Raw genomic sequence first — 46,486 nt, forward strand, 5'->3', positions numbered from 1 at the left:
TTTTTTCATAAAGAATCTGATTTTAGCAATTTGCGTTACACAAACAATTTTTAATTAATTTATTCTTACAATTTTTATTTTTCATTATTAAAGTATTAAGATAAACTGTTGAGTTGTACTTATTACTTTGCTTTCACAAAGATAGTTCTTTATTAAGAATATTACTTGTAGTTTTACCAATTTTAACATGTGGTTTTCCGCATTTTATATGTTTTTCAAATAATCAACCCAAGCTACATTTAAAGCTCAGGTTGATGTTACTCAAGGGGAGATAGATAACAGTCAAGATGATTTAAATTTTCTCTGAACAATCCTTATTAGTGTTCTTATCTTTTACTATCACTATCTAAAAAATTAATATTTTTTCATTTTTTACTTTTAAAATTAAACAAGAGTTTTCCAGTCTATTATGACTCTGTAATAGATTTAGAAATTTAGTTATGTATTTATTGCTATATTATTTAAATAGGTTCTTCTATTATTTTGGCTAATTTTTCTTTTTTGTCTTCTTCACAATAGTTTAAGCTATATACAGATACTCTAAATAATTTTCGTTTTAATGCATTAACTAAAGTTTGATTATTTTTAACAAAAATGAAAACAATAAGTCCTAATGTGTAAGAAAATAGAAGTGTGAGACAATAATAAGTTACTTTATTAAAGTCTTGAAATTTTTGAAATATCCAAAAATAAGTAAACATGTTCGTAGATATAAAAGTAGTGATAATGAAGAACCTAATTTTAAACTTCCACTTAGGTATCTTTTTTCTATCTCTTACTGTAATACTAAGAACCCATATTGCAAAAATTAATATTGTCGTATTTTGAGTAAATCTTTCCCAAAAAAAGTGAAATGAATCAAAACCAAAAAAACGTTGTCTCTTTTTAGCATTGTTAAATAAGTCTAATTTTTCTTTTTTATTTTTCCGAGCCTCTAAGTAACTGTTATATTCTTTTGTACCTTTTGCTAATGCTTTAACCTTTGATAAGGCAATAGTATTTTCTTCCTTAGCTATTAAAAATTCTTTATCTGCCTTTATATAATCATCACTAAACCTAGGAATGAAAATATAAGAATAGTATAGACCTCCAACAAGTAAAGAAGAAAAAATTATAATAAAAAAAGACTTAATCTTCGTCCATATCGTGGTCTTTGGTTCCTTCTCCTTCGGAAGTGACTGTGTCTTGTTTGTCTGTTGATTGTTCGTCAATTTGAATAATTTCTCCATTTTTTGTAGCTATTTCTTCACTATCAGTACAAGATATAACGCTTGTAATTACAACTAAAACAAGGAATCTAAATAAATTTTTCATATATGTTGTGATTTAATCAAACCACTAAATATACAATATTTAACTCCCTTAAATTTTTTTATTTTTTTATTTTAAAATTATGCTTAAGTGCTAGAATTACTAATCCAATATTTTTTTTAACACCTAGTTTTTCTCTCATCCTTTGATACATTTTTCTTAGCGTACCTTGGGTAATATTCATTTCTTCACATATCTCATAAGCATCAAGGTTATCCATCATTAATTTTAATGTTTGGCTTTCCTTTGTTGAAAGTAAACTTTCAACAGTAACTATTTCCTCTTCATATAATTGTTTACTTACTAATATATCCATTACCACATCTGAAAAATACTTTCTACCCATTAAAACCCTTTCTAGTGCATCTCTTAAAACTATATGTACTTCATCTTTACATATAAAACCCAGAATACCTAAAATGATAGATTGTTTTATTTGTTCGGCATTGTATGTTCCTGATACAACTATAAATTTTGGTAAGTTTTCCTTTTTAGATAATTTTTCTAATACCTCAATACCTGATAAATTAGGCATTGATAGGTCTAAAATCACAATATCACAAGTGTTTTTATCGAGCCAATCTATTAGACCTTGACCTGTTTTTGAAAACCCTACCATTTGAAATCCATAAGACTTTATTAAATTTCTATAGCCTTCAATAACTATATCATGATCATCTGTTATAAATACTTTCATTTTTTCTTTTTTTCATGTAACCACAAAAGTGTATTAGTTTAATCTAAATCACACCACAAATATAATTTGGTGAAATCAAAGCATTTGTACACAAAACCCTAAAAAGAAGTTTTTTTAAAAGAAAAGATTTTCTGAGCAAGAAAAATCATACATATAATGTCATTCTATCTTTTAATATCATAACTAAAATGAAGAATTCATAAAGTTTATTGGTAAGTGAAATGTTTTAAGTTTTCATTGCTGTTTTGACACCAAAATTGACACCTGAAAAAACAAACCCTGTAAAATCAACACTTACAGGGTTATTTTGTGGAGACGCCGAGAATCGAACTCGGGTCCAAACAAGTAGCTCAAAAGCTTTCTACATACTTAGTTCTTTCTTAATTGTCGGCAAAAAGCTGGTTAAGAACAACCCACTTTAAGCTTATCTTCTTAAGTTTCGAAAACCTATCGAAGTTCTAGATTTTCTATGTTTACTTTTACGATGCCCATAAATGAAACGCCGCAAACCAAGGCTTTTCGTGGACATTTAGCTTTCCCGCCTCGCGGGACTAGGCTTGGATCTTACTATAATTCAGATTATTAAGCAGCTAAAGCGTAATTATTTTCGCCGTTTATAGTTTTGAAATAAGTTTTACGAGTAGTCATTTCACTCCTCGGTATGCTTACATTTTCACTAATCTCGCTGTCAAAACCAGTCGTCCCCTTTTATTAAAGACATTTAGAATTAAGATTTCTTCACTTAAAAAATAAGGTCTTTATCAGTCTATATTTTTATATTGGAATACCTCTTACTCTAAATAAAATGGGCGACAAAGATAACAAAAACAAGTTTGTACAAACTTATAAAAACCGTAATTTCGTCTAGTTTTACAAAAAACACAAAACAAATCAACTATAAAAGTAACCTAGTACATGAAATTTGGTATTATAAAAGAACGTAAAAATCCACCTGACAAACGTGTTGTCTTCTCTCCTACTAAGCTAAAAGATTTGAAAGCTCAATTTCCAGAAGCTGAAATTGTAGTAGAAAGTTCTGATATTAGAATTTTTACAGATCAAGAATATAAAGATGCTGATATTGAAGTAACAACAGACCTGTCTGATTGTGATGTGCTATTGGGAGTTAAAGAAGTACCAGTTGAACATTTACTACCTAACAAAAAATATTTTTTCTTTAGTCATACGATAAAAAAACAACCCTATAACAGAAAATTATTACAAGCTATTTTAGCTAATAATATAGAATTGTATGATCATGAAACTATTTGCAAGGCAAATGGAGCTAGATTAATTGGATTTGGTAGATATGCTGGTTTAGTGGGAGCTTATAATGGATTCAGGGCTATCGGTTTAAAAGAAGGATTATTCACCTTACCAAAAGCAGAATCTTTATCTGGTTTAGAAGCTATGAAAACGGAATTGGATGGTATAAAATCAAAACTTCCAAATCTTAAAATATTACTTTCAGGAACTGGAAAAGTAGCTTATGGTGCAAAAGAAATTTTAGACCATTTAGGCATTAAAGAAATTAGTGATGCTTTATACTTAACCTCTACATTTACAGAACCTGTTTTTTGCATGGTTGATGTTATGGAATATGCAAAACGAATAGATGGTAAAGTAGGTGATAAATTTGTTTTTTATAAAGATCCATCAGGTTATGAAAGTAATTTTATGCCTTATGCCAAACAAACCGACTTTTTTATTGCTGGTCATTTTTATGGAGATGGAGCTCCGTATTTATACACACGCGACGATGTAAAATCTCCTGATTTTAATATTAGATATGTTGCAGATATTTCTTGTGATGTTGACGGACCAGTAGCTACCACACTCAGAGCTTCTACTATTGCTGATCCTATTTATGGATACGATCCACAATCTGAATCTGAAGTGGCTTATACTAATGATAATGCTATTACCGTTATGGCAGTGGATAATTTACCTTGTGAGTTACCGAGAGATGCTAGTGAAGGCTTTGGTGATATGTTTTTAACACATGTAATTCCTGCATTTTATAATAATGACAAAGATGGTATATTAACTAGAGCTAAAATGACCACTAATACTGGCGCGCTTAGTGATAGATATACATATTTACAGGATTATGTAGATGGTAAAGAGTAACTAAAGTAAATGTAAATTTTTTGAATATTCAAAGAATTGTAATCTTATGAAATACCTAAAAAAAACACTTAAATACATAGCTTACCTAATTGTAAGCTTGTGTTTATATGTTGGTATTTCTATTCTTTTAAGCTACATTACTGTACATGAAACTCCAGTAGCTGGTGCTGATAAAAAAATATATTTAAACACTAATGGTATTCACTTGAGTGTTATAGTACCTAAAGAATACCTTTCTACCACTTTACAACAAGAGCTTACTATACCAATTACTAAAAACTTTGTACGTTTTGGATGGGGAGATGAGAACTTTTTTTTAAATGTGCCTACATGGAATGACTTTAAGTTTTCTTATGCTTTAGGTGCTTTATTTTTAGATAATCCAACATTGATTGAAGTATCTACACACCGATTCAGATTAAGAAGGTGGGTAGAAGTTCCTGTAAACTCTGAACAATTAACTAAGTTAAATTTGTTTATTACAAGTACATTTAAACTAGATAACAATCAAAAAAGAATGCGAATTGTTCAGAATATGTATCCTAATTCTGAATTATTTAAAGCTAACGGCTCTTATTCACCTATAAAAACTTGTAATACTTGGGTAAATGAAGCTTTTAAAGAAAGTGGTATTAAATCAAGCTATTGGACTTTATTTGACTTCGGGTTATTAAATAAATATAAGAATGACGCCAGATAAACAATTTTTAGTAGATACTGCTAATATGAAAATGCCTTTTGGAAAATATAAAAACACCTATTTGGTCGACATTCCAGAATACTATCTTGTTTGGTATAAAAATAAGGGGTTTCCTAATGGGAAATTAGGAAAAATGATGGCATTAGTATATGAATTGCAGTTAAATGGACTACAAGATATTTTAAAAAAATTAAGGGTATGAATTTGCATTCATACCCTTTTCTATGTAATCTAGAATAGTACTTCTTACTCTTATAATACAGAGAAATTATATGTAATTCCTCCTGAATATGTAAGAGAATCTCCTAAGTTTCTACCATCTATTACTTTTCCTATTCCTGCACTGATTCCTAAGTTTGGAATAACTTCTTTATACAAAGTTAATCCAACTCTTGAATAATCTACATTTGTTTCTGGGAAGTTTCCAGCAAAACCTGGTCCTCCAATATCTACACCTTCTTCTGAGTTTGCAAAATCTGCCCAAGCCTCTACATAAATAAGCTTACTTGCATATCCTATTTTTCCAGTAGTTACAAAACTATTTGGCACTCCAAAATCTCCACCAGGTGTTAGATTATTATCTGCATCTCCTCTGAAGTTATATCCCGCAAAAATGGTAGAGAAAAAACCGATATCTGTGTTTAAGTGTAAACCAGCTCTTAAGTCAATACCAAAAGCACCACTACCTATAGACAAGATACCATTTGGCTCATATCCTGAAGGAATTACTGCAGTTGCAGCAGTAATAATACTTAAATCTGCTTTGTTAAAATCAAATTGATATGCATTTAACTTTAATGCAATTGAAATATCTTGTATATCAGAAATAGATGTTTCTCCGTTTACAGGATCTGGTACATTACTCGTATTACTTGCTGAAATAAATGGTAACATTACTACAGCTGATAAACGATCTGTGATTCCATATTTAGCATATAATGTGAAAATATCTTGACTAATTTCTTCATGCACTGGTACAGCATCTTGCTTTTCTGCTCCTAAATAAAATTCATCAAATTGACTTTTCGCATAAGAAGCTGTAATTGATAAATCTCCCTTTTTTTGAAAGAAACCATCAAACATTCCCTGTGCATTACCTGAAGCATAAAAACCTAATGAAAGTGCGAATACTAGCACTAATTGTTGTGTTTTTCTCATTGTTTTAATTGATTTAATAATGCTCTTTGTCGTTAAAAAGTGAAATCATTTCTCAATAATTTCACCTTTAACATTTTTTAACATTTATTAGCTCAATTCTTTTATGCTTTTGAAAAATTCATACTTCGAAACACTGAAAATAAAATCCATAATAATATCCCAAAACCTAATGTCATATACCATGCTTCAGCGTTTGCAATGCTTACTATTCCTTTTTTGAATAAGGAAATAGGTGATGTGATAATATCCCAAGAATTAAATCGTAAAAAACGACCTAAATACACACCAAAACCTGATAAGAAAAACACTGATATTGTAAAGGTTTCTCCTACTTGTGAATTCCATTGATTTACAACAACTGTGTACATACTGTAAATAGATAGTATGGCCAGTAGTAGGCCTGTATTTGCATAGGTAAATAAGAGAAACAAATCATACCAAATCATATATCTCCCTGTTTTAAAATGAATTAAATCTGTAATTAAATAAGGGGCATTGGGCAAAAACAATAACCAAATGCCAAGAATGAATATCAATTTAAACTTGCTTAGTTTTGTCGATGCTATCTTTTTTGTTAATTCGGAAATTACATAAGGAATAACCGCTAAAAATAAATTCCATAGTAAAAAGCTAAACTTTAATGATTGTGTTAATTGCACACGTAGTAATTGTAAAAAAATACAGAATACTACTAAAATTAGCACAGTGCTCTGTGTTTTTGAAATTCTTCTTTTTATCATTTTTATTTCTTTTATGTATTAATTGATTTCCCTACATAAAATAACACCAGGGGAACTAGAAAAATGGGTAAATTATATAGTAAAATTCCTAAGGTCCAATCCAGACCAAAACTTCCTTTAATCAACATCCCTAATATCGTTATTCTTGACAAAACTTTATATATGAAATACACTGAAATTAAGAAACTTAAGTTTATCAATATTGATCTCAAGTAAATCCTATAATACGTATTATATTTTTCATTACCCATTTTGCCAATCAATTTTCCTAGAAGCATACATAACGCTTGCTAAGATGATGAATAAGCCTATACTTCCTACCAATAAGGCATAACTTTCTAATTGAATAATGACAAAAATAAATGTGTACAATGCAGTTAAACTTATCCCAACAAAAATTGGAAACTTCATTGTTTTTAAAATTGATTTTGAATACAAAGTTATCAATGTAACCACAGCTACTCCTGCAATTAAATACGCTTTAAGAAAATTACTGTGTTCTGATATTGATATTAGTAAAGTATAAAACATAGTTAAAGCTATACCAATCATTAAATATTGAAATGGATGGATTGCGATTTTACTCAATGTTTGAATTAGAAAGAACACTAAAAAAGTAAGTCCAATCACTAAAAATCCATATTTAGCAGAACGCTCACTTTTCTGATATTCATCAACAGGAATCATAAAATTTACACCAAATGCATAACGCTTCAAATTCGGAATTCCTTCAAAAGATTGCTGAGGAAATGGTCTATTAATATCCAATACTTTCCATTTAGCATCAAATCCTTCCTTAGTAATTTTATCTGAATTTAATGGTAAATATTCTCCAATAAAATTTGCTGTTTTCCAATTTGATTTGATGTTTATATTGGTTTCCTTTCCTACAGGAATAAAACGTATTTGTTTACTACCATTAATATTCATTTTTAATGAAAAATCAATAGTCTTTTCAATAGGCAAATCTGTTTTCTTGATAGATTTACTTTCCAGTTTATGCAAACTGACATTGTTGTAATTTGTATTATATACATCTATATCAGAAGAAGAGTTAGCGCTATCGTATTTTGAAGCTAAAGCATATCCATTTTTATTCATTTGAATTTCTACCAAGGTATTTACTCCTTTTAAGTTAGAAGTTTGAACAATTAATTTTGACTTTTCCCACAAAATATCTTCTGCTTTCACATCCTTCTCACTAAAATCTGGAGTTGTAAAATTTCCGTTGATTAAAATGTCACTTCCATATACGGCCGTCTTATAGATTCCCCTACTCTTCTGTTCTGGATTTATTGTAGATTCAATATTCAATTGATTCGGAAAGAAATACCCATAATTTACATGTTCAATAACTTCTTCTTGATGTGTTTGCGTTTTAGAATCAAAAATTTTCTTTACGCTATAACTTTTATAAGGCACCTTCAATATTGGTCCGTATAACAGTACCTCTCTACCCCATTTCTGGTTGATTTCATTTACTACTTCATTTTGGCGATATTGACGCTCTCTGATCAAATCCTTTACATAAGACAAGGGAATCAACAATATCAAAATTAAAAATCCTATCATAAACATTCTGGCTGAAATAGAATGCTTTAACCATCTTCCAATTCTCCCTGTTTGTTCTTGTACTTTTTCCATTTTATTATCCATTTTTATTATTAATTAATTGTTTTCTGTTGTTAAGCTGAGACTGTCTAAAAAGTATTTTCAAACGTCATTACGAAAAATTTTAATTTTGAAGTAATCTTGTTAACAGTAACTTAAACTTAAAAGATTCCTTCATTTCTACCTGTCTTGAGCGACAGTCGAAAGATTCGGAATGACAACTTTTCAGACAGGCTCAGTTTTCAGCAATCCTCCCTTTTGTTTTTTAAAAGAACTTTGAATTTCAAAGTTTATTTTTAAAAAAAATTTACTTTCCTTTTATTAATCGTTCTAAAGCTTCTACATGCTTTTTAAATTCTTCTTTCCCCAATGCTGTGGCATAGTATTTTGTATTTGGTTTTCTACCAATAAATTGCTTTTCTACTCTTATAAAACCTACTTTCTCTAATGCTTTAGAATGGCTAGCTAAATTACCATCGGTAGCACCTAGTAACTCTTTTAGCGTATTAAAATCAGCGTACTCATTTACCACCAAGATAGACATGATGCCTAATCGGATTCTATGATCAAATGCTTTATTTATATTATTAAGTAAGTTTTTCAAATCTGACTTTTTAGCTATTGCTTTTCGTATTTAAAATACATTAAAATCCCGTAAACGATATGCATTACTCCAAATCCTATTACCCAAAACCAAAATCCATACCCCGGATAAACAGCACAAAGTAAACCCAAAATGATTTCTGTAATTCCTAAATACTTTACGTAACCTAATGTATATTTTGAAGCATTTACAAGAGCTAAACCATAAAACAATAACATTAAAGCTCCTGTTTGCCCATAACGTTGTTGTTTTAAAATGATTAAAGTATAAATCCCTCCAGCTACTAATGGAATTAAAAAACTAGTTAATAATCTTTTGGTAGTGGCATCCCAGATTTTCTCTCCATTCTTCTTCGCTTTTAACGTTGTTAAATAAACCGCTGTTGAGATGCTTAATACTAAAACGATCAACATATCTAACAAGACTAATCTAAAAATCTGACCATCTAAAATTAAATATCCTCTTTCACTTTTGTTTACTAACCAATATGCATATACTGCTCCAAGTATAGCATAGGTTCCCGCTAAAACTCCAGACAACCCACTTAATGAAATAAACCTAGAAGATTTACTCATTAAATTCTTTATTTCTGATATGTCTTTTAAATAATCTTCTGAACTCATAGTAAAGTACTTTGAAGTACAAAGTTAAAAATAAAACTAACATATTTCCAAATAAAATTTTACTTTTAAATTCATGAGACCTGCTGAAGCCTACATACTAAATCAAGAAGAACCTTTTAAATCAATACTATTGCACTTACAGGTATTGATTGAACAAAACTTTCCTAACGTTGATTTACAATTTAAATGGAAAATTCCTTTTTATTGTTTGGATGGAAATCCTTTTTGTTATCTCAATCCTTCAAAAAAGAAAGGTTATGTAGATGTTGGTTTTTATGGAAATTGTGAATTTGAAAAACATCAAGAACATTTAATTGCTGAAGGAAGAAAACAAGTAAGATCACTACGTTATACTTCTATTGAAGACATTGATGCTGAAATTCTAATTTACATCCTTACTTATGCTAATGAAAATAAGGAAAAAGGATTCTGGAAGAAATAAGTTAGCTACTTATCTATTTTAAAAGCCAAGGCAGACTCGTTATTAAAATATACTGTCAACACACCTTCCTTTACCTTATTTATATACACATTAGTAAAAGTGTTGATTCTATTAATCTTTGGTTTTTTAGTTTTACCCTCTCCTTCAAATTTGTAGGTAATTTTGGTACTTTCATCCAAGTCTTTAAACGTTAAAAAGATTTTGTTTTTGTGCTTCAATTCGCCTTGAATTGGTGAAACTAGTTTTGCATCACTATTCAAAAAAACATTCCAAAACATTGGTTTTTTGCTAAAATCAATAATTGAAGGTATCTCCATAATATCTCTCCATTTTTGACTATTAGGATAATGACTTAACCTTAATTTTTCTGTTGAAATATCAAAGTAGGTATAATTACATGTAGGTCTGAATAATTTTTGATCATAATCTATACCGAATGTAGCATCGAGTACAATCCATTCATTTTGAATTTTTACAGCATTCCATACATGGTTTTTAAACTTAGGAATTACACCAATATCCTCTGTATCATCTTTAACATGCCCCTCGATTAATTCGTGCTCAAAACCAAAAAGTTCACACATTTCTTGTATGCTTAATGCTATGTTTTCACAAATACCTCTTTTACGTTGAATTGTTTTTTCAACAAGCTCTCTATTTCTTTTTTTAACTTTTCTAGCTAAATCTTCTTCGCTGAAATATATGATTGATTCTGGAGTACTTAGTGTAGATTGAGTAGTATATTCGTAAGTAATGTGTAATGTAAACCAAGTATACATTGCTTTAAGTTTTTCTACATCTCCATTGAAATTTTCGTCTATTGTTTCATATAATTCTTGTACAGAATTTACACTAGAATAGTTTCTTACTTTTTCTTCAATTTGACGTTCACTTTGTGTGTAAGAAAGTTGACACAATATACATGTGAATACAATTATTACATTTTTCATAGCTTATGTAAGTTTAGTTATTATACTTATTGAATCAAAAACTGTATGGCCACTTTTCTATCTATCAATAGAAAACATGATGTAGCTTGCTGTGGAGGAATAAAAGAAACCACAGTATTTTTATCTTGTTGACTTACCATAGGCTTATAGGCTGTACTACTTCCTAAAAAACCAAGAAAAATCTCTTTACCTGAGGCTTTTGTAAGCAAAATTTCAACTGTTCCTTCTTTATTTTTAGTTAAAACTCCAGAGTTTGGAGAAAGTAAATCAACGTTTGAGTTTAAAAAATCATTACTAAAGATAGGTTGTCTGTAAAACTCTTCTTTTTCCATTCTTCCTATTCTTAACTTCCATATGCTCTTTTCAGGTAGATGGGTTTTGAAGTGTTTTTCTTTCGGAATATTATAATAATAAGGATTGAATTTTCTGTACCAACGGCCATTATTCTCAGCTCCTGCTCCCCAAGTAGCATCGATAAAAACCCAATCATTGTTAAGTTTTACTGCATTCCATGCATGATTAGGTTCAGCTAAAGGTTTCCCTATTACATGAGAGGAAGTTCTAACATAACCTGATATAATTTCATTTTCTATACCCAAACTAGTACAAACTTCTGCAAAAGTTCTGGCATATCCTTCACAAACCGCTTTTCTCGATCTTAATGTATTTCTTATAATATTGTCATTAATAGCTTTTAATTTTTCCTCTTTTTCTTCAGGAGTTCTATAACGAAATGTTGTTCGAGTTTGTCTATTAGGGTTATAAAATTCTTCTAAATCGTAACGAATATTTTTAGCCAACCAACAAAACAGGGCTTTTACTTTATCTTCATTAGTTGAAAAATCTTTAGCAATAGTTTTCGTCAATTTTTCCACAGTCATTAAACCTGCATATTGGTCTGTTTTTTCTTTAATAGAAGAAAAATCTTGCGCAGTAGCTACCCCTACTGCCATAAAAAAGATAATCAGTAATTTCATACTTTTCAGATTAGCAAGAACCATGCCTTAGCGTTTCAGTAAATTGTTCTTAATATTATTCTTATGCAATGTTTCTAACTCCTTTATATTCTGTTTGGGAGTTACTGATGTTATCAACAATAAAGATTCATTATTCTTCTGTATTTCCATCATCATAGCTAGATTCAACTTTTTCCCATTAGTAAAACTATCAAAAAAAACAATGTCAGCAGTTAAGGAGCAACTATCTGTTTTTTTTATTGTTGCTGTTATATCATTATAATTAATCGTAAACTTATCTTTTGCATTTACCGCTTTGCATAAACCTCTATAATACTTTTCCAACATGTCTTTAATTTCTTTTTCTGAAATTTCAACTTTATTCTGTATTTGAATTGCAAAATAATATGTAAAATAGGTAGCACTTTTAACATCAAACATGCCTGGAGAAAAACGTAATTCTTCAAACCCTTCCCAAGTTATGTCTTTAGCGAAATCTAATGGAAAATTTATTTTTTCAAAACGCCATTCTTTAGGATAATTTAATAATTCAGCTTTATCTTGTCCATTAATTTTTCCTATAAAAAAACTTAAAAATGTAAATAGAAAAATACTTTTATATGTATTCATTTTAATCATTAACTTAGTAACTGTTTCAAACAAATTTATGATTTAATTCAAGAGCTATGAAAAAACTTATCTTAATAATCATCTGTTTAGCTGTTCTCATTACTGTAATTTTCACAAATTCAAAAGGAAAACATATGGCCAACCATGTAAAAGGTTTAGTATCTAATACCATCTCTCCTTCTGATTATATTGAAAAAAAAGGACTGACGATTAAAACAAGAGTTAAACTTCCAAAAGGATATACAAGAGTAACTTATGCTGAAAATTCTTTTCAAGAATATTTAAGAAATTATAAATTAAAAACTTATGGAAGCCCTATTATTAATTATGATGGTTCGCAGTATTTTGCACAACATTGGCACGATGCAATTTTAGAGGTTCCTGTACCTAAAAATGGATTGCAACAATGTGCAGATGCTTTAATGCGGATTCGTGCTGAATATCTTTGGAATCAGAATCGAAAAAATGAAATTGGTTTTAAATTTACGTCAGGTCACTATTGCTCTTGGAAAAAATATGCTGCGGGTTTTAGACCCAAAATAAAAGGCAATAAAGTAAGTTTTCATAAAACGGCAACTTCTAATCATAGCAAAGAAAATTTTTATAAATACTTAAATTTAATCTATATGTATGCAGGCACAGCTTCTTTACATGCTGAATTATCTAAAGTAAAAATTAAAGATTTAAAAATTGGAGATATGCTAGTACAACCTGGTTTTCCTGGACATATAGAAATCATAGTAGATGAAATAGTAAATAAAAAAGGAAATAAATTATTCTTACTTGCACAAGGTAACACGCCAGCACAAAATGTTTGCTTACTCAAAAATTTTGAAGAAACAGATATTTCACCTTGGTATGGTTTTCATAAAAATGAACCTATTTATACTCCAAGCTATCATTTTCCGAACCCCGTTTTTGTTCGATTTAAATAATCAGTTTTGAGATAAATATGTGATACACTTCTCTCGTAAAGTCCAAATATCAGCAAATGACATATTACTTTTTTCTTTCTTTATCCAATCTTTTATAAATTGTTTATGAAAAATAACTTTAAATTCTGAGACTTGATTAGGTACTATTACTTTCTCTAAGAGTATGTCTTTTTTAATAGTATCAAATGCTGTATTTTCTGAAGTTATATCCAATCGTGTTCCATTGATTTTAAGATAACAATGAGCTTCAGGAATATATGCAACACCAGCATTAATTAAAGTATCTCCTATTGCTGTATTATCTGAATTCATCTTATAGATTCCCAAAATTAACTCAATAGAAGTAATTGAATTTTCTTTAGCAATTTCTGCTAAAAATGCGTGTTTAGAACTACAACTTCCTTTCTCCTCCTGAATAACTAATCCTAAATCATATCTATTACTATTTCTACCATAAGGTAATTTCTTAACATGGTTTACTACATCTTTCCAAAAAAATAAACCATTATCATTAACAAGTAATGATAATGGTTTATTAGCCTGTATTTTAAAATTCATTATAGTGAATTTACTACTTTTCTAATTTTTACTAAATTAGTTAATAGTTTCTCTAAATGATCTAAATGCAACATATTAGCCCCATCTGACTTTGCTTTTGAAGGGTCAAAATGTGTTTCTATAAATAATCCATCTACATTATTTACCACTCCTGCCCTAGCTATAGTTTCTATCATATCTGGTCTCCCTCCTGTTACACCTGAGTTTTGATTAGGTTGTTGTAAAGAATGTGTTACATCTAAAATAGTTGGTGCGAACTTTTTCATGGTAGGAATTCCTCTAAAATCTACTAATAAATCCTGATATCCAAATGTAGTACCACGCTCTGTTATCCAAACTTTTTCGCTTCCTGAATCTTTTACTTTTTTTACAGCATGTCCCATAGCTTCTGGACTCATAAATTGTCCTTTCTTTAAGTTTACCACTTTACCTGTTTTAGCAGCAGCTACTACTAAATCAGTCTGACGGACTAAAAATGCTGGAATTTGTAAAACATCTACATATTCAGTCGCCATTTCAGCATCAACAATCTCATGAATGTCAGTAATCGTAGGTACATTAAATGTTTCTGAGACTTTTCTTAATATTTTCAATGCTTTTTCATTTCCGATACCTGTAAAACTATCTATTCTACTTCTATTAGCCTTTTTAAAACTACCTTTAAAAACATATGGAATTTTCAATTCGTCAGTAATTTTTATCACTTTTTCAGCAATTTGCAATGCCATTTCTTCACCTTCAATGGCACAAGGTCCTGCTAACAAAAAGAAATTATTGCTGTCGGTGTGTTTTATATTCGGTATTAAATTTAAATCCATCGTTTAATTTTTGCACAAATTTAAGGAATAATATTAGCTATCTTTAATCCAAAATTTAACTTATACATGAAAAGCATATTACATTACTCAAAAATCCTTACGATAGCATTTTTGTTATTTAACTGTAAAGCAAGAAGTCAGAACAATAGTTCTAAAAACAGTATTGAAAAAAATAACGATTTAACAGCAATACTTATAGATTCACTTACAGTAAAAAAACATTTGTATACGCTAGCTTCAGACGAAATGCAAGGAAGGGCTACAGGTACAGAGGGGATTGAAAAAGCTGCACAATACATCGAAAAAGAATTTAAACGTATTGGCCTAACTCACTACGATACGTTATCATCATATCGACAAAATTTTGAAGCTCAAAACATGAAAATGTTCAATGTAATTGGGGTTATAGAAGGTAAAAGTAAAAAAGACGAGTACATTATAATTTCCGCTCATTATGATCATTTAGGAATGAAAAAACAAGGAACTGGCGATATTATTTATAATGGGGCTGATGATGATGCTTCAGGTGTTTCTGCTGTACTCTCTTTAGCTGAATACTACAAAAAAGTTGGTAATGAAAGAACATTGGTTTTTATCGCATTTACTGCTGAAGAGTTAGGCTTAATAGGATCTACTTATTTTGGAAAACATATTAATCCTGAAAAATATATTGCTGGTATTAATATAGAAATGATTGGAAAAACTTCATCCTATGGACCAAAAACTGCTTGGTTAACAGGATTCGATCGATCTAACTTTGGAAAAATCATTCAAAAGAATTTAGAAAATAGTAATTATAAACTTTACCCTGATCCTTATCCGAAATTCAATCTATTTTATAGATCTGATAACGCCTCTTTGGCTAAACTTGGTGTTCCTGCTCATACATTTTCAACTGGACCAATAGATAAAGACAAACATTATCATAAAGTATCTGATGAAGCTCAAACACTAAATATTTCTAATATTACTGAAACAATTAAAGCTATTGCATTAGGAACAAAAAGTATAATAAACGCAATAGATACTCCTACTAGAGTAAAAACTAAAGATTAATTTTTAATAAAAATAGCACAATAAAAAAACACATTTGAATATTCAGGTGTGTTTTTTTTATTAAAATAACATTAAAAACAGCTTTTATACATAAAAAACAGTTTCACCTCCTTAAAAACAATCGCGAAATCGTTTGAAATTGCATTTTACACATTAATTCAATGTTATTTTTAAATATATATTTAAATTTTTATCTATTTTTTAATATATTCGCTACAACAAACTAAAATACCCTTCAATAATGAACAAACTTTTCGTATGCATAGCTTTTGCTATGGTGGTTGTTTCGTGCTCTAAAAACGAAGAACCAATCGACAACCAATCAACAGATTTACAAACTGACATTTTAACCAAAAAAGAAATCAACGTAATTATTCAAAATTCTATCGAGTCTACTGGCGATTTTTATTGGTCAGATACCGATACACATACTATATGGAGTGCTTTAAAATATAGTGATAATACACTTACCATTGGATATGGAGCTTCTAAAGATGAATATGCTAGAAGCAAAAGTTCTGAAGGTATTAGAGATAATATCATTAAACTAGTTAGAGAATTAGAAGTAAATAAAAACACTAAATCTAAGGCTACTGATGACTTATATATTGATGAAAATTTAAATGTAATTGACATCAAAGTTGAAAATAAAGCTACTATAGAGACTTTATTAAGCGATAGTAGAGTTCGTTACATAGAGCCTGCTACTTATAGTATGGAAGAAGATAATGATGATCTTCAATTTAAATCTAGCAAAGGTTGTGGTTTCACTTCTACAAACCTAAATTCTGCTGACTTTAGAACAGTTTCTCCTGGAGCTCGAGTACCATGGAATTTTGATATTCATAATATCCCTGCTGCATGGAATTACAGTACAGGTAGAGGAGTTACTGTAGCTATTGTAGATTCTGGGTTATCTCAACAACAACGTTGGATGAATCAATTCTTTAATGATGGACAGTCATCTGGAAGAACAGTTCAAAAATTTGGAACATTTATAGACTCTATATGGCCTTGGTCTAATAACTATGATGGACCTAATGATAAATGTGGACATGGTACAAATATGTCTGCTGTTGCTACAGCACCAAGAAATAATGATAACTTACCAGTTGGTGTGGCATATAACGCTAATTTAGTTACTTATCGTGCTGTAGAAAATGTTTTAATAGATGATTATCATGAAAAGAGAGGTGTTGCTGAAGCACTTACTGCCTTAGGTAACAGAAGTGATATTAAAATCATTTCTATGTCTATTGGTTCTCCTTTTGGAATTTCTAGAGTAAGAGATGCCGTTAAATATGCTTATAACAGAGGTAAATTAATTTTTGCTGCGGGCGGTACTTCTACTTCTTTCACGAATTGGTTTGGTGTTATTTTCCCTGCAAATATGAATGAGACTGTAGCCGTTACAGGAATAAAAGAAGGAAGATATACTAGATGTAGCAATTGTCATTCTGGATCTAAGATTGACTTTACTATTGAAATGGAACGTAACTCAGGAAGAAATGTACCAGTGTTAAGTTCTTTAGATGGTAAAGCTAGATATATTGGTGGTTCTTCAGTTGCTACAGCAACTACAGCAGGAATTGCAGCTTTAGTATGGGCTAAAAACCCTACTTGGAACAGAGCGCAAGTGTTAGACAAGTTAAAAAGAGCTGGTGAATTCTATCCAAGTAGAAATTCTGATTTTGGATATGGAAATATAGATGCATTAAAAGCGGTTCAATAAGAAGAAACTTATATAACCCCTTATTTTTATATAATGAAGCCTCACATTTTTGTGAGGCTTTTTTATTTGTCTATCCAAACTACTTTGGCATGAATTTAGTATAATTTCGTACGTATATAAGGCTATAATTATATCTTTATATACATTTGCATTAAATAATCATTTAGAAATAACATGAGAAAAATTACTTTATTTATTTTTTTAGTATTTGTTTCGTTTCAAATGTTTAGTCAAAACAGAGAAGGATCTTTGTTTTATTCTTTTGTTGAGAGAACTGAAACAGAATACAAAGCTAATGTTGATTTGTACGAGGTAGGAAAAATTCAATTTATTAAAATCGAACTTGTAGATGAAGATAAAAACGAATTGGCTTCTGAAGTAGCTGAGTTAGTTTCTAGAGATGGAAAGTACTTCCTTAGCTTTAAAGATGAAGAAACACCTGTAGAACCGCAAAACATTAACTTAACTTTAAAAAATGAGTATAATGAAATCAATTATCCTCAAATAAACATTAAGTTAATGGATAAATTATTGAGAGTGTTAGACTACTCTCAAAAAGTATTTTACTAAAAAATCCCGAGTTTTAACTCGGGATTTTATTTATACTATACATCTCTATTATTGATTAGTATAAGAATCTTAATGCTGTAATATCATTAGGACCAAACTCACCATCATCACTTGAACTAAAACAAGCAATCATTACTGATGTAGGATCATAACCTGCAGGAGTACCTGGTATTGGATTAGCCCCAATGCTTCCAACACCTTCATTTACATTTTGACCACAGCTTTGTCTTGAGAAATAATCCGTATGACGGAAACCTACTGAGTGACCAATTTCATGAGTAATTACATGCTCATTTACATTTGTAGAAAAACCTTCTAAACCGAAAATTTGAACAAATTTAAAAGGAGCTCCTCCAGATGGGAAACCAGCAGAACCACCTGAACCACTCTCGTTAGGATTGTTGTACACTACCATATCTCTTGGTTGATAATTTGTACCAAAAGTTAAATTAAATCGAATTGATAAATTTAATCTGTTGTAGTTGTTAACCGCCCATTGTAATGCAGTCTGTGCCTTGCTTGAAAGACCAAAACCTCCACCACCAGTAAATCCAATAATATCAATTACTGTATTTTGAGATACTAAGTTGTTCGTGTAATAATTTCTACCTGTAAGACCTTCAAGGTTTGGTAATTCCTTTATCTTCTCTTCAGTCATGTAAATATCACCCTCTACTTTGTACGCGGGAGTTGTACTTCCGTCAGGTAATACTAAAGCTGTTTTTTCAACATAATTAGTGTTCATGTCAAAATTAGCTAGTTTTTCAATGATCTCAGTTGACACATTGCTGTCTGCAGCAACATCCAACTCTTCATTTTTCTCAGATTGGCACGCAACAAACATTGCTCCAACCAAAAAAAGTGAAATTTGGGAGAATTTCATTTTTTTCATTTTTTAATTGAATTTTTAATGGTTTATAATTAAATTTTAACGAAAGTATAATAAATTTTTTATGTTTTTAACATAAATTTAATTCCAAACAAAATTAATTTTAAAGTTTATGTTTTAACAAAACAACATTAAATTAAACATTTAGTAATACAAAATAAACATTCAAGTTAAACGTTATAATGCTCATGTTTTTCAAAAAGCTTTATTCTAAAAATCAAACTAAATACTTAATGTATTTATTCAAAAAAAAGAAGTTACCTTAAAGGTAACTTCTCTCCTATTACAATTTTAATAGATTTTAGTATTACATTGGTAATTGACTTCTAAATCCATTAAATACTGCACGCATTCTAGTTCTTTGTCCATTGGTAAACATAAACATACAAGCGTCATCTGTATAGTCCATATAGTTCATTGTCATATCAGCAGAGCCACAATTTCTTGTCGGAAATGCAGGACATCCATAGTTAGGGCCATTAGTATTTGGCGTATCTCCTACTAAATCATCATCTCCACATCCACCTCTATTACCCCAAACATGTCTTAGATTAAAGTAATGACCAACTTCATGTGTAGTAGTTCTTCCTAATCCATATGCTCCATTTCTAGTTACTCCAAAAGCTTCTGTATCTACTACAACTCCATCAATTCTTCTATTTTGACCTGGGAAAGATGCAAAACCTAAAGCATCTGTTTGACATACCCATATGTTTAAAAACTCTCTGGTATTAATTGGATTAGAACCTCCTCTATTTCTAAATTTCATATTTTGGTTCAAAGAACCATCCGGGTTAGAATTGAAAACTCTATTCGTTCTCACTCTGATCACTCTATCTAACACAAAACGCACACCTATGTTTGCCACTCTATTTCTAAAAACTCTTGGTACTCTCTCTCTATTATTACGTAACTCAACATTATTCGCATTAAAATCTCTATTTAATACCTGTATTTGAGAGTTTATCAAATTATTAGAAAGATTTTCAGCATTATTTCTGTGTAAAATATGTACTACTACTGGAATCGTAAAAACTTGCTCTCTTTGTGCCAATGGCAATGAAGATTGTTTTTCAATAAACTTTCGGGTTTCCTGCTCTATTAAATCCATTCTTTGCTTTAATGAAGGATCTTTCAATAAGGCATCTTCTAACGCTTTATCTGTAGCGCAATTTCGTTTTTGATTTTGAAGCTCTTGTTCAACAGTAATAGCATCTGTTTCATTGGTTAATTCTGCTTCTTCATTTTGATTACATGATGTAACACACATTAATGTAATCAGACCGATTACGGGAGTTAATAATTTTCTCATTTTTTTGATATTTATTAATTACTAATGGTTAATTAATGATAAAAGTAAACTGAAATCATCTTTTTGATAAATAAAAATCAATAAATTAACAAATTTTACAAATCCATTAACAACTCAAAAAATAGTCTAATCGTAAACCAAAAAACTGAAATAAGTAGATGCTATCTATGTTTTCCATAAGAAAAACTCTTTTTTTCATATTAAATTTAGTGTTAAAAACTTAGAGTAAAACATTTGAAGTTTTGGAAGTAGAAATAAAAAAAGCCTTACATCAAACTTGATATAAGGCTAGCTAACCAAACTTATTATAAAAACTAACTACTATTATTTTTTAAAAAAGCTTCTTTTCAAAGTACACCGCTTTTAAAGAAGCTTTTGTACAACTACGCATACTAATTATGGGATTATTCTAGTATAATATTTTATGATTTCTTTACTTTCTTTTTTACTGTATCACTACACTATTTTGACACATTTATTTTTAATAAGTCACATTAAGTTCTAAAAAAAGAAATCTCAAGTATAAACCCGAGATTTCTCATATTAAACCAAACTTATTATAAAACTACTACTAAATCTCAAACTTTTGAACTACAATAAACATACAGTTTTTGTAGCTTCTACTATTTTAAAGAACTATCAACTTCATTACTCCTCTACACTTTTTTAGACACTATATTTCTTAATAAGTCACTAAAAACAAAAAAATATTTATAATTATTGTATTTCCAAAGCTCTAGTTTCTATACTGCCTTATTAAAAACATTTAGTTCAAATGAAAAAGATTATACAAAAAGAGAAGCCTTGAGTATTGTACTCAAGACTTCATTGTCTAACCAAACTTAGTATAAAAACTAACTACTACTATTTAAAACTAATTTTTTTACACTTTTTACAGTGCTATGTTCCACTATTTATGATTCAAACATTTTAGGGATTATATGTATATATAATGATAATGGGGATTATCCTGATATATTTCTTTTTAATGAACTTATTAAAGTTATATTCTTACTTATTACACTATTAAGACACGCTATTTTTTAATAAGTCACATTGTTTTAAAAAAAAGAGACTTCAAATAGTATTGAAGCCTCCTTGTCTAACCAAACTTAGTATAAAAACTAACTACTACTATTTTTAAAACTACTATTAACTATATTCTTTTTTTATTATTGTGTATTTCTGAATTAAGATGATCTTTTTTCAGAAAACAATTTAATTGTGTCTTATCGTGATAATTATTACAATGAACTTTTTGTATTAACAACTATTATTTTGTTGTCTACATTTAATAAGACACAGTATTTTTTAATAAGTCACCAAAAAACAAAAAAACTCAAAAAAAATTTTTGAGTTTTTATTTTAGTATAAATATTTTCTTAGTATTATTCGATGTTCTGGCAGCGATTTATCGTAGTGTTTTACCAGTAATTCTAGTATTTTCGGGGGTTCTTTCCCTATACTTTCTTTGGAAGAAAACTTGGAAACATATAAATGATATTTTTCTTCTTCTTTTTCAAAAATTAAAAAATGTTGTTCATTTAACTCTGTGAATGCAATTGTATTTCCGTTAAACGTATTAGATTCATCTTGAAAAAAATCTGAGAATTCATAATACCTAAAAACATTTTCCATGTTCATTATACTATTTCAGCAGATAAACCTAATTCTAGAAGTTTACTACATCTAGGCTCTAAATCTCTATACTCTCCTGTTTTCACAGCACATTTACCTTTGTAATGTACCAAAATAGTACATTGTTCAGCTTGTTCCAGTGTGTGATCACATACGCTAACCAGACTATCGATCACAAAATCGAAAGTATTAACATCATCATTATATAGAATAATCTCATGCTTACTGGTTTCTTCAACCAATACATCTAACTCTTCTTGAATTTTCTCTATAGTACTCATCTTCATCTATTTTACATATTTAAGTGACACCCAATTATTTCTTTCAATTGTATGATCTAATTTTATACCATACTTACTTGTCTCTTCATTTATTATGGGTATGTCTTCTTTATAAAAACCACTTAAAAGTAATATTCCTTTTTCATTTAAGCAATTTATATACGTTTCCATGTCTTTTAAAAGAATATTTCTGTTGATATTTGCAATAATAACGTCATATGTTCTTCCTGACAAAAGTTCAGCATCTCCTTCAAAAACAGTTATATTATGACATGAATTTCGCTCTACATTTTCTATAGAATTAATATAACACCAGTTATCTATATCTATAGCATCTATGGGATTTGCTCCTTTCATTTCAGCAAAAATTGCTAAAACTCCTGTTCCGCATCCCATATCTAAAACTTTTTTACCTTCTAAATCTAAACTTATCAAATGCTGAATCATCATGTGTGTAGTTTCATGATGCCCAGTACCAAAACTCATTTTAGGTTCTATAACGATATCATAAGACAAGTTAGGATTTTCATGAAAAGGAGCTCGAATACTTACTATTTCATCAACTTGAATAGGCTCAAAGTTTTTTTCCCATTCTTCATTCCAGTTCGTTTGTGTTACCTCATGTTGCGTATATGCAATTTGAAATTCTGTCGAGTTTAAAATAAAAAGATCATCTATAATATCTTTTCTCCAATCTTTCTTTTGAATATAAGCCAACACTCCGGTTTCATTTTCTACAAAACTTTCAAAGCCAACACTACCAAGTTCTGCTATTAATATTTCAGTAGCAGGTTCTTTAGGTGTAACAGAAAATGAGTATTCTATATATATACTATCCAATTAAATTGATTTTACTATAGCAGAAAAATCTTCAGCTTTTAATGAGGCTCCTCCAATTAAACCACCATCAACATCTGGTTTTGAAAAAATTTCTTCTGCATTTTTTGGTTTTACACTTCCTCCGTATAAGATAGAAACTCCTTCAGCCATATCTTTACTATATTCTTTAGCTAATAGACCTCTAATAAACTCGTGCATTTCTTGAGCTTCTTCTGCTGTTGCTGTTTGGCCAGTTCCGATTGCCCAAACTGGTTCATATGCTAAAATGATATTTTTGAAAGCTTCAGATCTTAGTGCAAATAACGCATTTTTCAATTGTTCTTCAACTACTTTAAAATGATTATTTGCTTGACGGTCTTCTAACTGTTCTCCAAAACAAAAGATTACATCAAATCCTTTACCTATAGCTGTATTTACTTTTTCAGCTAAAGCACTATCTGTCTCATTAAAGTAAGCTCTTCTTTCTGAATGTCCAAGAATTACAACATTAACACCTATATCAGATAACATATCTATTGAAATTTCACCTGTAAATGCACCATTTTTGGCTTGATGTACATTTTGAGCTGCCACTTCAATCTTACTTTTTTCTGTTTTTTTAACTGCTTGATGTAAGTTTACATATGTAGGAGCAATAATAACTCGAGTATCTTTTAACTTAATTCCTTTTAACCCTTTTTTTAATCCTTTAATTAATTGTTTTGTTTCTACTAGGGTATTGTTCATTTTCCAGTTACCTGCTACTACTTTTTTTCTCATGATTTCGTATTATAATTTATTTGTATTTGAAAGCTGATTACTAAATAGTTATTAAAAACTATAACAATCCATACAAAACTACTTTTTTAATGATTAAGTTTTTAAATTAAATCTTCATTTTTTTACGAAATCGTAATATTTTATTCTAAAGCCTTTACTATTCTTTTATCATCTACTTTCACAGCATTAAATACTTCTATTTTTTGATTTTCATCTATAACAAGATATCGAGGTATCCATGATAAATCTAAAAAATTACCAAAATCTCCATCCCAACCAGAAGGTAGTAAAAAATGTTCCCCTTGAACATTGTACTTTTGTATTCCGTCTTTTAATTCTTCTAAAGAGTTATCAATAGATAAAAAAAGAAAAACAACCTCGGGATGCTCTTTTTGCAACTTTACAATCTTCGGCATTCCTTTGATACAATCTCCACACCAAGAAGCCCATACATCTATCAATACTTTTTTTCCTTTATATTGAGTAATTACCTCTTTAAAAGAAAGAGATTTATTATCTAATGAAATAAATTGTTCTTGTAATGCTTTTTCAGAAAATTGCGTTTCTATTCTTGTTTTACAGCCTAACAAAAAGATAAATAGAATTAAAAAGGAATATTTCATTTACTTTAGTTTATCTGAAACTTTTGAAGCTTTAAACACTTCAATATTTCCCTGTTCATCTATTTTTAAAAATCTGGGTATGCTTTTTAACTTTAAAAATTGCCCTAAATCTCCATCTCCTTTTTTGGGGATATAATAAAACTGTCCTTTAGGTTTTACATATTTTAATCCATTTTTCCAATCGTGATAGGTATGATCTACTGAAAGGAAAACAAATTCATGATCTGGGTTTTCTTTTTGAAATTGTAAAACATCATCAAAACTATCTTGACTAACTGGACAATAGCTAGCAAATACTTGTGCGAAGACTTTTTTTCCTTTATTTTTTTCTAAAATTCCACTTAGAGATATCGAGTCTCTTTCTAAAGTTACCAACTTTTCGTTTAATGCTTTTTCAGAAAATAGTTTTGGAGAAGCACAATTAGCAAATAAAACAGCTACAAAACTTACAAAAAATAAATACTTCATTTTAATTCAATTTTACTCTAGGATCTAACCAAACATACATAATATCTACTAAAATATTAATCATAATAAACAGACTAGATATTATTAATACACTTCCCATAATTATAGGCAAATCTAACGTATCTAACGCATTTACAATTTCCTTTCCTAAACCATTCCAATTAAAAATATACTCGATAAAAACTGCTCCAGCTAACATAGAAGCAAACCAACCTGAAATTGCAGTTATTACTGGATTTAAAGAATTTTTCAATGCATGATTTTTAATCACTTTAAAATACGATAAACCTTTAGCTTTTGCTGTTCGAATATAATCTTGGTTCAACGTTTCTAACAATGAATTTCGCATTAATTGTACTACTACTGCCAATGGACGAATACCTAAAACAATCGCAGGTAATATTAGATTTTTCCACTGTATGTATATTCCTTCTCCAAAATCATCAACTTCATATAAACTTCCTGTCATTTCTAGCCCTGTAAAATCATGTAGCACAAAACCGAAGAACCACGCAAATAGTATTGCCGAAAAAAATGAGGGTAAACTCATTCCTAAAGTACTAATGACAGCTATGATTCTATCAAAAAAAGTATTCTTGTAGAGTGCTGATAGAATTCCTAAAACCACTCCAAAAAGAATTGCAATAGTTATAGAAAATAATGCCAATACAACAGTATTGGGCAATGTTTCTTGAATCACGCTCCATACACTTTTTCCGTTTTTTTGAAAAGATTCTCTTAAATAAGGAAATTTAAGAACTATAGTAGTATTTGCAATAGTAAACAATTTGGCATAATTATATTTATTACTAGCTAATGAAGTATAACTTGTTTCATCTCCACTATGAAAGGAAACTGGAGATAAGTCATTAATGTAATATAAGTACTGAGTTCCTATAGACTGATCAAACCCATATTTCTTTCGGATAATCTCTAACTGTTCGCTATCCTCTCGTTGCCCCATTAACATTCTAGCAGGATCACCTGGCAAAACATTGAACAACAAAAAAACAACAGTAACCACTCCAAAGAGTGTTAAAAAACCATAAAGAAGTTTAGTAATTATATATTGAAACATACTCAAACAAAGATAGCAGAAAACTTTATAACTAATATTCAAAAAACTATTTTAGATCTACTTTGTTATACTTACGTACCTTTACTTAACTCCTTATTTTACTTCTATTTTGGTAGCATAAATAAACCTTGTAAATAGTATAAAATAATTACTTTTGCCTAACTTTTTAATAACTATAGATGACAACACAAGAATTAGTAGCGGAAATTAAACGAAAAAAATCTTTTTTATGTATTGGTTTAGATGTAGATCTTACTAAGATTCCAAAACATTTACTAAGCGAAGAAGATCCAATTTTTGCATTTAATAAAGCAATTATTGATGCTACACATCATTTATGTGTTGCCTATAAACCTAATACCGCTTTTTACGAAGCCTATGGCATTAAAGGTTGGAAAGCATTAGAAAAGACTATCGACTATATCAATAAAAATCATCCTGAAATATTTACCATAGCAGATGCTAAAAGAGGAGATATAGGAAATACCTCAACGATGTATGCTAAAGCTTTTTTTGAAGATTTAGCTTTCGATTCAGTCACTGTTGCTCCTTACATGGGAAAAGATTCTGTAGAGCCATTTTTAGCTTTTGAAAACAAACATACTATTGTATTAGCGTTGACTTCTAATCAAGGAGCTTATGATTTTCAAACGCTTAAAATAAATGAAATAGAGTTATACAAAGAAGTTTTAAAAACTTCTAAAACATGGGAAAACTCTCATAATTTAATGTATGTTGTAGGAGCTACAAAAGCGGAATATTTAAAGGAAATAAGAACTATTATTCCTGAAAACTTTTTATTAGTTCCAGGAGTTGGAGCTCAAGGAGGAAATCTCCAAGATGTATGTAAGTATGGTATGACAGACTCTATAGGTTTACTAATTAATTCTTCAAGAGGAATTATATATGCTGGAAATGATGTAAATTTTGCAGATGCGGCAGCAGAAAAAGCCAAAGAATTACAAACTCAAATGGAAGCTTTACTTAAGTAATGACAATTACCGACCAATTAGATAGAGAGATTTCTTTAGATCATTCTCCTAAAAGAATTATTTCTTTAGTTCCAAGTCAAACAGAATTATTATATGATTTAGGACTAGATGATAACATTGTTGGGATTACTAAATTTTGCGTTCATCCATATCATTTAAAACAGACTAAAACCATAGTTGGTGGAACTAAAAACATAAAGATTGAAAAAATCAAGGCCTTGCAACCTGATATTATTTTATGTAATAAAGAAGAAAACACAAAAGAAATTGTTGAGTTATGTGAAGAGATTGCTACGGTTCATGTTTCGGATATCTACACTTTAAATGACGCTAAAGAATTAATACGACAGTATGGTGTTTTATTTTCTTGTAGAACTAGAGCTAACAGTATTATTGAAAAATTAGATTTTAAACTCAATGATTTTAAACTATTCATCAAAGATATAGCTCCTAAAAAAGTAGTCTACTTTATTTGGAGAAACCCATGGATTGTAGCTGCTAATGATACCTTTATCAATCATATTCTTGAACTTAATAAGTTTATCAATATTTACAAAAACAAAGAACGGTACCCTGAAGTTGAGTTAAAAAAAATTAGATTAAAAGGAGATCCCGATTTAGTTTTTCTTTCATCTGAACCCTATCCATTCAAAGAAGAGCATGCTTTTGAAATTGGGAGATGTACACATCATGCTAAAACAGTTTTTGTAGATGGAGAATTATTTTCTTGGTATGGAAGTAGATTATTAAAATCTTTTGAGTATTTCAAAAAATTACACCAAAGAATTCTCTAAGTAGTTTACTCTATTTAACTTTTCTAGAACTTTCATAGCTTTATATAAAGCTATGTCACTCTTCACCTCATCTTCATACTTATAATCATTAGAACGCTCAAGTAACATGTAATAGCGTTCTTGCAGATGTTTTTTATATTTAGACAATTGATTTAAGCGTGACATAACTCATATAATTACATCTTAAATATAGTAATAAATTTTTGAAATTCAAACACTTACAACTACTTATTATCTTGTAAAGCAAAAACCTTTCTTAATAAATCGGTATTACGTAAGCCTATTTTATTTCGAATCCCTTTTTCCTCTACCGCAATCATAGTATATACACCTTCCAAAGCCTCTGTTGTCACGTAATCGGTTAGGTCCGGATTTACCTTAGTCACAAAAGGAATTGAGTTGTATTTAGATATTAAATTTGCCCAAATTTGATCTGCACCTACCTTACCAAAAGATTTTTTTATTACTGGATTAAACTTTGAATATAAAGCAGTAGTAGTCTTTCCTTCTAGGTAACTAGTAGCAGCTCTATCATTTCCTAATAAAATATTTTTTGCATCGTTGAAGGTGATATCTTTTACTGCACTCACAAAAATTGGAGTTGCTGTCTTTACTGCATCTTCAGCAGCTCTATTTAAAGCTTTTACTCCTTCATCAGCCAATTTACTTAATCCTATTTTACGCAAACCTTTATCTACAGCTTGTAATTCTTTAGGCAATAAAATCTTTACTAACTCATTTCTATAAAAACCGTCTTTAGCCGTTAATTTAGATACTTGATGTTGAATTCCATTATCTAAAGCCTGACGCAGCCCTGCTCCTATTTGATCTTGAGTTAAACCTCCTTGAGGTAATTGACTTGCTATTTTTTGTAATTCTGCACAACCTACAAATTGAAGAGCTATAAATGCAATACAAATCTTTTTAATCATGTTTTAAAATTTATTTTTAATTAGGATACATTAATTGTTATTAAGTCACATTATATAAAACTATCTGTCTTCTTATCATAACCATAAGGACAATGTTTACAACCACTTTTACAACAATATCCTCTTCTTAAATGGAATTGTTCTGTAAAAACCTTATATCCTTGTTCGTTCAGATAATAATCTCCTTCAACTAATTCTATTCTTTTATTATACATACGGTAAAGATACTCTTTAAACTATTACTAAAGAAAAAGTAATACAATTTCTAATCACACTAGGTAACCTTTTTTAAGTAAACGTCTCTCTAAGGTAAATAAGCATTTGCTTTAGGGTTGATCACCCTTACAATGAAAAAAAATTACAATGATGTAATCGCGGAAACCGAAAAGCGAAAGAGTAGGAATTTATAACGCATAGAAATGACATTGTCATTTTCAAAAAATAAACAAAAATGAAACAACCAATCTTAACATTAACACTATTAATGTTCTGCCAATTTTTAATGGCACAGAATACATTTACCAAAACAAACACTACTGTGCACCCAAATACACAGATTGTAAATTTAGCAGATGACAACTTTGTATTCGGAAGCACTACCATTAATGCTACTAATATAATATCTAGTAAACGTTTCTTATATCATAAGGATTTAGCAGCTTTTAGAGCTGGTGAAGCCAACGCAGGATTTTGGGATATCAATAATATAGGAAAATGGTCGGTAGCTTTTGGAGTAAACACTACAGCTTCTGGAACTTCTAGTTTTGCCGGCGGGGCTTTTAGTACGGCTAGCGGAGCAAATTCACTAGCGTATGGAGCTAGTGCAACGGCTTCATCTGATGATGCCATGGCACTCGGACATTTGGCTAGAGCAACTAATAATTATGCAATTGCTTTTGGGCATTCTTCTGTAGCTTCAGGAGTAGAGAGTATTTCTATCGGTAATAGCGCAAACTCAAATAGTTTAAGAGCAATAGCCTTAGGGGCAAGTGCTAATGCATTGGCACCATACTCAATTGCACTATCACAATCTTCAGCAAACAGTGATTGGGCATTAGCTGCGGGACTTTCTTCTGCTACGGGATTATATAGTAGTGCTTTAGGAAACTCAACTACTGATGGCAGATATAGCTTCGCTGCTGGTAACGCAACAGTTAAACAAGACTATGGCGCTGCTTTAGGTAGAGGAACATCAAATGACATTGGAGCATTTGCTGTTGGAAATGCTACAGCTTCTGGTAAATATAGTGGAGCAATTGGGCAAAGTACTACCAATGGTGAAAATGCTTTTGCAGTTGGTTTATCCGAAGCTATTGGATACAATAGTATTGCTTTAGGTAGAGCTAAGGCTGATGGAATTGGTGCTTTTGCCGCAGGTAACTTCGCTAATTCTACAGGACAAGGTGCTTTTTCAGGAGGACAAGCTTCTGAAGCTAAAGGTACTGGTGCAACAGCTTTTGGAATTTCAACTAAAGCTTTAGCAGATGGTGCCTTTACTAGTGGATTAAATACTAACGCTACTGCTCCATATGCCTCTGCTAATGGTACATTCACAAATGCTAACTTTAGTAATGAATTTGTTGTTGGAACTGCCAACACTAATACTTCTTACGGAGCAAGCTCTCTATTCAATCCTTTATTTGTAGTTGGAAATGGTAGTAGTAACACCAATCGTGATGATGCTATAGCCGTGCTTAGAAATGGAGATATCATTATTCCTGATTTACCTAACGATGTAACTACTACTACTGCTAAAAATGTCGTGGTATTACCTAATGGAACATTGAGAGTTTCTAATCAAAGTAGTGCTGTAGATTTAGATGAACAAACACTTAGTTTCGATCCCGCTACATTGAACTTATCAATTTCAAACGGTAATAGTGTTACTTTGGTTGATGAGGACAAACAAATATTAACTTTTGATGCTACCACCAATCAACTTTCTATTTCTAATGGAAACTCTGTAACATTACTTGCTTCTAATTCAGGAGGAAACTCATATACAGCGGGACAAGGATTAAGTTTATCTGGAACTACTTTTAATGCAAATGTAAAAAATGGTTTAAACATTACCAGTAGCGGTAATTCTATTCAGTTAGGAGGAACATTAATTAAAACAACTGATATTGATAAAAAGGGATATGATATCTCTTTTTCTGGAAGTGGAAATTTCATTGTAGGAGCTACACAAATAGACAATCAAACTGGTGGACATGACGATCTCAAAATGTATTTTGCTAAAAATGGTGCTTTCCGTGCTGGTTTTGTACAAGGAAGTGAATGGGACTACACTAATTTAGGAAGTTACTCAGTAGCTATGGGGCAAGATACTCAGGCTTTAGGAGTTGCATCTGCCGCTTTTGGTAGAGAGTCGATTGCTAAGGGAGGACACGCTATGGCCATAGGAACACAAACTGAAGCTATAGGTGGTAGTTCTTTTGCTATGGGAACTTTTAGTAAAGCTATTGGTTTAGAATCTGTAGCTATGGGTAGAGCTTCTCAAGCTTTAGATACGCATTCAGTCGCTATCGGTTCATCAGTAAAATCTTCTGGAAAATCATCAATTGCTATGGGAGAAACCGTTAGTTCTTCAGGTAACGCCTCGGTAGCTTTAGGAAAAGGATCAACTTCAACCGCTGAAGCTTCTATTGCGTTCGGATTACAAAATAATGCTACTGGAATGTCTTCTGTTGCTGGAGGAAGATTAAATCAAGCCTCAGAATTAGCTGCAATTGCTCTAGGAAGTAATAACAAAGCTGATGGTCGATATTCAATAGCCGCTGGTAGTAATAATGTTACAACACAAGAAGGTACGGCTGCAATAGGTATTGCTAATCAAGCAAATGCTTGGGCTTCTTTTGCTGCTGGTGGAAGCAATACTAGTGACGGAAATTATAGCGTAGCTTTAGGAAATACAAATACTTCTTCTGGAAGTTCTTCTACAACTATGGGATATAATAATAAAGCAGTTGGCAATCATTCTGTTGCTATGGGACTTAATACAATTACAAATGGAATAAATTCTATTGCTGCTGGTAGCACAAATATTTCTAATGGAAGATCTAGCGCAACCATTGGTGATAATTTAATTGCGAATTCTTTTGCTGAAGTAGTTGTGGGGACATTTAACGCAAACACTCCTGCTGCTAGTGATACTAGTTGGAAAATTTCTGATAAAGTTTTTGTTGTAGGTAGAGGAACCAACGCTAACAACAGAAGAGATGCTTTAGTGGTTTATAAAAATGGAAATATTACACATGCAGGTACTATATCACATAGTTCAGACAAACGATTAAAAACCAATATTAAACAATTAGAAGGAGTTCGTGAGAAATTAAGTAAAGTAAATGCTTATACCTACAACTGGACTGAAGAAGCCAATAGATCTGAAAATTTACAATATGGTGTTATTGCACAAGAAGTAATGGAATATTTTCCTGAATTAGTAACTAAAGATAGCGAAGGATTTTACGCTGTTAATTATACTGGACTAATTCCTTTATTATTGAATGCTTTTAAAGAAGAAGTGAATACTAGAGACCAAGAAATAAGTGCTCTGAAAGAAGATATTCAAGAGTTAAAAAATATAGTAAACGAAATTAGAGGAGGTGAATCAGAAAAGCAATCAGTATCAACGATTGAAAAACCTGCTCTTTTCAATGACTCTATTTTTAACGGTGTTACGCTATATCCAAACCCTTCTGAAAATGAGATTTTCATCAAAATCAAAAACGGTGATATCAATACTGTTAGCTATTTAATTTCAGATACATCAGGAAACATTGTTCAAGAAAAAACAGCATATACAAATAGTATTAATATTTCTCGCCTTTCTTCAGGAATGTATTATTTAATGCTTACTTCTGAAGATAACACAGATAAAAAAATGATCAAATTCATCAAAAAATAAAACAAATGAAAAAATTCATATTAACTAGTATAGTATTTGGTTGTATTTATTTTTCATACAGTCAAATTTCTAAAAAAGAAGAAAACAGAATTGAAGAGCCCTATTTCTATGAAATCGTTGAAAAAATGGAAGAGCTTGTAAAGCTTGATAGAAATGAAACCCAAAAAGACGAAAAAAAGACATCAAAACAGTTTGAAAGATGGAAGTCTTACTGGTTGCCTAGAATAGGAAAATATGGAAAGCTCAGCACTACCAGTAAACAAATGAACAACACTATTAATAGTAGTAATTTCTTTTGTAGTTCTCCAGCAACTTGGAACGAACTAGGTCCAACATCTTTTCCTCAAAATAATAGTAATAATCAAAGAGGTATTGGACGATTAGATTTTGTAAAGCTACACCCAAAATATAATGGTACAACAAACCAAACGGTATTTGCTGGTGGTATACCAGGCCTTTGGATATCTAAGAATAATGGAGATAAATGGACCAATCTTAATTCTGATCACTTTGAGGTCAGTGCTTGTTCAGATATAGCTATTATGGAAGATTCTTTTGGTACAGAAATATTACTATCTGCTACGGGTGCTAAAAAAATTGGTAGTTCAGAAATATCTTTAAGAAGTATCGGATTAAAAAGATCCATTAATGGAGGTAGTACATGGACAACTATCAACTTAGAAGCAACTCCATGGAACATTCAAGATAAAAATACAATCACTGAAATAGCCGTAGATCCAAATGCTAACAACAGAATATATGTAGCAGTATCACAGTTTACATGGAGCCCTGTAAATGATTATTTCAACACTACAAGCGTACGCGATCATGATAAAGGTAAATTATTTGTTTCAGAAGATTACGGATTAACATGGAATAAAATTTATGAAGGTTTTTCTATTCAGGATATTGAATTTAAAACCAACGATCCTAACTACCTGTATTTATCAGGTCACAAATTAGTTAAAGTAAGAAGATTAGGAATAAATAATTATTCATTTACTGACTTAACTGGAAAGCTAATAGATCCTAATAACAGTCTAAATAATTTTAATTTCAACAACCTCAATTGGTGGAATGGACAAGCCATAAGAATGGATGCGGAAGTTACAAGAGCAAACAGTGACGTAGTTTATGTATATGGCTTTTTCTTTGACTCAAATAATACACGTAGAAAAGTAATTTGGAAATCTACAGATAATGGAATAAGTTTTACCACTACCAATACAAATACCACACCTGGACATAATTGGTATAGAGGCTCTATAGAAGTATCTCATCAAGATGAAAACACCTTATTTTTCGGGGCAAATCAACAAAAAGGGGCTATTTCTACCGATGGAGGGAGTTCTTGGGATTATACTCCTTTAAATTCTGTACATGCAGACACTAACGATTTCGATGCTTCTCATTTAAACCCGGATTATGTTTTTCTTGCCAATGATGCTGGTGTGTATAGAAGTTTTGATCATGGTAATACATGGCAAATTAGTTCTGAAGGTTTAGGAGTAGGAGAAATATATGACATTGGTATGTCTTTAAGAACTAATCCTTCTATTCCAGATATTATACAAGGAGGTTTTCAAGATGTAAATTGCATGGTAGGTACCTCTCAAAGTAATTGGTTAAATTCTAATGGTACATCTGGAGACGGAATGGTATGTATAGTTGATCCAACAAATCCAAATATAGTATACAGTGAAGCTCAAAATGGTATTATACGAAGATCAACAAATGGTGGAATTACCTTTAGCCCCTATTATGTTGGTGGTTTTGCCGGAGGTGCTTGGGTAACTCCTATGACCTTAGATCCCAATAATACAAATCGTTTGTTTGTAGGTAAAAATGATGTATGGGTTAGAAATGGAAGTTCTATTACACAGCTACCAAATAATAATAGACCTGGAAATCAAACGATAATCGCTTTAAAAGTAGCTCCTAGTAATTCTAACATTATTTACGCTGCTTACGAACAAGGAATAGCTAATAGTTCTATGACACAATGGTGGGGAGATCCAAATAGAATAATGGAACGTCAACTTTTTAAATCTATTGATGGTGGAAATTCATGGATTGATATTTCTCCTAGACAGATAATGAAAGGGTCTAACGGAACTATATCTAGCATAGAAATTGACACCGAAGATGCTAACAAAATTTGGATTACGTATAATACATACGGAAGCAGGTATAAGGTTTTATCATCCAAGTCAGGGGGAGATAATGATGATTGGTTAAATTATTCTCAAGGTCTGCCCAATGTTCCTGTAAATAAAATAATCATGACTCCTACTCATAATAATCCGATAAAAAAACATGACTTTTTATATCTAGCTACTGATTTTGGTGTTTACTACAGAAATACAAATATGTCTCAATGGGAATGTTATAGTGACGGCATACCTAATGTAAGTGTTATGGATATAGAAATAGATGAATATCAAAACATTATTAGATGTGCAACTTATGGAAGAGGCGTTTGGCAAGGAGGTCTACATCCTGAAGATCGTGCTTATAATAATTCTTCTTTTGCTTTTCAAACTTCATGCGCAGCAGACGGAACTACAAGTGTAGAAGTTACTCCGAGTGATCAAACGCTAGGAGTAAATCATTCATGGACTCTAATTCAGACTTCTGCACCAAATCAAACGGGCGATAGTTATAATATTCAACAAATTGGTAGTAGTTTGTGCTGTTCTTCTGGTACAAAAACATTTACAGGATTAGAAGCAAACAAATATTATTATATAAAACATGGTGTTTGGAGTTCAAATCATGGTTGGCAAGAAACGAGAACTTATATTCCAACAATCCAAGAATCTATTAGCTCAGAATTTCATTTTGAAGATGCTAATGGCCAAATAAAAACAAGCTTTTGTAGTGCTGATAAAATTTATCTGAATGGTGTTGCTTGTGAAAGCGAAACCCAATATTTTATGGATGCTTGGAAACGCCCTTTAGGAAGTAGTGGTTCTTTTTCTTATCATGCTAATTATGGTTGGACTAGTGGTCAATTAGGACTTATTAATCTAAGAGATGCTTTTTTAAATCACGGGCAAAATCCTGGTGAACAATTTATTCCTGGATATGAATACCAAATTAAAATAGCTGTAGCTAATAATCCTTGTGTAGGATGGTTATCTAGTACTAAAACATTTTCTATCCCCCACTGTTTCTCTTCTATTGATGATAGTTATATTAAATTTAGAGATCAATTTCTGCAAAACGACGAGTTGACTGCAACTCCTATTAAAAGTTATAACGTAAAACCCAATCCAAGTAATGGAATATTTGAAGTTCAATCCTTAGAAAGAAATTCTACTCATATACATTATAGAGTTTTCAATCAACAAGGTAAAACACTAATTGAACAACACCTAAAAAACCAAACAAATTTCACAATAAATCTCTCTAAATTTTCAAGTGGTATTTATTACTTAGATATTTATACTGATCATAAAAATGAAAAAATTAAATTAATCAAGAAATAGTTATAAACTGCAAAAGAGGTTGTTTTTATTTTAAAACAACCTCTTTTTTACTTCTTTGAAATTTATCTTTTGAAAATTAACTCTACATCTAATATTCACTAAAAATGAGAATTTACTTTCAATAGTAAACTTCTTATTTTTTCTTCTCCATTCCTGGAGGATACTCTTCCATAATTTCTTTTACAAATACTTTTATACGAGCTTCTCTACGTTCAACACTACGCATTGATAATGCTCCAGAACCTATACCTTGCCATATTAATTCTTTTTGTTTTGCATCTATTACATCTACAAACAATGTTCCTTCTGTATATTGATTGACATTGAGTCTACCAGCTCCTCCCCACATCCAAGGATTCCAGCCCCAGCCCCAGCCGTAGCCAACACCCCAGCCGAAATTATCATTTACGTTAATTCGTTCTCTTGATTTTGTAAATAAGCTTACCAATACATCTGGTGTAGAAGATTTTTGCATTCCTTTGGCAACCAACTCTGCTTCAATTGCTCTCATAATACGTTTCTTATCTAAGTCAGAAATATCTGCTTTGTCAATCCCCGGTTTGTAAAAAGCAAATGTTTTAAAATTCTGAAAATTTACTTTAGTATCATAATCTGTGCTTACCCTAACGGAGCTACATGATGTAATGACTAAAAGTAGTAGTGGAAAAAATAGTCTAGCTAACTTCATACTGAATAAATTAAAATTATTAATTCGCGCTTAAAATTTTCGAAATCCCCTTCTTTTATCGTTCTAAAGCGCTTCTTTTCTTTCAAAAATAAGCATCAATAAATATGCCAAACACCCTATAAATTCGCTATGCTTTAACATTTTATATGATATATGATTATAATTTTTATTTGCTTAGGTATAATTTACAAAAAAACACTCTAAAAAAGAGTGTTCTTCTTCTATAAACTTTTCTTAAAATATAGAATTTAGTAGTATTTAGTTTCCTTAATTATCATTTAGCTACTCCCAACCCTGCAAAAAGTGTTTTAAAAGAATTGGCTTCAATAGCAAAAACTCCATCATTCCCAATAGTGTTTATAGGTCTCCAAAAACTCTCATCAAAAAATGAAATTAGACCTTGGTAGGTATTGAGTCCTGCTGGTTCAGTCCTTCCCCAAGGATTACGTAAAACAATATATTTTTTACCATTTTTAAAAGTCCAACCTAGAACAGTATAACAATGACTTGCTACTACATTGGTTCCTGTATAGGTTTTATCTGACGAACCATAGGTCCATGCCGTCATAGGGTGAATAGTTTTCCCTCCTGCAGAATTCCCTCTAACAATAGCATATAACTCACTACCTGTTCTACTATTTGTATTAAAATAATGAGGGGTTTTATTATTAAGCTGTGCCGTAGCTTTTACACAATTTCCCCATGCTGTCTTAGTGATATCTGGTTTATCAGAATTGGTTTTTGTAATCCATTTCGCGAAAGCCTTTTCATAAAGTGCTGGATAAATCTCGTTATTGTCATTAGAACGACAATAAATCCAATTATTATTAGATGCATTAACTATTGTTTTGTCCGTTACTTCCACTAGTTTGGTTGGTGCATCTTTACTTCCCCCTTTTGAATAAAATTGAATCGCATTAACTCTAGTAGTTTCACCCGTAGTTGTTGCTCTATTTCTGTGTACAATTCTATAAGGATCAGCCCAAGCTACTGCATTTAATGCAGCTATAAAGTAACAATTGGCCACAGAACCTTGGATTGGATCTGAATACTCTACCACATCGTTAAAAAAATCACCTTTATCTCTCCAAACACCATTTGGAGGGGTCCAATCTTTTTTTGAAGATCCTGATTTATTAAGCACTATAGCTTCTAAAGGTCCACTTAAAACAGATTTAGATAATGTACGATTTACATCTGGTATATCTAATTTAAGCTCTAAATTCCCTCTTTTAACTAATCCTGATTTTATTTTTACATCATCTAGATTTTTGACTCCTAATTTTTTTAATTCACTTAATTTTTTCAATCTTGATATATCTGGTGTCTCAACATCTTCTTTTTTTCTGATTTTAATTTCTGATGCTTTTAAAGGTTCAGGCATATTATCCTTGTTCAATTTTAATCCCGCATAAATTGGCGAATTAAATTTCATATCAAATAGCTCACTATAATCTGTTTCCAAAGTGTCTTCCATAATTTTGATTGAACTTTTCTTACTCCAATCAATTTTTCTTCCAAGAAGTGTCTCTGTTAATGCATAAGGATTAATTGCTCCTATGTTCAGTTTTGGTTCTTTGTCCATAATTATATGTAGTTTACGGTTAATAATTGAACTCCAAAATTAGGTAGCGATTCTAACTACACATGAAGGTAAAACAACGTTTACAAGAAAAGAGAATCCTCTTTTCTATAAAGGGTAAAACACTATTGAGTTAAACTCTTTGTACATTTAGACATTTAAATAATCTTAAATTGTCAATCTCGAGTAACATTAAGGTACGAAAAAGTGTATTGGGAACTATTTCAAAGTTACAATCCCTATTCATTCCATTCGAAAAACTACCACCAATGTTTTGAAAACTTTAATGATTCATGAGTTAATACTTTCTCTTCTCCTTTGTCTATCTTATAATTAAGTTATAAAGATTCGTACTTTTTATAAGCTTCCTGTTCATTTTTTTGCTTGTCCAAAAAAACGAACCAAAAAAAGGACACTTCTTCAATGAATTTTTTAGCCAATGCTAAAAACCAAATTTCATTCCTAAAATCTCTCCAAGGCTTCGAGATTTCTTAACGAAATCAAATTTTATTCTGCGAAGAAGATTCAAAAGCGCTGCTTTTAATCGCTTTATAATACATTCAGCTATCTAAAATTTTTTCAAAATCCTTCTACTGTAAACTTGGTAAAAAGAAATAAAAATTAAGACCTATGATAGGAATTTAAAAATTCTTATCAATAGATCGCATGTTACTTCCTTAATTGTAATTACATTCATTTCACATTTTTTTGTCGGGAATCTATAATTGAGAATATTTTGCTCCAGTTGAACTATCATTTAAAACCTCTTGTCTACCCTACACTTTGTATTTTAGTCTTAAGAAAAAATCAACTTTTATGAGTTGTTTCTTTATATATTTACATTTACAGCTCATTGTAAATTTATTTGATACTCATTTCAAAACATATCGTCCCTAGAGGTTTTACAGGCATAACACTGTATCCTTTTATTTTTTTACGATCTAAGGAGCTTAAAAAAGATGAAATTCTAGTAAACCATGAGAAAATTCATTTACAACAGCAATTAGAATTGGGAATCATTTTCTTTTACATAATCTATGGATGTGAATGGCTCATAAAATGTGTACAATATAAAAATGGCTATCTTGCCTATCGTAATTTAAGTTTTGAAAAAGAAGCTTATTTCCATGAATCTAATATTAATTATCTAAAAAAGAGAAAATTTTGGGCATTCATAAGCTATTTATAAGATTATTTGTATTCATTTTAATAGTTAGCACCGTAAACTGTAAATCGAAAACGTCAACTAAAAACAATGAACAACAAGCCACTATTCTAAATCATGTAGTTCCAAAAGATTCTACACCTACATATCCTAAATATCTTACTAAAAGCTATGTTTTAGGTCAATTTGATTACACTAAACATCAAGATTTTGTCAAAATACCAAAAGAGTTTTCATCGGAAACAAGATACTTAAGGCGAGAAGTTTTTGATATGTTTCATAAAATGGCTACTAAGGCACAAAAAGAAGGTATTATTTTAAAAATAGTTTCTGCTACTCGAAACTTTTCACACCAAAAAAGAATTTGGGATTATAAATGGAATGATAAATACAAAAGTTTCCCTCGAAACGAACGCGCATTAAAGATTTTAGAATACAGCTCTATGCCTGGCACTTCTAGACATCATTGGGGAACTGATCTTGATATTAATGATTTAGAAGATGAGTATTTTTTAAAAGGAAAAGGCAAAAAAGAATATGCTTGGTTATGTAAAAATGCCAACTCATTTGGTTTTTATCAAGTGTATACTTCTAAAAAACAAGGTAGAACAGGATATAATGAAGAAAAATGGCATTGGTCTTATGTTCCTTTGTCTTCAATATATTTAAAATTCTACAATCAAAACGTTACACATCAAGACATTAAAGGGTTTCAAGGGTCTCATTTTGCGAAAGACATTGACATGATAACCAATTATGTAAATGGAATTAACACAAAAATATTGGCCTATAAACCTTAAGCTTTTCTTAAACATAGCTTAATTTTTTTGAGTTTTTCGTAAATTGCAGCTCTAAATAACAACTAAATTTACGAATGGAACAAATAGCTCCTTATAAACCCAAACATAAAGTAAGAATTGTAACGGCTGCATCTCTTTTTGATGGGCATGACGCTGCAATCAATATTATGCGTAGAATTATTCAGTCTACAGGTGTAGAAGTGATTCATTTAGGTCACGATAGAAGTGTAGAAGAAGTAGTAAACTGTGCTATTCAAGAAGACGCAAATGCTATTGCCATGACGTCTTACCAAGGTGGACATAATGAGTACTTTAAGTACATGTATGATCTACTTAAAGAAAAAGGAGCTGGACATATCAAAATTTTTGGTGGCGGTGGTGGAGTAATCCTTCCTGAAGAAATTAAGGAGTTAATGGATTACGGTATTACGCGTATTTACTCTCCTGATGATGGTCGTGAAATGGGATTACAAGGTATGATTAACGATCTTGTTAAACAATCTGATTTTGCCATTGGAGATGTTTTAAACGGAGAGGTAAATCATTTAGCTGACAAGCAAATAGGAAGTATTGCTCGTGTAATTTCTTCTGCAGAAAACTTTCCGGAAGTTTCTAAGGAAACAATGGATGTTATCCACAAGAAAAATGAAACTTCAAAAACACCAGTTTTAGGAATTACCGGAACAGGTGGGGCAGGAAAATCAAGTTTAGTAGATGAATTAGTTCGTCGTTTTTTAATCGATTTTCCAGAAAAAACAATTGGATTAATTTCTGTTGATCCATCTAAAAGAAAAACAGGTGGAGCTTTATTAGGAGATCGTATTAGAATGAATGCTATCAATAATGAGCGTGTTTACATGCGTTCATTAGCTACTCGTCAATCTAATCTTGCCTTATCTAAATATGTAAACGAAGCTGTAGAGGTTTTAAAAGCCGCTGAATTTGATTTAATCATTTTAGAAACTTCAGGTATTGGTCAATCGGACACAGAGATTATCGAACATTCTGATGCTTCTTTATATGTAATGACTCCTGAATTTGGAGCTGCAACTCAGTTAGAAAAAATCGATATGCTTGATTTTGCAGATTTAGTTGCCATCAACAAATTTGATAAAAGAGGAGCTTTAGATGCATTACGTGATGTAAAGAAACAATACATGCGTAATAACAATCTTTGGGATATTCCAATGGACAAAATGCCTGTTTTTGGAACCATTGCTTCTCAATTTAACGATCCAGGAATGAATTCGCTATACAAAGCGATTATGGATAAAGTTGTTGAGAAAACGGGTGCAGATTTACAATCTACTTTTGAAATTACCAAAGAAATGTCTGAAAAGATATTTGTAATTCCTCCTGCAAGAACTCGTTATTTATCAGAAATTGCAGAGAATAACAGAGCTTATGATAAGAAAGCTAATGAACAGGAAAAAGTAGCTCAAAAATTATACGGAATCTTCAAAACCATTGAAAGTGTTTCTGAAAGCACTGTAGAATTAGATAAATCTGGAATTGAAGAAACTTCTCTTCAAAAAACAGATGATAATTCTGACTTTTTAAAATTATTAGTTGCTGAGTTCGATCGTGTAAAAATGAACCTAGATCCTTACAACTGGGAAATCATTTTAAACTGGGCAACTAAAGTTCAAAAATATAAAGATCCTATTTACACGTTTAAAGTACGTGATAAGGAAATCAAAATTGAAACACATACAAAATCGCTTTCACATTCAGATATTCCAAAGGTAGCTTTACCTAAATATCAAGCTTGGGGAGATTTATTACGTTGGAATTTACAGGAAAATGTTCCTGGAGAATTCCCATATACTTCAGGATTATATCCTTTTAAAAGAACTGGTGAAGATCCAACAAGAATGTTTGCTGGTGAAGGTGGTCCAGAACGTACCAACAGACGTTTCCACTACGTTAGTTTAGGAATGCCTGCAAAACGATTGTCTACGGCTTTTGATTCGGTAACCTTGTATGGAAACGATCCTGGGCACAGACCTGATATTTATGGAAAAATTGGTAATGCAGGAGTTTCTATTTGTTGCTTAGATGATGCAAAGAAATTATATTCCGGATTCGATTTAAGTCATGCTATGACTTCAGTATCCATGACTATTAACGGTCCTGCTCCAATGCTGTTAGGATTCTTTATGAACGCAGCTATCGATCAGAACTGTGAAAAATATATTAGAGAACACGGTTTAGAAGGTGAAGTTGAAGCAAAACTTGCAGCATTATACGATAGCAAAGGAATCGACAGACCTAAATATAATGGTGATTTACCAGAAGGTAATGACGGATTAGGGCTATTATTATTAGGAATTACCGGAGATCAAGTTTTACCAGCTAATGTATATGCCGAAATAAAAACGAATACATTATCTCAGGTAAGAGGAACAGTTCAAGCAGATATTTTAAAAGAAGATCAAGCACAAAACACCTGTATTTTCTCTACGGAATTTGCTTTACGTTTAATGGGAGATGTCCAAGAATATTTTATAGAGAAAAATGTACGTAACTTCTACTCTGTGTCTATTTCTGGGTATCATATTGCTGAAGCTGGAGCAAACCCTATCACGCAATTAGCATTGACTTTAGCTAATGGATTTACGTATGTTGAATACTATTTATCAAGAGGAATGGATATTAATAAGTTTGGACCAAACTTATCGTTCTTCTTCTCAAATGGTATCGATCCAGAATATGCAGTAATCGGACGTGTAGCTCGTAAAATATGGTCGAAAGCGTTAAAATATAAATATGGAGCTAACGCACGTGCACAAATGTTAAAGTATCATATTCAAACTTCAGGACGCTCTTTACATGCTCAGGAAATTGACTTTAATGATATCCGAACTACATTGCAAGCATTATATGCCATTTACGATAACTGTAACTCGTTACACACTAATGCATACGACGAAGCCATTACAACGCCAACTGAGGAAAGTGTACGTAGAGCCATGGCAATTCAGCTAATTATCAATAAAGAATTGGGATTAGCTAAGAATGAAAATCCAATTCAAGGTTCTTTTATTATCGAAGAATTGACTGATTTAGTAGAAGAAGCTGTATTAACTGAGTTTGATAGAATCACTGAGCGTGGCGGAGTTTTAGGGGCAATGGAAACCATGTACCAGCGTTCTAAAATTCAAGAAGAGAGTTTATATTATGAAACTTTAAAACATACAGGTGAATTCCCAATTATTGGTGTAAACACCTTCTTAAGCTCTAAAGGTTCTCCAACCGTAACTCCTCAAGAAGTTATTAGAGCAACTGAAGAGGAAAAATTATTCCAAATTAAGACCAAAGAAAATTTAAATGAAGCGAATGCTGCTAAAGTCGCTGAAGAATTATCTAAGATTCAAACTGCTGCAGTTCAAAATGAGAATATTTTCGAAAAATTAATGGAAGCCTCAAAAGTGTGTTCATTAGGACAAATTACTTCTGCTTTATTTGAAGTTGGAGGACAATACAGAAGAAATATGTAATTCATTTTGAAGTACAAATTACGAATTGGAAATTTTCTTTTTTGTACTATATAATACTAAGGCAGTTAGAAAAGAGTATACATACTACTTTTTTGACTGTCTTTTTATTTCTCCATATAATCTTGCCATTGAATTAAAACATATTTTTCAATGTTTCTTTCTTTTCTTTTTATGAAGCCGAACTCATATACAAAAAGATATACTTCGCCTTTTTTATTTTTCCAATAGTGCGTAAAAAAGTTGGGATTAAATCCATCATCCAATAAAGTTTTAGTACGTATTGTAGATTTTCCAGATTTATTATACTGTTTCAATAATTTCCTGTTTAGTTTTAACTGATTATCTACTCTATTATAGAAATTAGAAGGGTTTTGTTTTGATTGCTGATATTGATAAGAACTCTTGCAATGCACATCACAAAATTTTTTATCTGATCTACCTTCTAGATATTTATTACACGATAAGCATCGTCTTCTTTTCAATTCCATAGTAATATATTATTCGAATAATATACGTATAATATTCAACTACCAAAAAGCAGTCTTCTATTTTTGATATTATGAAAATGAATAGATCTATTACATTAAAACACTTACTTATTGACAACATAAAATTTATTGGGCTTAAATTTCAATCAGATAAAATTCTTAACAGCTTAGTAAAAGAACTTCCTTCAGTTCAATGGTCTAAAGAGTTCCACATGTATTACATTTTAAACGATAAAAAAAATTTAAATATAATTTTTAATTTATTTAGAGGGGTAGCTTGGGTAAATACCAATTATTTTTTTGAAAAGTCTAATTCTAAAAATTTAGACGAAAAGCTTGATATTTCTTGGTTTAGAAAAAGAAAAAAAGCAGAAAAATATAAATACTGCCCAGATAGTTACTTGAACAAACTAGAAATAAAAAAATATGCCAACAACACAATCAAAACGTATGTAGCTTGTTTTGAGAAATTTATGAATTATTTTTTTAGCAAGCACATAGATGATTTAAATGAAAACGACATTAGAGACTACTTAATGTACTTAGTTCAAAATAATTCTTCAAATTCATACATTAATCAAAGCATTAATGCTATTAAATTTTATTATGAAATAGTTTTAGGCTTACCTAATAGATTTTATAATATTGAACGCCCTAGAAAAGAAAAAAAACTTCCTGTTATTTTATCTAAACAAGAAGCTAAACTACTCATTTCTGTTACCAAAAATATCAAACATAAATGTATTATAGCATTACTCTACTCTTCTGGACTTCGTCGTAATGAGCTTATAAATTTAAAAATACAAGACATTGATAGTAAAAGAATGGTTATTAAAGTGAATGATGCAAAAGGCAATAAAGATCGGTATACGCTTTTGGCTGATTCTATTTTAAATGATTTAAGAGAATATTATAAAATATTTACTCCTAAAACATATTTATTTGAAGGACAAAAAGGAAATAAATATAGTGCCTCTAGTATTGCTAACATTATTACTAATGCAGCTAAAAAAGCTAAAATAAATAAAAAAGTTACTCCACATACTTTAAGACATAGTTTTGCCACGCATTTGTTAGAAAATGGAACTGATTTAAGATACATACAAGTTTTATTGGGACATAATTCCTCAAAAACTACCGAAATTTACACACACGTTGCTACTAATAATTTTGGCAGTATTAAAAACCCTCTAGATTTATAAAATTTATAGTATTTTAGTTAATAATATAGTTGGAATAAACACAATTGTGTTTATTCCTACGTTGTAGGTAATTGTGTAAACTATGTATCTTAACAAACATTAAAAAATGAGATATAAAAAAATTGATATTAAATATTGGACTTATCCTGATGGAGATGACTTTAAGGATATCAATGAATTTGTAAAAGACGTTGACCAAGATTACCTATTGACATTAAGTAAAAAAAGGACTGATGCTTGTGGTGGTGGACTTTATGATTTTATTATAAATATTACCGAGGATATTTCTTTACTTGAATTAGCTAAAAGTTATACGGAAGACGGTGTAAAAATCGTAATTGGATACTCTCTGAAAAAAATATTTGATTCGACTAAATCTCTTTTTGAGAAAAATAAAGAGTTCAATCCGTCAATCAAGGAATTAATTATTGACTACAAGGATTGTAAGGTTAGAGTCTATAATATTTACGAAAACGGAATTGAGAATTGCTTTGACGAAATAATAGAGCAACTCTGTATTTTAAGATTAAGTGATAAAAAATTCTTAAAAAAAATAAAGACAATTCATTTACCAATTTTCAATCACAAGGATTGGTATAAAATATGTGATTATAGAGTCCTTTTAAATGTTGATGAACCTCTAACAAAATTGACTAAAAAGGACTTCTTCAATTATTGGGGAATATCAAAGAAAAAGAATAATTACATATATGATGTAAAGAATAAAAAAGTATTCAAACAGAAATTTTATACTCAAAAAACTTATGACAAACTATTTGAGAAAGCTTTTAAGGAAGGGAAATTAAATGGTTAGAAAACTACCTACAACACTA

Annotated in this window: 42 protein-coding genes and 1 other RNA gene; 16 read left to right on the forward strand and 27 right to left on the reverse strand. The window is 30.6% G+C overall.

The window, feature by feature from the left end; genetic code table 11:
* Nucleotides 1-461: 461 nt before the first annotated feature.
* The 3 genes from BVC87_RS19785 to ssrA form a co-directional block, all read right to left on the reverse strand.
* Nucleotides 462-1,229 (reverse strand): hypothetical protein, encoded by a 768-nt coding sequence (locus tag BVC87_RS19785; protein ID WP_075344143.1) that lies wholly within the window; start codon nt 1,227-1,229, stop codon nt 462-464.
* A 143-nt stretch (nt 1,230-1,372) separates the two neighbouring features.
* A complete protein-coding gene (locus BVC87_RS19790; RefSeq protein WP_075344144.1) occupies nt 1,373-2,008 on the reverse strand; it encodes a response regulator transcription factor in 636 nt (211 codons plus the stop codon).
* Nucleotides 2,009-2,315: 307 nt separating this feature from the next.
* Nucleotides 2,316-2,714, reverse strand: a transfer-messenger RNA (tmRNA) gene (gene ssrA / locus BVC87_RS19795).
* Nucleotides 2,715-2,923: 209 nt separating this feature from the next.
* On the opposite strand from ssrA, the gene BVC87_RS19800 reads away from it, so the two are divergent.
* From BVC87_RS19800 to BVC87_RS19810, 3 genes are read left to right on the forward strand one after another with little or no spacing between them, the layout of a single operon-like run.
* Complete coding sequence (locus BVC87_RS19800) at nt 2,924-4,138, forward strand: NAD(P)-dependent oxidoreductase (protein WP_075344145.1); 1,215 nt, start codon at nt 2,924-2,926, stop codon at nt 4,136-4,138.
* Between the two features lie 46 nt (nt 4,139-4,184).
* Nucleotides 4,185-4,838, forward strand: a complete 654-nt coding sequence (locus BVC87_RS19805; RefSeq protein WP_075344146.1) for a DUF2459 domain-containing protein — start codon at nt 4,185-4,187, stop codon at nt 4,836-4,838.
* Entirely contained in the window at nt 4,825-5,040 is a 216-nt protein-coding gene (locus BVC87_RS19810; RefSeq protein ID WP_075344147.1) for a DUF3820 family protein, read from the forward strand. The genes BVC87_RS19805 and BVC87_RS19810 overlap by 14 nt, the downstream gene beginning before the upstream one ends.
* A gap of 50 nt (nt 5,041-5,090) precedes the next feature.
* On the opposite strand, the gene BVC87_RS19815 is transcribed toward BVC87_RS19810, so the two are convergent.
* The 5 genes from BVC87_RS19815 to BVC87_RS19835 form a co-directional block, all read right to left on the reverse strand.
* Complete coding sequence (locus tag BVC87_RS19815) at nt 5,091-5,996, reverse strand: transporter (protein ID WP_075344148.1); 906 nt, start codon at nt 5,994-5,996, stop codon at nt 5,091-5,093.
* 101 nt (nt 5,997-6,097) lie between these two features.
* Nucleotides 6,098-6,736 (reverse strand): DUF1361 domain-containing protein, encoded by a 639-nt coding sequence (locus BVC87_RS19820; RefSeq protein ID WP_075344149.1) that lies wholly within the window; start codon nt 6,734-6,736, stop codon nt 6,098-6,100.
* A gap of 243 nt (nt 6,737-6,979) precedes the next feature.
* Nucleotides 6,980-8,380 (reverse strand): cell envelope integrity protein CreD, encoded by a 1,401-nt coding sequence (gene creD / locus BVC87_RS19825; protein WP_075344179.1) that lies wholly within the window; start codon nt 8,378-8,380, stop codon nt 6,980-6,982.
* 274 nt (nt 8,381-8,654) lie between these two features.
* The gene (locus tag BVC87_RS19830; RefSeq protein WP_075344150.1) at nt 8,655-8,951 is read right to left on the reverse strand and encodes a winged helix-turn-helix domain-containing protein; all 297 of its coding nucleotides are present in this window, start codon (nt 8,949-8,951) and stop codon (nt 8,655-8,657) included.
* 14 nt (nt 8,952-8,965) lie between these two features.
* A complete protein-coding gene (locus tag BVC87_RS19835) occupies nt 8,966-9,574 on the reverse strand; it encodes a hypothetical protein (RefSeq protein WP_075344151.1) in 609 nt (202 codons plus the stop codon).
* A gap of 73 nt (nt 9,575-9,647) precedes the next feature.
* Between BVC87_RS19835 and BVC87_RS19840 the strand changes: the two genes are divergently transcribed.
* Complete coding sequence (locus BVC87_RS19840; RefSeq protein ID WP_075344152.1) at nt 9,648-10,016, forward strand: DUF1801 domain-containing protein; 369 nt, start codon at nt 9,648-9,650, stop codon at nt 10,014-10,016.
* Between the two features lie 5 nt (nt 10,017-10,021).
* Here BVC87_RS19840 and BVC87_RS19845 read toward each other — a convergent pair whose 3' ends face one another.
* From BVC87_RS19845 to BVC87_RS19855, 3 genes are read right to left on the reverse strand one after another with little or no spacing between them, the layout of a single operon-like run.
* Nucleotides 10,022-10,966 carry a transglutaminase domain-containing protein gene (locus BVC87_RS19845; protein ID WP_075344153.1) on the reverse strand — a complete coding sequence of 315 codons (945 nt, stop codon included), beginning with the start codon at nt 10,964-10,966 and terminating at the stop codon, nt 10,022-10,024.
* Nucleotides 10,967-10,992: 26 nt separating this feature from the next.
* Nucleotides 10,993-11,943: a transglutaminase domain-containing protein gene (locus tag BVC87_RS19850; protein ID WP_075344180.1), complete on the reverse strand. Its 951-nt coding sequence runs from the start codon at nt 11,941-11,943 to the stop codon at nt 10,993-10,995.
* A gap of 27 nt (nt 11,944-11,970) precedes the next feature.
* The gene (locus BVC87_RS19855) at nt 11,971-12,552 is read right to left on the reverse strand and encodes a hypothetical protein (RefSeq protein ID WP_143569859.1); all 582 of its coding nucleotides are present in this window, start codon (nt 12,550-12,552) and stop codon (nt 11,971-11,973) included.
* 56 nt (nt 12,553-12,608) lie between these two features.
* On the opposite strand from BVC87_RS19855, the gene BVC87_RS19860 reads away from it, so the two are divergent.
* Nucleotides 12,609-13,487, forward strand: coding sequence for a DUF4846 domain-containing protein (locus BVC87_RS19860; RefSeq protein WP_075344155.1), 879 nt, complete (start codon nt 12,609-12,611; stop codon nt 13,485-13,487).
* On the opposite strand, the gene BVC87_RS19865 is transcribed toward BVC87_RS19860, so the two are convergent.
* Entirely contained in the window at nt 13,488-14,045 is a 558-nt protein-coding gene (locus BVC87_RS19865) for a hypothetical protein (RefSeq protein ID WP_075344156.1), read from the reverse strand.
* Nucleotides 14,045-14,863 carry a 3-deoxy-8-phosphooctulonate synthase gene (gene kdsA, locus BVC87_RS19870; protein WP_075344157.1) on the reverse strand — a complete coding sequence of 273 codons (819 nt, stop codon included), beginning with the start codon at nt 14,861-14,863 and terminating at the stop codon, nt 14,045-14,047. Before kdsA ends, BVC87_RS19865 begins: the two co-directional genes overlap by 1 nt.
* A 66-nt stretch (nt 14,864-14,929) precedes the next feature.
* On the opposite strand from kdsA, the gene BVC87_RS19875 reads away from it, so the two are divergent.
* The 3 genes from BVC87_RS19875 (at nt 14,930) to BVC87_RS19885 (ending at nt 18,221) form a co-directional block, all read left to right on the forward strand.
* Nucleotides 14,930-15,919 (forward strand): M28 family peptidase, encoded by a 990-nt coding sequence (locus BVC87_RS19875; protein WP_083629652.1) that lies wholly within the window; start codon nt 14,930-14,932, stop codon nt 15,917-15,919.
* 241 nt (nt 15,920-16,160) lie between these two features.
* Nucleotides 16,161-17,651, forward strand: a complete 1,491-nt coding sequence (locus BVC87_RS19880; protein ID WP_075344158.1) for a S8 family peptidase — start codon at nt 16,161-16,163, stop codon at nt 17,649-17,651.
* Nucleotides 17,652-17,825: 174 nt separating this feature from the next.
* Nucleotides 17,826-18,221 (forward strand): hypothetical protein, encoded by a 396-nt coding sequence (locus BVC87_RS19885; RefSeq protein WP_075344159.1) that lies wholly within the window; start codon nt 17,826-17,828, stop codon nt 18,219-18,221.
* A gap of 55 nt (nt 18,222-18,276) precedes the next feature.
* On the opposite strand, the gene BVC87_RS19890 is transcribed toward BVC87_RS19885, so the two are convergent.
* From BVC87_RS19890 to BVC87_RS19930, 9 genes are all read right to left on the reverse strand, one after another.
* A complete protein-coding gene (locus tag BVC87_RS19890) occupies nt 18,277-19,113 on the reverse strand; it encodes a M57 family metalloprotease (RefSeq protein ID WP_234974699.1) in 837 nt (278 codons plus the stop codon).
* A gap of 304 nt (nt 19,114-19,417) precedes the next feature.
* Entirely contained in the window at nt 19,418-20,422 is a 1,005-nt protein-coding gene (locus tag BVC87_RS19895; protein ID WP_075344160.1) for a zinc metalloprotease, read from the reverse strand.
* A gap of 1,365 nt (nt 20,423-21,787) precedes the next feature.
* On the reverse strand, nt 21,788-22,060 hold the full coding sequence (locus tag BVC87_RS19900) for a hypothetical protein (protein ID WP_075344183.1): 273 nt from the start codon (nt 22,058-22,060) through the stop codon (nt 21,788-21,790).
* 5 nt (nt 22,061-22,065) lie between these two features.
* On the reverse strand, nt 22,066-22,341 hold the full coding sequence (locus BVC87_RS19905) for an ATP-dependent Clp protease adaptor ClpS (RefSeq protein WP_075344184.1): 276 nt from the start codon (nt 22,339-22,341) through the stop codon (nt 22,066-22,068).
* A 6-nt stretch (nt 22,342-22,347) separates the two neighbouring features.
* On the reverse strand, nt 22,348-23,181 hold the full coding sequence (gene prmA, locus BVC87_RS19910) for a 50S ribosomal protein L11 methyltransferase (RefSeq protein ID WP_075344161.1): 834 nt from the start codon (nt 23,179-23,181) through the stop codon (nt 22,348-22,350).
* Entirely contained in the window at nt 23,182-23,940 is a 759-nt protein-coding gene (gene tpiA, locus BVC87_RS19915; protein WP_075344162.1) for a triose-phosphate isomerase, read from the reverse strand. It abuts the gene before it with no gap.
* 140 nt (nt 23,941-24,080) lie between these two features.
* A complete protein-coding gene (locus BVC87_RS19920) occupies nt 24,081-24,563 on the reverse strand; it encodes a TlpA family protein disulfide reductase (RefSeq protein ID WP_075344163.1) in 483 nt (160 codons plus the stop codon).
* Nucleotides 24,564-25,031 (reverse strand): TlpA family protein disulfide reductase, encoded by a 468-nt coding sequence (locus tag BVC87_RS19925; RefSeq protein WP_075344164.1) that lies wholly within the window; start codon nt 25,029-25,031, stop codon nt 24,564-24,566.
* Nucleotide 25,032: 1 nt separating this feature from the next.
* Nucleotides 25,033-26,109 carry an ABC transporter permease gene (locus tag BVC87_RS19930; protein WP_075344165.1) on the reverse strand — a complete coding sequence of 359 codons (1,077 nt, stop codon included), beginning with the start codon at nt 26,107-26,109 and terminating at the stop codon, nt 25,033-25,035.
* A 179-nt stretch (nt 26,110-26,288) separates the two neighbouring features.
* Between BVC87_RS19930 and pyrF the strand changes: the two genes are divergently transcribed.
* Nucleotides 26,289-27,101, forward strand: a complete 813-nt coding sequence (gene pyrF / locus BVC87_RS19935; RefSeq protein ID WP_075344166.1) for an orotidine-5'-phosphate decarboxylase — start codon at nt 26,289-26,291, stop codon at nt 27,099-27,101.
* Nucleotides 27,101-27,895 (forward strand): ABC transporter substrate-binding protein, encoded by a 795-nt coding sequence (locus BVC87_RS19940; RefSeq protein ID WP_075344167.1) that lies wholly within the window; start codon nt 27,101-27,103, stop codon nt 27,893-27,895. The genes pyrF and BVC87_RS19940 overlap by 1 nt, the downstream gene beginning before the upstream one ends.
* Nucleotides 27,896-28,119: 224 nt before the next feature.
* On the opposite strand, the gene BVC87_RS19950 is transcribed toward BVC87_RS19940, so the two are convergent.
* Nucleotides 28,120-28,827, reverse strand: a complete 708-nt coding sequence (locus BVC87_RS19950) for a DUF4197 domain-containing protein (RefSeq protein WP_075344169.1) — start codon at nt 28,825-28,827, stop codon at nt 28,120-28,122.
* Nucleotides 28,828-28,877: 50 nt separating this feature from the next.
* Nucleotides 28,878-29,042 (reverse strand): DUF5522 domain-containing protein, encoded by a 165-nt coding sequence (locus BVC87_RS23545; RefSeq protein ID WP_159439395.1) that lies wholly within the window; start codon nt 29,040-29,042, stop codon nt 28,878-28,880.
* A gap of 236 nt (nt 29,043-29,278) precedes the next feature.
* On the opposite strand from BVC87_RS23545, the gene BVC87_RS19955 reads away from it, so the two are divergent.
* Complete coding sequence (locus BVC87_RS19955; RefSeq protein WP_099098867.1) at nt 29,279-32,737, forward strand: tail fiber domain-containing protein; 3,459 nt, start codon at nt 29,279-29,281, stop codon at nt 32,735-32,737.
* A gap of 5 nt (nt 32,738-32,742) precedes the next feature.
* Nucleotides 32,743-36,228, forward strand: a complete 3,486-nt coding sequence (locus tag BVC87_RS19960; RefSeq protein ID WP_075344171.1) for a T9SS type A sorting domain-containing protein — start codon at nt 32,743-32,745, stop codon at nt 36,226-36,228.
* Nucleotides 36,229-36,361: 133 nt separating this feature from the next.
* Here BVC87_RS19960 and BVC87_RS19965 read toward each other — a convergent pair whose 3' ends face one another.
* A complete protein-coding gene (locus BVC87_RS19965; protein ID WP_075344172.1) occupies nt 36,362-36,916 on the reverse strand; it encodes a DUF4136 domain-containing protein in 555 nt (184 codons plus the stop codon).
* 274 nt (nt 36,917-37,190) lie between these two features.
* The gene (locus BVC87_RS19970) at nt 37,191-38,501 is read right to left on the reverse strand and encodes a C2 family cysteine protease (protein WP_075344173.1); all 1,311 of its coding nucleotides are present in this window, start codon (nt 38,499-38,501) and stop codon (nt 37,191-37,193) included.
* A 1,161-nt stretch (nt 38,502-39,662) separates the two neighbouring features.
* Here BVC87_RS19970 and BVC87_RS19980 point away from each other — a divergent pair.
* Both BVC87_RS19980 and BVC87_RS19985 read left to right on the forward strand, forming a co-directional pair.
* Complete coding sequence (locus BVC87_RS19980; RefSeq protein ID WP_200799214.1) at nt 39,663-40,463, forward strand: M15 family metallopeptidase; 801 nt, start codon at nt 39,663-39,665, stop codon at nt 40,461-40,463.
* Nucleotides 40,464-40,537: 74 nt separating this feature from the next.
* Complete coding sequence (locus BVC87_RS19985; protein WP_075344175.1) at nt 40,538-43,963, forward strand: methylmalonyl-CoA mutase family protein; 3,426 nt, start codon at nt 40,538-40,540, stop codon at nt 43,961-43,963.
* 104 nt (nt 43,964-44,067) lie between these two features.
* On the opposite strand, the gene BVC87_RS19990 is transcribed toward BVC87_RS19985, so the two are convergent.
* Nucleotides 44,068-44,451 (reverse strand): hypothetical protein, encoded by a 384-nt coding sequence (locus BVC87_RS19990; RefSeq protein WP_075344176.1) that lies wholly within the window; start codon nt 44,449-44,451, stop codon nt 44,068-44,070.
* A gap of 71 nt (nt 44,452-44,522) precedes the next feature.
* Between BVC87_RS19990 and xerA the strand changes: the two genes are divergently transcribed.
* Complete coding sequence (gene xerA, locus BVC87_RS19995) at nt 44,523-45,653, forward strand: site-specific tyrosine recombinase/integron integrase (RefSeq protein ID WP_075344177.1); 1,131 nt, start codon at nt 44,523-44,525, stop codon at nt 45,651-45,653.
* Nucleotides 45,654-45,759: 106 nt separating this feature from the next.
* Nucleotides 45,760-46,467 carry a hypothetical protein gene (locus BVC87_RS20000; protein ID WP_075344178.1) on the forward strand — a complete coding sequence of 236 codons (708 nt, stop codon included), beginning with the start codon at nt 45,760-45,762 and terminating at the stop codon, nt 46,465-46,467.
* The last annotated feature ends 19 nt before the right edge of the window (nt 46,468-46,486 follow it).

This window comes from Tenacibaculum agarivorans (genome assembly GCF_001936575.1).
Lineage (GTDB): Bacteria > Bacteroidota > Bacteroidia > Flavobacteriales > Flavobacteriaceae > Polaribacter > Polaribacter agarivorans.

Coding starts and splice junctions, on each gene's coding strand:
- BVC87_RS19970 (WP_075344173.1), bottom strand. CDS start 38,501: ATGGACAAAGAACCAAAACTGAACATAGGAGCAATTAATCCTTATGCA.
- BVC87_RS23545 (WP_159439395.1), bottom strand. CDS start 29,042: ATGTATAATAAAAGAATAGAATTAGTTGAAGGAGATTATTATCTGAAC.
- BVC87_RS19800 (WP_075344145.1), top strand. CDS start 2,924: ATGAAATTTGGTATTATAAAAGAACGTAAAAATCCACCTGACAAACGT.
- BVC87_RS19950 (WP_075344169.1), bottom strand. CDS start 28,827: ATGATTAAAAAGATTTGTATTGCATTTATAGCTCTTCAATTTGTAGGT.
- BVC87_RS19840 (WP_075344152.1), top strand. CDS start 9,648: ATGAGACCTGCTGAAGCCTACATACTAAATCAAGAAGAACCTTTTAAA.
- BVC87_RS19880 (WP_075344158.1), top strand. CDS start 16,161: ATGAACAAACTTTTCGTATGCATAGCTTTTGCTATGGTGGTTGTTTCG.
- BVC87_RS19900 (WP_075344183.1), bottom strand. CDS start 22,060: ATGGAAAATGTTTTTAGGTATTATGAATTCTCAGATTTTTTTCAAGAT.
- BVC87_RS19960 (WP_075344171.1), top strand. CDS start 32,743: ATGAAAAAATTCATATTAACTAGTATAGTATTTGGTTGTATTTATTTT.
- BVC87_RS19805 (WP_075344146.1), top strand. CDS start 4,185: ATGAAATACCTAAAAAAAACACTTAAATACATAGCTTACCTAATTGTA.
- BVC87_RS19845 (WP_075344153.1), bottom strand. CDS start 10,966: ATGAAAAATGTAATAATTGTATTCACATGTATATTGTGTCAACTTTCT.
- BVC87_RS19835 (WP_075344151.1), bottom strand. CDS start 9,574: ATGAGTTCAGAAGATTATTTAAAAGACATATCAGAAATAAAGAATTTA.
- BVC87_RS19875 (WP_083629652.1), top strand. CDS start 14,930: ATGAAAAGCATATTACATTACTCAAAAATCCTTACGATAGCATTTTTG.
- BVC87_RS19985 (WP_075344175.1), top strand. CDS start 40,538: ATGGAACAAATAGCTCCTTATAAACCCAAACATAAAGTAAGAATTGTA.
- BVC87_RS19860 (WP_075344155.1), top strand. CDS start 12,609: ATGAAAAAACTTATCTTAATAATCATCTGTTTAGCTGTTCTCATTACT.
- BVC87_RS19895 (WP_075344160.1), bottom strand. CDS start 20,422: ATGAGAAAATTATTAACTCCCGTAATCGGTCTGATTACATTAATGTGT.
- BVC87_RS19855 (WP_143569859.1), bottom strand. CDS start 12,552: ATGAATACATATAAAAGTATTTTTCTATTTACATTTTTAAGTTTTTTT.
- creD (WP_075344179.1), bottom strand. CDS start 8,380: ATGGAAAAAGTACAAGAACAAACAGGGAGAATTGGAAGATGGTTAAAG.
- BVC87_RS20000 (WP_075344178.1), top strand. CDS start 45,760: ATGAGATATAAAAAAATTGATATTAAATATTGGACTTATCCTGATGGA.
- BVC87_RS19865 (WP_075344156.1), bottom strand. CDS start 14,045: ATGAATTTTAAAATACAGGCTAATAAACCATTATCATTACTTGTTAAT.
- pyrF (WP_075344166.1), top strand. CDS start 26,289: ATGACAACACAAGAATTAGTAGCGGAAATTAAACGAAAAAAATCTTTT.
- BVC87_RS19955 (WP_099098867.1), top strand. CDS start 29,279: ATGAAACAACCAATCTTAACATTAACACTATTAATGTTCTGCCAATTT.
- BVC87_RS19850 (WP_075344180.1), bottom strand. CDS start 11,943: ATGAAATTACTGATTATCTTTTTTATGGCAGTAGGGGTAGCTACTGCG.
- BVC87_RS19940 (WP_075344167.1), top strand. CDS start 27,101: ATGACAATTACCGACCAATTAGATAGAGAGATTTCTTTAGATCATTCT.
- xerA (WP_075344177.1), top strand. CDS start 44,523: ATGAAAATGAATAGATCTATTACATTAAAACACTTACTTATTGACAAC.
- kdsA (WP_075344157.1), bottom strand. CDS start 14,863: ATGGATTTAAATTTAATACCGAATATAAAACACACCGACAGCAATAAT.
- BVC87_RS19885 (WP_075344159.1), top strand. CDS start 17,826: ATGAGAAAAATTACTTTATTTATTTTTTTAGTATTTGTTTCGTTTCAA.
- BVC87_RS19930 (WP_075344165.1), bottom strand. CDS start 26,109: ATGTTTCAATATATAATTACTAAACTTCTTTATGGTTTTTTAACACTC.
- BVC87_RS19810 (WP_075344147.1), top strand. CDS start 4,825: ATGACGCCAGATAAACAATTTTTAGTAGATACTGCTAATATGAAAATG.
- BVC87_RS19820 (WP_075344149.1), bottom strand. CDS start 6,736: ATGATAAAAAGAAGAATTTCAAAAACACAGAGCACTGTGCTAATTTTA.
- BVC87_RS19925 (WP_075344164.1), bottom strand. CDS start 25,031: ATGAAGTATTTATTTTTTGTAAGTTTTGTAGCTGTTTTATTTGCTAAT.
- BVC87_RS19790 (WP_075344144.1), bottom strand. CDS start 2,008: ATGAAAGTATTTATAACAGATGATCATGATATAGTTATTGAAGGCTAT.
- BVC87_RS19785 (WP_075344143.1), bottom strand. CDS start 1,229: ATGGAGAAATTATTCAAATTGACGAACAATCAACAGACAAACAAGACA.
- BVC87_RS19965 (WP_075344172.1), bottom strand. CDS start 36,916: ATGAAGTTAGCTAGACTATTTTTTCCACTACTACTTTTAGTCATTACA.
- BVC87_RS19905 (WP_075344184.1), bottom strand. CDS start 22,341: ATGAGTACTATAGAGAAAATTCAAGAAGAGTTAGATGTATTGGTTGAA.
- tpiA (WP_075344162.1), bottom strand. CDS start 23,940: ATGAGAAAAAAAGTAGTAGCAGGTAACTGGAAAATGAACAATACCCTA.
- BVC87_RS19990 (WP_075344176.1), bottom strand. CDS start 44,451: ATGGAATTGAAAAGAAGACGATGCTTATCGTGTAATAAATATCTAGAA.
- BVC87_RS19815 (WP_075344148.1), bottom strand. CDS start 5,996: ATGAGAAAAACACAACAATTAGTGCTAGTATTCGCACTTTCATTAGGT.
- BVC87_RS19890 (WP_234974699.1), bottom strand. CDS start 19,113: ATGAAAAAAATGAAATTCTCCCAAATTTCACTTTTTTTGGTTGGAGCA.
- BVC87_RS19920 (WP_075344163.1), bottom strand. CDS start 24,563: ATGAAATATTCCTTTTTAATTCTATTTATCTTTTTGTTAGGCTGTAAA.